Consider the following 54,943-nt stretch of genomic DNA (forward strand, 5'->3'; position numbering starts at 1 on the left):
GCGGCCGCGAACTTCCGCTCCCCCTGCGTCGTACCCGGCTGGGAAGAGGTCGACGACCGCGGCCAGGGGCATTCCGGTTGCCTCATGCTCGCCGTCACCGGCCCGGTGGAAGCGCCGGTGCCGGTGGTGCTCAGCTCCGAGGACGGGCGTGACTGGCGCCTCCTCGGCCCCTTGACCTTCGAGGGCGACACCGGCTACGACCTGGACACCTCCCTCGTTGCGCCACGCATCATCCGCCTGCGCGACGAAGTCAACGGCGACGTCCGTGACGTTTTGTTTATCACCCTCGAGCGCGACGGCAAGGACACCGCCGTCTACGCCGTGGGCGAGCTGCGCGGCAACGTATTCTCCCTCGAGGGCCCGTTTAGGATCTTGGACCACGGCCACGACTTCACCCGCCCGCGCAACACGAACTATCGCACCAGCGAATCCGACGCGGAAACCCGCTACGAGCGCGCCTACCTCTACGGTTTCATGACGAACACGGACCGCGCCGGCGACCCCACCGAAGAGCCGAACTGGGAGGCCGAGGGCTGGGCCAACGCCCTGACCCTGCCGCGTCGCGTCACGCTGCAGGGCGGGCGCCTCTACCAGGTGCCCGCGCCGGGCCTGCCGGACGCGGTGGACACCACCGACCGCGCGCGCCTGTGGACGGCGCTGTGCGACATCCCCTCCGGCAGCAACGTCACGGTCGAGGTGCTCGACGGCACAGGCGAGGCCGCCGCAGTAATCACGCACGACGGCGACACCCTCACCCTCGACCGCATGGACGGCTCCCCCGCCACCGCCGAGCTGCACGATGCGGATGAGGACAACATCACCGTCATCGTCGACGGTTCCACCATCGAGGTCTACGCCGGCGGCGGCAGCGTGGTGATGTCCTCGCGCATCTGGCCCGAGAGCAACTGCGCCGGCATCCGCGCACGTGCCACGGACGGCGCCGAGATCCAAAGTGAGTGGCGCCGCGGCTACCCCGGCCGCTAAGCCTTGCGCATGCGGATAAGCTGCGCGCGGGCCGTCACCGTCATCTGCTCCGGCAGTTCGTCCACGCGGGCGCGCAGCACCTCCGGGTCGAGGTGGCGCGCCGACGGGCTCATTCCCACCTGCGCCGCGATCGCTTCGCGCTCGAGCTGCATCGGAAACTCAATTGTCTCCGGCTCGCCAACCGCGACCAGGTGACCCTTGGACTGCTCCAAGAGACGTTCCACCTTGCCTTCCTCGACACCCAGGATGCCGAGGGGCTCGCGGAGTTCGTCAAGGTGGCCTTGGTCGGCGACGAGAATGACGGCCTCGCCATCGTCGTGAAGCACGCGCGCGAACTCCGCCGGATTCCGCGGCGCGAACACCACCGCGATGGCGTGAATCGAGCCAGTGCGGAGCGGCAACTGCTCCCACACGTCCGCCACCACGGCGCCGATGCGCGGATGCGCCTTCGCGAGGTGCTTCGCGGCCGGCACCGACACATCCAGGCCAACACCGCGCGCGCCCTCAATCGAATCGAGCGTGTGCGCAAGGTAATACCCGGTGCCAGCACCGACCTCAAGGATCGCCGGGTCCGCGTCACCGGCGCTTCGCTCCACCGCGTCCCCCAACGCGTCGGAAACCGCCTCCACGAACGGGGCGAAGTAGCCGTTAGCCAGGAAGGTCTCGCGGGATTGCACCATCTCCAACGAGTCGCCCTCGTGGCTTAGCCCCGCCCCCGCGGCAAGCGTGACGTATCCCTGGCGGGCCACGTCATAAGAATGCCCCGACTCAGACACGAGGCGGGAAAAATCATCCGCCCCGGCGAGCGGGGTGAGATCGGCCGGGTCGGCCAGCACATCCACAATGTGTTGAAGCATATGGTGATACTACCCGGCTTTCGGTTGGCGAGACTATTCGCCGGCTGCGTCGGTGAGCAGGCGGCCGAGCTCCGCGGCCTCTTCCTTGCTCAGCTCCACCACGAGACGACCGCCGCCGTCCGACGGAATCCGCATCACAATCTTGCGGGATTCCTCCACAGCCTCCATCGGGCCGCTACCGGTGCGCGGTTTCATCGCTGCCATGCGTCATCGCTCCTTCGCTCGTTACAACAGTGTCTACGGCACCTGCTTCGACACCGTCCGCGTCGACAGGTCGCACGGTTTCCGTAGTTTCCGACAATTCTACCCGCGTTTCGCCATCAGCATCTGGCTCCTGGCCCGTCAGCTGCGCAATCAGCGCGTCCACCTGGTCCATGCGGTAGCCGCGGTGGACCACCTCGAGCTGGATGTCGCCGTAGTTGCCCTCCTCGACGGCGCGGCGATTGGCTTCCTTGACCTCCTCCGTCGGTGGCATGGGCGGCAGCGCCTCGCCGCGCCCGAAGACGCCCGCGAAGACGCGCACACCGACGATGCTCAACAGCGCCAGGACCAGAATGAGGATAATCCAGGAAAGCATGACGGCCATTCTACTGCGCCGCCCACGGGGGCCGCTCCGCGACCTCCGCGAACTCCACGACCGACTCACCCGCTAGGCCCGGCGCACCCGCCACACCCGCGCGCGAGAGGATGGTGCGCGCCACCACATCGGCCATGGGCGCGAGCTGATCTAAAGGCCGATTGCGGTGGTGGCGCTCGCCTAGGGGCACTTGGGTGATGGCGGAGGTGCCGTGGGCGCGGGCGACGTCGATAAGCAAGCCCGCCTCCACCCCGTAACCGGCGACGAACGGCACGCGCAAAGCAGTGGCGCGGCGAACAGCGTACTCGCCCGCGAGCGGCTGATCCACGAACTCGAGCTCGGGAAACAGTGCGCGCAGCAGCGGCTTCGCGGTGAGCTCCGTGACCCGGCCGCCCGCCCCGGCGCGTGTGTAGGACGCCTTGACCAGGTGCACGGCGTCGTCGGCGAACGGCGCGGCGAGGGCGTCCACCCAGCCCGGCTCGAGCGAAGTCACATCCGCGTCGACAAACACCACCACGTCCCCGCGCGCCGCCTTCACACCGCGCCACAGCGCTTCGCCTTTGCCCGGCCACGGCTCGCGCGGGTCGATGTCGCGCCAGTTCAGCACCCTCGCCCCGGCTGCCGCGGCCTCACGCGCGGTGGCGTCTGCGGAGTCGGAATCCACCACGATCACCTCATCCGCGCTCGAGGCGAGGCAGGCGCGCACCACCGCGCCGACAGTCGCCTGTTCGTTCAGCGCCGGAATGATAACGGAGATCACGCCAGCCCCCGCACGGTGCCAAGTGGCGCCGCCGCCCCCTGGATCGCCGCGGTCATTCGGATCACGTCCACCGTCTCGCGCACCTCGTGCACCCGAAACGCCGCCACCCCGCGCGCCGCCGCCCACGCCGTAGCCGCCAGGGTCCCCGCCACGCGCTCACCGACGCCGCGGACGACGGTCTCGCCGACGAAGTCCTTGTTCGACAGCGCCATGAGCACCGGCCACCCCGTGGCCACCAGTTCGTCGACGCGCCGCAGCAGCTCCAGGCCGTGGAAGGTGTTCTTGCCGAAGTCGTGCGTCGGATCGATGAACACCCGCTCCTCCGGCACGCCCACGGACGCCGCCCGCTCCGCCAGTGCGCACGTCTCGCGGATCACGTCGGCCACCACGTCGTCAAAGTGCACCCGGTGCGGCCGTGACCTTGGCGTGACCCCGCCGGTGTGCGAGCACACATAGCCCACCCGGTTCGCGCCGGCGACCTCCACCAGCTCCGGGTCCCAGCCTGCCCACGTGTCGTTGACCAGGTCGGCACCGGCGTCGATCGCGGCCTGCGCCACTTCCGCGCGCCACGTGTCCACGCTGATGCTTATCGACGGATGCTTCCGCCTCACCCCCGCTATCACCGGAACCACACGCTCAATTTCCTCGGTGGCCTCCACCGCCTCGCCGGGGCCGGCCTTTACCCCGCCGACGTCGATAATGCTCGCGCCCTGCGCGATCACCTCGTCGGCGCGCGCGAGTGCGGCCTCAACCGCGAACGTGGCGCCCTTGTCGTAGAAGGAGTCGGGTGTGCGATTGACAATCGCCATTACCCGCGCGAGCTCACTCATCCTTTAAACGCTGGTCCGTCATAATCTTGTGGGCCTCCACGATGTGCGCCACAGCCTCCTCCACGGAGTCCGTGACCAAGAAGAGATCCTCGTCGCCGGGCGAGATGAGCCCGCGGGCGAGCTGCTGGTTTTTGATCCAATCCACCAGCCCGGACCAGAACTCGGTGCCCATCAGCACGATCGGGAAGTTGGTCACCTTGCCCGTTTGCACCATGCACAGCACCTCGAAGACCTCGTCCATCGTGCCGAAACCGCCCGGCAGCGAAATGAAAGCCTGCGAGTACTTCAAAAACATGGTCTTGCGGGCGAAGAAATAGCGGAAGTTCAGCCCCAGGTCCACCCAATCGTTCAGGCCCTGCTCAAACGGCAGCTCGATGCCCAGGCCCACCGACATCCCGCCGGCGTTGTGCGCGCCGCGGTTCGGCCCCTCCATCAGCCCCGGGCCGCCGCCGGTGATCACCGCGTAGCCAGCCTCGGTCAGCGCGCGGCCCACTTCGTAGGCCTGCTCGTACTCCGGGGTGCCCTCCCCCAAGCGCGCCGACCCGAACACAGTCACCGCCTTCGGCAGGTCGCTCAACGCGTCGAAGCCGGCCACGAACTCCGACTGGATGCGCATCACCCGCCACGGGTCCTCGTGCTTCCAGTCCGTGCCCGAATGCCCCAGCGACTCCAGCAGGCGCTGGTCGTGGGTGGTGGGCTGCTCGCTCCCGCCGCGCAGCGCAATGGGGCCGCGCAGCTTGCGGTCGCGGTCGGGCCGGGGGTTCATGATCGGGGCCATGGAAAAGTTACGCTTCCTTCTCTTTTGCGGAGAGGTACTGCATGAGCTGCGCAGCCACCTCGCGGATCTGCTCCACCGGGCACTGCTCGTCCGGCTTGTGGGCGAAACCCGGGTCGCCGGGGCCGAAGTTCACGGCAGGGACCCCCAGACTAGAGAAGCGCGCCACGTCCGTCCATCCGAACTTCGCCCGGAAATTGCCGCCCACAGCCTCAACGAGCCCCGCCGCCACAGGGTCGCCAAGCCCCGGCAGGGCCCCGGGTGCGATGTCGTCGTAAGTCAGCGTGAGCTCGTCGTCAAGCTGCAAAACTTGCTCGAGGTGCGCCTTTGCCTCCTCAACTGTGCGATCGGGCGCGTAGCGGAAATTCACGATGAGCCGCGCGGCATCCGGGATCGTGTTCGTGGCCACGAAACCGTCCAGCCCGACGACGTTGAGCCCCTCGCGGTACTCGCACCCGTCGATGGTCACCGTGCGCGGCTCGTACTCCGCAATGCGGGTAAGCGGGCCGGCGAGCATGTGCGCCGCGTTCTGCCCCAGCCAGCTACGCGCCGAATGCGCGCGGGTACCGTGCGCGTCGACGAACACGCGGATCGTGCCCTGGCAGCCAGCCTCCACAATGCCTCCCGACGGCTCGCCAAGCAGCGCAATGTCGCCCGCGAGCAGCTCCGGGTGGTCACGCTCCAAGTGGTAAAGGCCGTTATGTTCGCTGGAAACCTCCTCCGCCTCGTACGCAATGAGCGTGAGGTCGTACGCCGACTTCCCCGGCTCGGCCAAGCGCGCGAAGGCGTGCAGGTAGCAGGCCATTCCCGACTTCATGTCCACGGCGCCGCAACCATAGAGCGTGTCCCCCTCGATTCTGTGGGGAGTGTTGTCCGCCAACGGCACCGTATCGATGTGGCCCGCGAGCACCACCCGCTGCGCACACCCAAAATCGGTGCGCGCGACAACCGTGTTGCCGAAGCGCTGCACCGTCGCGTGCTCCAGGGCGCGCAATTGCTTCTCGACGGCATCCGCTATCTCACCTTCATGAAACGAAGGCGACTCAATATCTATCAGCGCCGCGGTGAGGTCGACGGGGTCTGCGAAAAGATCCAAATCAGTCACGCGACGATTCTACGTTTAGGATTAGCCCCATGGCTTTAGGAGCGCAGGCAGTAGGAATCGCCAACATCGCCATGGACGGCACCGTCCTCGACACCTGGTACCCCAACCCGAAGCTCATCGACGTCGCCACGGACGACCTCGAGTACGCCACCGGCACCGTACGCGTCAGCGCCCACGAGCTGAGCGAGAAGTTCCTGAAACTCATCGGCGCGGACCGCGACCGCCTCGTCGAGCTCGTGCCCGTTCGCACCACCATCACCGACCTGGACGCGCCCGCCGTCGACGCGCACGACGTGTTCCTGCGCCTGCACCTGCTCTCCCACCGCCTGGTCAAACCCGGCGAGATCCGCATGCGCGGCGCCCTTGAGCACCTCGTGCCCGTCGTGTGGACGAACAAAGGCCCGTGCCTGGCCGACAACTTCGAAACCGTGCGCACCAACCTGCGCGCACGCGGGCTCATCCACGTTTACGGCATCGACCGGCTACCGCGCATGGTGGACTACGTCGTGCCCTCCGGCGTGACCATCGCCGAGGCGGAGCGCGTGCGCCTCGGCGCCTACCTCGCCGAGGGGACGTCCGTGATGCGCGAGGGATACGTTTCGTTCAACGCCGGTTCGCTGGGGCCCGCCCGCATCGAGGGCCGCGTGTCGTCCGCCGTCGTGGTGGACGAAGGCACCGACCTGTCACTGTCCAGCGCACTCATGGCCTCACGCATCGGCGAGTTCGACCGCGAGCCCATGCGGGTGGGCAAACACTGCCTTTTGCACCCCTCCTCCGGCGTGATCGGGGTGGACTTGGGCGACCGCTGCGAAATCGGCGTCAACGTCATGCTCGAACCGCAAACCATGGTCTTCGACGTGGCCAGCGGCCGCCAAGTGCCCGCCAGCGAGATCGCGGGATTGGACGATCTGCTCATCGCCCGCGAGCCGTTCACCCCTTCACCGGTGGTGCGCCGCCGCATATAAACCTATGCGCAATGTCCAGGCGCGGGTAGGCACCGTTTAAGGTGACAGCCATGTCGCAACCAGTTTCCCGGGGCGCGGCGGGACAGACCGCGTCACCCGTGGCCGATTCAACCGCGCTCGCGCGCGGGCTGAAAACGCGCCACCTCACCATGATGGGCCTCGGCTCCGCCATCGGCGCCGGGCTCTTCCTCGGCACCGGCGTGGGTATCTCCGCAGCAGGCCCCGCAGTGCTCATCGCCTACCTCATCGCAGGCTTCATCACGGTGTGCTTCATGCAGATGCTCGCCGAAATGGTCGCCGCGCGGCCCTCATCCGGCACATTCTCCACCTACGCGGAACAAGCGTTCGGCCCGTGGGCGGGCTTCGCTATCGGGTGGCTGTACTGGTTCATGATGATCATGATCATGGCCGTCGAGATCACCGGCGCGTCCGCCATCATCGCGGCGTGGTTCGGCATCTCGGCATGGATCCCGGCCCTGATCGCCATCGTGGTGTTCACGGTGATCAACTTCGCGGCTGTGAAGAACTTCGGCGAATTCGAGTTCTGGTTCGCCCTGATCAAAGTCGTGGTCATCGTGGCGTTCCTGGTCATCGGCGTGCTGCTGTGGCTGGGGCTGCTGCCGGGAACGTCGTTCGTGGGCCTGGAGAACGTCCGCGAAGTCGGGTTCATGCCCAACGGCTGGTCCGGCGTGGCCACCGCGTTGCTCGCCGTCGCGTTCGCCTTCGGCGGTATCGAACTGGTCACGGTCGCAGCGGCGGAGTCGGAGAACCCGGAGGCTGGCGTGCACTCGGCGATTCGCTCCATCATTTGGCGCATCGGTTTCTTCTACATCGGCTCGGTGCTTTTGATCACACTGCTTCTGCCGTACGAGCAGATCGGCGGCGCCGACACCGCCGCCGAGTCGCCGTTTACCGCGGTGCTCGAGCTGGCCAACATCCCGGGCGCGGTGGGGCTGATGGAAGCCGTCATCGTCATCGCCCTGCTGTCCGCTTGCAACACGCAGATCTACGGTTCCTCACGCTTCCTGCAGAACCTCGCCGTGCGCGGTGACGCACCCGACGCATTTGCGCTTACCGACGCCCGCGGCGTCCCCGTCCGCGCCGTCGTCGTGTCCGTGATCTTCGGCTTCGTCGCGGTCGCGCTGCAGTACTGGAACCCGCCGGGACTGCTCGCCTTCCTGCTCAACGCGGTTGGCGGATGCCTCATCGTGGTGTGGCTCGTCGTCGCGCTGTCGTTCGTACGCATCCACCCGAAGCTGGTGGCCACCGGCGAAATCACCGACGTGCGCATGTGGGCACCAAACGTTCTGCCGTGGGTGATGATCCTGCTCACCACCGGACTCATCGCACTCATGCTCACCAACCCAGACGGCCGCTTCCAGATGTTCGCCGTCGCCATCGTCGTCGGCGTAATCACCATCCTCGGCCTGATCTGGACCAACACTGACAACTTCAAGCGCAAAAGCGCGCTCAACCCGGAAGGGGCCCGATGAGTACCACGCAAACGTCGACAAGCAATAGCTCCGATCTCGGCACCGGACTGAAATCGCGCCACCTCACACTCATGGGGCTGGGCACCGCCGTCGGCGCCGGCCTGTTCCTCGGCGTCGGCGTGGGTATTCGCGCCGCCGGGCCCGCGATTCTGATCGCCTACGTCATCGCGGGCCTGATCGTCATCTCCGTGATGCGCATGCTCGGCGAGATGGCCGCCGCGCGCCCCAGCTCCGGCTCGTTCGCCACCTACGGGCGCCAAGCCTTCGGGCACTGGGCCGGGTTCCTGCTCGGCTGGATCTACTGGTTCCTGCTGATTATGGCGTGCGGCGCGGAACTCACCGGCGCATCCGCCATCATGGCCGGCTGGTTCTCAGTGCCCCAGTGGGTGCCCGCGCTCGTGGTAGTGGCCGCCCTCACCGCCGTCAACCTCGCGCAGGTGAAAGGCTTCGGCGAGTTCGAGTACTGGTTCGCCATGATCAAGATCGCCGTGATCTTCGCGTTCCTCGTCATCGGCGCCGCGCTGTGGCTCGGACTGCTGCCGGCGAGCGGATTCGTCGGCTTCGGCAACGTCCGCGAATCCGGGTTCGCCCCCAACGGCATCACGGGCGTCGCCGCGGGGCTGCTCGCCGTCGCCTTCGCCTTCGGAGGCATCGAAGTGGTCACCATCGCCGCCGCCGAATCCGAAGACCCGGCGCAAAACGTCAAACGCGCCGTGAACTCCATCATCTGGCGCATCGCACTGTTTTACATCGGCTCCGTGATCGTGATCATCCTGCTGCTGCCGTTCTCCCAGATCGACGGCGCGGACACCGCCGCCGAATCGCCGTTCACCGCCGTGCTCGAAATGGCCAACATCCCTGGCGCCGCCGGATTCATGGAGGCCGTCATCGTGCTCGCGCTGCTCTCCGCGTTCAACGCGCAGATCTACGGCACGTCCCGCCTCGCCTACCAGCAAGCGCTCGAGGGCGACGCGCCGCGCTGGATGGCAAAGACCAACTCCAACGCCGCGCCGATCAACTCCGTGCTGGTCAGCGTGTTCTTCGCCTTCGTGGCCGTCGGCCTGCAGTGGTGGAACCCGCCCGGGATGATCGACTTCATCATGGCCGCAACCGGCGGATGCCTCATCGTCGTGTGGATCATGATCACGCTCAGCTACATCAAACTGCACCCCGAGATCAAGAACTCGGCCGTCCAGGTGCGCGGCGCGTCGTGGGTTCCGTGGGTCACGCTCGTCGCGTTGCTGGGGCTTGTCGTGCTCATGCTTTTCGACGACGCCTCCCGCTCCCAGGTCATCTCCGTGACCATCCTGTCATTCATCTTGGTTGGGCTTTCGCTGTTGACGAAGCACCGCGGGCCTATCTCGCGTCAGGCAACTGATGCCCTAAAGTAGGCGCCATGACGACAGAAACACAGGCCACATCCGCCACTGCCGCACCGTCCGAACGCTCCGCCCACGCCCGCGGCCTTGCCACCGTCACCCACGACGGCACCGTCCTCGACGTCTGGTACCCCGCCCCGAAACTGGGCGGCGCCACCGAGACCGGCACGCGCCGCATCGAGGAGCAGGATCCCCGCTTCGAGCATCTCGAGGGCCCGGACGAGGACCGAGGCGTGGCCCGCGTGGCCGTGGAAACGTCGATCGCTGACCTGGACGCCCCGGCCGTGGACGCCTACGACGTCTACCTGCGTCTGCACCTTCTGTCGCACCGCCTCATCCGCCCGCACGGCGCCAACATGGACGGCGTGTTCGGCCTGTTGTCCAACGTGGTGTGGACCAATTACGGCCCCTGCGCCGTCGACGACTTCCAGATGACGCGCGCCCGCCTCGCCGCCCGCGGCCCCGTGGTCGTGTACTTGGTGGACAAGTTCCCCCGCATGGTGGATTACGTGGTCCCCTCGGGCGTGCGCATCGGCGACGCGGACCGCATCCGCCTCGGCGCACACCTGGCGGAGGGCACGACCGTGATGCACGAAGGCTTCGTGAACTTCAACGCGGGCACGCTCGGCGCGTCGATGGTTGAGGGCCGCATCTCCGCCGGCGTGATCGTCGGCGACGGCACCGACATCGGCGGCGGCGCCTCCATCATGGGCACGCTGTCCGGCGGCGGCAAGGAGACCATCACGCTCGGCGAGCGCTGCCTGCTCGGCGCGAACGCTGGCGTGGGCATTTCGCTTGGCGACGACTGCATCGTCGAAGCCGGCCTCTACGTCACCGCCGGCACCAAGGTCGTGCTGACCGAACAGGTGGCAGAAGCACTGGGCAAGCAGACGGGCGAAGAGATCAAGGCGCTTGAGCTGTCCGGGGCGAACGGGCTGCAGTTCCGCCGCAACTCCGTCACCGGTTCCGTCGAGGCGGTGCCCGCCAAGGGCATCGAGCTCAACGAGGCCCTGCACAAGAACTAGCTGTACAGCAACCAGCTGTACAGGAACCAGCTGTACAGTAACCTCCTATCACCACCCCCTCCACCGCGATCCCCGCCCGCGTCCTGCGCGACGGGGATCTTTTCGTGCGTGGCTCGGTGCTCTTGTTTTAGGCGCAGGGCTCCTCGACGCTGAGTTTTTAGGTGCAGGGTTTCTAGGCGCTGGGTTTTTAGGCGTTGGTGAGGATGTGTGCGGCGCCGTAGGGGTGGGTGGTGTTTGGTACGGGTGTGCCGTTGGGCGATACCCAGCAGGTGGTGCCGTTTACCCGTTGCATTCCGCCGCGGCGGTTGTTGTGTGCGGGGTTGTCGTGGTTGATGCGGTTGTGGTAGCTGCACAGCATGGCCAGGTTCGACATGTTGGTTTCGCCACCTTGGGAGTATGCGGTGACGTGGTGGACTTGGCAGTACTCGGAGGCGTGTTTGCAGCCCGGCCACGGGCACACCGTGTGGGTCATTTTCGCGAGTGTGCGCTGCTTGTCGTTGGCGTAGCGGGCGCTGCGGTACAGGTTGACTGCGCCTTCGTGGGGGTGGAACAGTGCCACTTCGGAAAGTTCGGGGCGCATGGCGAGGTATTCGGCGCCGGTGATGGTGGTGCCGTCGGAAAGCCCAAGCACGACCTCGTCGCCGTCGCCGGCCATGATGCGCATGTGTTGTTCCAGGGTCACCACCACAATGGGCCGCGGTTGTGCGTGGGCGATACCGCCGCCGTCTTTGCGGATGAGTTTCAAAAAGCGGCGCAGCATTTGCGGCCCTGCGGGTTTGGTCGTGTCGATGTCTTGGCGCAGGTAGTGCTCCAAGTCGGCGAGGTCGCGTTCGTCGGCGGTGAGAAACAACGAGCGCAGCCCGTTGGAGGATTGGGTCAGCCGCAGCGATTTGGTGCGGTGGAATTTCTTCTCCGGCACGACCTTCGCGATGCGGGTTTCCAGCTGGCGGTAGGTGGCGGGCTCGGCGAGGAGTTCGAGGCGTAGGTTCCAGCGCGCGACGCGGTCTTTGATGTGGGCGATGCGGCGCTCGATAAGGCGGAGTTGGTCGAGGCTGAACGCGCTTTGCGCGGCGAGGCGGCGGGCTTCGGTGGCTTTGTAGGCGAAGCGTTTTTCGCCGTAGTAGGTGTCGTGGAGTTTTTGCCACTGGGTGGCAACGGCCGGGTCGAACCCGGCGGCGAGTGCTGTGGGCCGGTCGAACCCGTCGAGGGCGTCGATGGTGGGCCCGGTTTTAAGGTAGCGGTCGAATCCTGTCATAGCCCGGCACGCTAAACGTCCACGCAAGCGTCGTAAAGCCCTGCCTGCGAAAACTGTGGATAACTTTGTCCAGCCACCCCAGTTATCCACAGTTCGCGTCAGAGGCGTTGCGAAGCCTCCGCGATACGCGTAAACAGTGGAAGTTTACTCCCCCGTTACGGGGACCACCTTGGGCTTACCAAAGGTCCAAAACTTGTTGATGATGAAGTTCACCGGCATCGCCACAAACGTCGAGATTGCTTGCGCCCAGTAAGACTTGGTGCGGAAGCCGGTCGAATCGTCGAAGACGTGGTCAGGAAGGCCGATGGGTGAGGTGGGGTTCATCAGCAGCGTCATCAAAGTCAACGACACCGCGAATGCCAGCACGCCGGTCGCCAGGAACGGAAAGTAGCCCGACAGCCACGAGCGCTTCGACACGCCCTTGAACGTCCATGAGCGGTTCAACTGGTAGTTCCACGTGTTGGCAAGCAAGAACGCCACCGTGGACAGCACGTGGTAGTAACGGACGTTCCAGCGGGTGTTGAAGATCTGGGTGACCACGTCGTTCGCGTGGAGGCCGAACCCGCCCTCAAGGAGCTTGTTCGCCAAGTAGAACACGACGAAGTTTACCAGCACGCCGGAGCCGCCGACGATGCCGAACTTTATGAACTCGCGCAGGCTAGCCACCACGCGCATGGCGTAGCTTCCGCCTTGGCCCTTCGCCGGGTGGACGGTGGCGCTCGGGTCTGTCTCAAACACGCACTTACGACCTCAGGCGGTGGGAGGCCTCGGCGATCTTCTCGTTGCTCGCCGTCAACCCAACGCGCACGTGGTTCGCGCCGGCGGGGCCGTAGAAGTCACCGGGGGCGGCGAGGATGCCGCGTTCGGCGAGCCAGTCGAGGGCTTGGCGGGAGTTCATGCCTTCGCGGCGGGACCAGAGGTAGAGGCCGGCGTCGGAGGCGTCGATGGTAAAGCCCGCCTCGGTGAGCCCCTTCATGAGCTCGACGCGGCGCTGCGCGTACTCGGCGCGCTGCAGCTTCTCCTGCGCGTCGTCTTCGAGTGCGGCGACCATCGCGTGCTGGATCGGGCCGGGCACCATGAGGCCGGAGTGCTTGCGCACGAGCAGCAGCTCCTGAACGAGGCGGGTGTCGCCGGCGATGATGCCAGCGCGGTAAGACGCGAGGTTCGACGACTTCGACAGGGAGTGCAGCGCGAGCAGTCCGGTGTTGTCGCCGCCGGTGACATCCGGGTGCAGGATAGACACTGGTTCTTTGGACCAGCCGAGGGCGAGGTAGCACTCGTCGGAGGCGATGATCGCGCCGGTGTCGCGCGAAAACGCGACCCAATCGCGCAGCTGGGCTGCGTCGAGGACGGCTCCGGTGGGGTTGGAGGGAGAGTTGAGGTAGACCAGCGCGGCGCCGTCGATAGGCTCATCGGAGCGCACGACCTCGCAGCCCGCCATGAGCGCCCCGACTTCGTACGTCGGGTACGCCACCTCCGGAATCACCACCTTTTGCCCGCGCAGGCCCAACAAGGTGGGCAGCCAGGCGATGGCTTCCTTCGTGCCGATGGTGGGCAGCACCGATTCGCGGTCCAGGCCCGCCATGCCGAAGCGGCGCTCGAGGGCGGCGACCATCGCGTCGCGAAGCTCGGGCGTGCCCATCGTCTGCGGGTAGCCGGGCGCCGCGGCGTGTTCGGCGAGCGCGAGCTGGATCGACGGCGCCACCGGATCCACCGGAGTACCCACGGACAGGTCGATGATGCCGTCCGGGTGCGATGCCGCCTTCGCCTTCACATCGGCGATGGTGTCCCACGGGAAATCGGGCAGGGATGCGCCGAGCGGGGTGCGCTGCATGGCGGCCACCTAGTCCTGGTTCTGGGGCGGCAGCGCCGCGACAAACGGGTGGTCGTAGTCCTGCGGGCCGGTCTTGGCGGCGCCGCCCGGGGAGCCGAGCTCGTCGAAGAAGCCGACGTTGGCGTCGTAGTACTCGCTCCACTCGTCCGGGGTGTCGTCCTCGTAGAAGATGGCCTCGACGGGGCAGGCCGGTTCGCATGCGCCGCAGTCGACGCATTCGTCGGGGTGGATGTAGAGCATGCGCTTGCCCTCGTAGATGCAGTCGACGGGGCACTCTTCAACGCAGCCGCGGTCCTTCACGTCGACGCACGGTTGAGCAATCACGTAAGTCATGCAGTCCAGTATGTCACTTCGCCCGCAGGAGGGGCCAAACGCCGCCCGCAACGCCGGCGAGCAGCAGCACGAGCGCGGACACGTTGGCGGGCACCGGCGCGAAACCTAAGGCAGGAAGCGCGAACAGCGCCGCGAAGAACCCGAGCAGCCACACCCCCAGCGGCACGAGCGCGACCCAGGCCGAAGTGGCACTCCCCCACAGCCGCGCCGTTTTGGTCAGCACGGTGTTGAAACCGAGCGCGGTGAGCGGCATGAGCGCAGACCCCACCGGCGTGCCGAGGTAGACCACTTCGAGCGCGAGCGAGAGCAGCGCCCCGACGGAGAGCCACACGAGGCCTGCCGCGGCTTCCCCGCGGGAGAAGTCGTCGCGCACCACGGGTTGGCTCATAGGGGGATCCCGGTGAGGATGCCTTGGCCGTCGATAAGCGGCTGCCCCGCCCCGAGCTGGTAGTGCTCCACGCGCTGGATGGGCTGGATGATGAGGTTGGACAGCGCGTAGTAGACCACGTCGCCGCCGGTGGTGGCGGAGTGCGGGTTGACGTCGGTGACGCGCCCGTCCGCGATCCACAGCTGGGTCGCGTGTGCGCGCATGGCTGCAATTTTGGCGGAGTAGGCGGCGTCGTCAAGCTGCACGCTCACGTCGGCGTGCTCCACCCCATCGAGCTCGTCAGGGGCGATGCGCCAGCCTGCGGGGGCGGTTGCGGGCATGCGCGCTTCGGTTTCGGCGCGCAGGCGCACGGTGTGCAGGATGCGCGGCACGGGCACCTGCTCGGCCGCGGCGTGCGTGATCTCGTGCGCGCGGATGTGGTCCGGGTGGCCGTACTGCCCGTCGGCGCCGTAGATGAGCGCGAGGTGGGGGCGGAAGGCTTCGAAAATTGCAGCAAGCTTATCGACGCTCCCCTGCCCCCCATTCACAAACGCCCTCACGTTTTCGCTGGCTGGCGAACCCGCCATGCCGGAGTCGCGGTAGCAGCCGGCCCCGCCGAGGAACTGCCCGCGCGCACCCATCGCGGTGAGCGCGTCCTGCAGTTCGCGGATGCGAAAGCCCCCGAGCTGGTCCGCCTCGTCGGCCACGAGCTGCTGGTACGGCTCCCCGATCACCTCGCCTTCCTCGCCCAGGGTGCAGGTGACCACCAGCACGTCCGCGCCGCGGGCCGTGAGGTCGGCGATGGTGCCGCCGGTGGTAATCGCCTCATCGTCCGGGTGGGCGTGCACCGCCACCACCCGGTAGCCTGCCAGATCGCGTGTGCGCATGCGCTCCTCCTCGCTTGCCTAGAACGTACGGGGGTCCACTTTATCGCCCGCCTCGCTGGAAGCGGCGATGCGCGTTTCAAACATCAACGGCACCCACAGCGCCTCATCGGCCTCAAGCTTTGCGACGGCCTCGCGGGCCTGCGCAACCGGCACCTCGCCAGCGAGCACCTGGCGGGCCAGCTCGTCGTTGCCAGCAGAGCAGAACCCGGAGTAATTGCCGGAGCGCACCCCCTCCGGCGGGCACGCCAGCCTGCCCGCCGCGGCCGTGGCGCTCGGGGTGTCCACCTGCCAGGCGACCACCAGGTCCACCTCGTTTTCCGGCAACCCCCGCCCCGCGATCGCGGCGAGCTCCGTGGCCACCAGCCGCGCGCTCACACCAGCGCGGTTGAACAGGTCCACCAGGGATTTCGCGGCAGCCGAAGCCGCCGGGTCCGTCGCGTCCGCCGCCACGCGCAGCGCCCCACGCCGCGTGGCGAACGCCCTGAGCTCCTCAACCCCGTCCACCGGCGGGTAGGCGTGCGGGGCGACTGCAATGTTCTGGGTTCGCTCGGAGGCGATGTGGGCGAGCAGGGGGACGTCGATAAGCGAGCGTGCCTGCCTGCGCACCTGCGCGCTCATGCCGCCTGAGGCCGAAAGCACCACCCCGAGCGTGCGCGGCGTGGTGAACGTGCGCGAGGAGACCCCCTGCACCAGCCCGAGCACTTCCGCGGTGGTGTCGTGGGGCATAAACTCCGCGTACGCCAGCTGGCCGGAACGCAGCTGGTCCGCCGCCTGCGCCGTGTCGCGCAACGTGCTTAAGGTGAGAATGTCCACCTCGGAGGGGCGCGCACCCCAATAACGGTCGTTCCGGTTCAACGTGATGGTGCCGCGCACCCGGTCCGCCTCCGCCATGAGGAAACGGCCCGCGGAAGCCGGAATCGTGTTACGCAGCGCGTAGGAAAAATCCGAGGCGTCCGCCGCGAGCAGGTGCGACGGCAGCAGGTTGGAAAATAGCGCCTTCCACTCGGCCACCGGCTGCGCGAAATCCACGTCAACAGTGTTGCCGCCGGGCCCGCTCACCCGGATCCGCTCAATCGCGCGGTACCCGGCAGGCTCCAGTACGCCCGGGGTGGTGGTCATGCCACGCCACAGGTAGACAAAGTCCCTGCCAGTCACCGGGGTGCCGTCCGACCACTGGGCCTCCGGGGCGATCACGTAGCGCACGCGGAACGGCGCTTGGCCGCCGGGCAGGCGGGAGGCGCCGACGAGGAGGTCTTCGTCGCGCACCCCGTCGCGGAACGCGCTCGGCAGCGTGCGCTCGGCGATGGCGTCCACCACTGCCGAAGCGTCGGAGGCCAAGTGCGGGTTGAAACCGGCGCGCACCGGATCGATGCCCACTTGCAGCTGGGTGCGCGTGCCGGAGTCGTCTTCGCCTTCTGCCCCGGCCGCTGTCGTTGCGGTTTGAGACGTAGTGGTGGTCGGCTGGTCCTGCGGCTCCACCAGCGGCGGCGGGCCGGGGTTCGCGGCGCAAGAGGACACCAAAGCCGCCGCCACGATGACCGCGGCGGCGGCTTTGGTGTTGCGCGTGTGCTTCATCCGGGCCGTTTCGGGCGGCCTACTTCTGCTTCGCGCGGGAGCGGGCGCGGCCGCGCTCGGTGGCGTTCAGGATGATCTTGCGCACGCGCATCGCCTCGGGCGCGATCTCCACGCACTCGTCCTCACCGCAGAACTCGATCGCCTCATCGAGGGACAACGAGCGTGCTTTCTGCAGCGTGACCGTGGCGTCCGCGGTGGCGGAGCGCATGTTGGTCAGCTTCTTCTCCTTGGTGATGTTCACGTCCATGTCCTCGTCGCGGGAGTTCGCGCCGACGACCATGCCCTCGTAGGTCTCCGCGCCCGGCTCGACGAAGAAATCGCCGCGGTCCGCGAGCTGCTGCAGGGCATACGCCGTGACCTGGCCGGATCGGTCGGCCACAAGCGATCCGGTCGGGCGACCCTTAATCTCGCCGGCCCACGGGCGGTGCTCGATGGAGTACGAGTTCGCAATACCGGCGCCGCGGGTCTCGGTGAGGAAGGTGGTGCGGAAACCGATCAGGCCGCGCGACGGCACGTCGAACTCCATACGCACCCAGTCACCGGAACCGGAGTTGGACATCGAGGTCATTTGGCCCTTGCGGTTAGCCATGAGCTGGGTGACGGCACCCTGGTGCTCGCTCGGGGTGTCGATGACCATGTGGTCGTACGGCTCGTAGGTCTTGCCGTCGATCTGCTTCGTCACCACCTGCGGTTTGCCCACGGTGAGCTCGAAGCCCTCGCGGCGCATCGTCTCGATAAGCACGGTGAGCGCCATCTCGCCGCGGCCCTGCACCTCCCAAGCGTCGGGGCGTTCGGTAGGCAGCACCTTGATGGACACGTTACCGATGAGCTCCTGGTCAAGGCGCGCCTTCACCATGCGGGCGGTGAGCTTGTCGCCGCCGTTGCGGCCGGCCATGGGCGAGGTGTTCACGCCGATCGTCATAGAAATAGCCGGATCGTCCACCTTGATGCGTGGCAGCGGCTCGACGTGCTCCGGGTCGCACAGGGTGTCACCGATCATGATCTCGTCGATGCCGGACACAGCCGCGATGTCGCCCGCGACCACGTCGCCGGTCGCCGGCACGCGGTCCAGGCCTTCGGTAACCAAGAGCTCCGCGATCTTGACGTTCTTCACGTGCTGCTCGCCGTCGGCGTCGTAGTGCACCCACGCGACCTGCTGGCCCTTCTTCACAGAGCCCTTATACACGCGGATCAGCGCAATACGGCCGAGGAAGGAGGAGGAGTCCAGGTTGGTCACCTGGGCCTGGAACGGTGCGTCCACGTCTGCGGACGGCTCCGGCAGCACGTCGTAGATCACATCGAACAGCGGCTGCAGGTCCTCGTTGTCCGGCAGGTTGCCGTTGCCCGGGTTCTCCAGGGACGCGCGGCCCGCGCGACCGGAGGTGTAGAGCACCGGCAGCTCGAGCAGGTTCTCGGCGGCCTCGGCGGCCTCCGGGTCCTCCAGCGAGGCGCCAAGCTCCAGCAGCAGGTCCTGCGCTTCCTCGACCACTTCGTCGATACGCGCGTCCGGGCGGTCGGTCTTGTTCACGCAGATGATCACCGGCTTCTTGGCCTCGAGCGCTTTGCCCAGCACGAAGCGGGTCTGCGGCAGGGGGCCCTCGGAAGCGTCGATAAGCAGCACGACGCCGTCCACCATGGACAGGCCGCGCTCCACCTCACCACCGAAGTCGGCGTGGCCCGGGGTGTCAATGACGTTGATCACCAGGTCGGTGCCGCCCTTGCCCTTGCCAGCGCGACGGATCGCGGTGTTCTTGGCCAAAATGGTGATGCCGCGCTCGGACTCGAGCTCGCCGGAGTCCATGACGCGGTCGCCGTGTTCGCCGTGGTCGCCGAACACGCCGGACTGCTCCAGCATGGCGTTGACCAGGGTAGTTTTACCGTGATCGACGTGGGCGACGATGGCTACGTTGCGAAATTCAGGATGCGACACTCGACAGGTCCTTCGGATAGGCGGAAATAACGCCTAAACGATACCCCTGCGATAGCCATATCGCACACGGGCTTAAGCGCTGAGCGACGAACGCAACTGCTCGAAACTCTCCTCGTAGAAACGATCGGCCTTCCCGGTCACGAAGGCTGCCGCCTTGTTACCCCGGTCCGATAGCTCGACGGTGGTGGTGCCGTCGCCATTGTCCGTCGCCTCAATCTGCATGGGCGCCTGGTAATCCTGGGTGAGATAAACGCCGAGGAAGCGGTACTTCAAAACGCTTCCGACGTTGACGGTGATCCGGTCTTCCGTCTTGTCCTTCACGTCGAAGTTCTCGAGGCCGGACAGCCGAGCCTCGATCTCCTCGAGAGGCAGGTCCGTAGTGAAAGTGTAGGCATCCATCGTGCTTCATCCTTTCAGTCATGTGCAACGGATGGACACCAATTAGGGTACGCCGATTTTCAGTAACACATGCCCAGAAAATCGAATTCACAGTTGCCAAAGTTGCTGAAGTGACTAAAGTGACAGTTTGTGCGTATCTGCCAGACTTTTCCCAGGACCCTCGCTAGGGCGGTCGCGGCGACTCTCATTGCCACCTCAGCTGCGGCCTCATCGCTGCCCGCAGCCCAGGCCCAATCCTCGAAGTACGTCGATAACTTGGGTCGCCCGACGCCCTACACCGTGCGCCAGGTCAACGCTTTTGCCGACCAGCCTTACGTTCCGGAAAAGGTGGGCAACGCCCTGCGCACTGCCGTGCAGTTCTACTCCGGCACAGGCGAGCTGGGCGGTCCCCCGTTGCCCGCCGATGCCCCGCCGTTCACCCAGTTCTACTGGCCCACCGTCTCCGGCAACTGCATGGGCAAGGGGCTGCACTCCACGGCGTCGGCAATCGCAGTGCCGGGGCCCACTCGCACCCCGGCACCGGGTGCAGGTCCGGGCCAGGCCACTTTTGTCTTCACGGCACTCGGCACTCCAGCAGCCGCGAAGCAACAGGGAATGATGAAGGCCTACTGGATCAACCTGAGCAATCTGCGCACCGGTGTAACGCCATTGGGCAACAACGGGATTAACCCAACAGGACCGTCCACCCTGTCTGCCACGGCGGCGACGGGGCCGGGCCGTGTCCTCGCAGTTATCGACGGAAGCGTGCGGACCGTCGAGAACACCTGCGCCTTTGCTCCCACCGCCGCGATGTTCAACGTGAGGTAATCATGGCAACCGACTTGCACCCGGTGAAGCAGGAGACGTTCGACACCGCGTCCAACACCAACACGGACCCGAAGGGCTACTTGCGCGACGTGGACACGTTCCGCGTCACCGATTTCGGCCTGTACATGGCCCGCGGCGCGAACCACCCGGAGTTCGGCTACCTGGAAAGCTGGCTGCTTCCCGAGCTCGGTCTGCGTGCCAACATCTTCCACTACCGCGAGGGCGAGGAGCGCGCCCAGGACTTCTACTTCGACGTCGCAGACATCGCCACCGACGGCAAGGTGTGGCACTCCCGCGACCTCTACGTCGACCTCATCTCGCTCACCGGCAACCCGATCGACGTCGAGGACATCGACGAGTTGGCCGCCGCCACCTCCGCCGGCCTGATCACGGCCGAGGAGGCTGAGAAGGCTATCGACGTCACCCTCAACGCGGTCGAGGGCATCACCCGCCACGGCGACGACGCCATGGAGTGGCTGCGCTCGCTTGGCATCGAGCTGACGTGGGCCGACGACGTCGAGCTCACTCCAGTGGGTTAAGCGGGTGCACCGTGGTAGGTTGAACCAGCTTCCACGACACCTGCTCCTGAAAGGATCCGCTCATGGCCGGTGGCCTGCTTGCATTGCTTGACGACGTGGCGCTTATCGCCCGTTCCGCCGCCTCCAGCGTCGACGACGTCGCCGCGCTCACTGCGAAGACCTCGGCGAAAGCCGCAGGCGTGGTCATCGACGATGCCGCGGTGACCCCGCAGTACGTCTCCGGCGTGACCCCGGCGCGGGAGCTGCCGATGATTTGGCGCATCACGAAGGGCAGCCTGCGCAACAAGCTGCTCATCATTTTGCCGATCGCGCTGCTGCTCAACGCGTTCGCTCCGTGGGCGCTCACCCCGATCCTGATGGTTGGCGGCGCCTACCTGTGCTTCGAGGGCGCGGAGAAGATCGTTCACAAGCTCACGGCGGACAACGAGGCGGAGCAGGAACGCGCGGTGAACAAGTCCGAGGCGGATGAGGACGCGCTGGTGCAAAGCGCGATCACCACCGACCTCATCTTGAGTGCGGAGATCATGATCATCTCCCTCGACGGGATTAAAGATCAGTCGGTCGCGATGCAGTTTGCTGTGCTCGTTGCAGTCGGCGTGCTTATCACCGCGGCTGTATACGGCGCGGTTGGGTTGCTGGTGAAGATCGACGACATCGGCCGCCGCTGGATTGAGAAGGACAAGGCGCCGAAGCTGGGCCATGCGATGGTGAAAGGCATGCCGCACGTACTCAACGCGATCGGCGTGATTGGCACGGTTGCCATGCTCTGGGTCGGCGGCCACCTCATCGTGCGCGGGTTCCACGAGGTGTTCGGCTGGCACTGGCCGCACGACATCGCAGAGCGCGGCATGGAGGCTGTAGGCGGTGGGTTCGCCGGGTGGATGGTGGAAACCGGCGTCTCGCTCGTGGCCGGTCTCATCACTGGCTTCATCGTCCTTGCGGTAGTGACGCTTGCGAAGCGGGTGTTCGGGGCGGACGCAAAGGAAGAGGCGGCGACCCATTAAGGTTTCCTAGCGAGTACGCGGAAAGGAGGCGCCGGTGGCACCGAAGCTGTACCCGTTGGCTCCTTCAACGTGGGGCGCGGGCAGGGAGATCCCGGTCGGCCACATCTCTCAGGCCGCGTTGTTCTCGGATTTCGCAGGCCAGCGCGGCTCGAGCTACTTCGAGGTGGTACTTGAGGCCAACCCGCTGAATTCCTCGTGGCGCGTGCGTCGCCGCGGCACTGCGGAGCGCCCCGGGCCGGTGCTTGGCGAAATCGCACCGGAGTTGCGCGCGCTGTTTCCAGAGGTGGAGCGTGTGCACACCTCGCTGCTGCGCCCGGTCACCCTCGCGGCGGTGAAGCTGCAGACGGATTCGGGCCGCTTCGACGTGGACGTGCTGCTTCCCGAGCCGCAGCTCGTGGTACCGCGCAACGACGCCCCGGAAACCGCCGCGGTGCTTCCGGCCGGCGACATGTTCGTCGTGGACACCTCCACAGGCGAATTCGACGCCGACGAGCTCGCCTCCCGCTCCCCCGGACAGTGGTTGGTGGGCTTGCAGCTTATCGACGGCTCCGTGGTGGCCACCCTCTCCGGCCGCGTACTGGGAAGCTTCGCCGAAAGCGACAACGACACCCTCGCGGAATGGGCTCAAGGGTTTGAACCCGGCGGCCTTTGGGCGCGAGCTGTGTTGCTCGACGGTATGGCCGCACTCGACGCCGGCGCCCCCGAGGAAGGCGCCGCCGAGGTGCCGGCGCTTTCTGCGCCCGATCAGCGCGGCGGCGGCGCGCTGCACCCGTGGCAGCTCATCGAGTTCCCCGACGGCGGCTGGGCCGTGAGCGTGGTGCGTGACGCCGCGGTGGATCCGGGCGACATCGTCAAGCCACGCCACACTGCCCGCTACGTCTCGCTGGAAGGCGAGGCCCGCCCCGAAGAACTCGGCGCGCCGACCGAGATGTTCAACCGCGTGGAGCACCCGGAGCCAGCCCCGGGCCGGCAAGTGGTTTCCGCGCCCGCCACCCACGCCGCACAACGCGGCGAGTACCTCACCGAGGTGGAGAAGGTGCAGCTGCGGCGGCGCAATGATGTGAAGCGGCGCGGTGGGCGGCACCGTCGATAAGCAAAAGCTCCTACCATGGGTGGCGTACGATTTCCCCGACCGTGAAGGAGCACATCATGGCTGACAACGGCCCCAACCCGTACGTTGTTGATATTGAGAAGGCGACGCTGGACAACGAGGCGTTCCGCGACACCCTGTGGACCGGCAAGAACCTCCAGCTGACGGTCATGACCATCCCGCCGGGCGGCGAGATCGGCGCCGAGATCCACGAAGGCCACGACCAGTTCCTGCGCCTCGAAGAGGGCGAGCTGCGCGCGCAGCTCGGCGCATCCGAGAACGACCTCGAAGTCGACCAGGTCATCGGCGCGGACTGGGCCGCGTTCGTGCCGAGCGGCAAGTGGCACAACTTCGTCAACGAGTCGGACAAGCCGGCGAAGCTGTACTCCATCTACGCACCGCCAGAGCACGAGCCGGGTACCCGCCACGAGACGAAGGACGAGGCGGACAACGACCCGCAGGAGACCGCGGGCGTCTAACCGCGCGCGCCCGCCGCGGCTGGTGCTAGAGTCAGCCTGGCCAGCAGACTCCTAAGAAGTCTTCCTCACACCTGTCTTAGAAGGCGATGTCCACCATGCCACGGCTCCTCTCGGCCCCTGCCCGTTTCACCCCCGCCCTGCTCTGCGCCGCCACCGCGGGCGCTGTCGCCGCAGCCTCCGCTGGTGTGCCGGCGCTGGCGCAATCGAGTGTGGAAGAGCTGATCCCGGGTTCGTCGGCAAGCACCAGCCCCGGAGACCCTGGAGACAGGGAACGCGTGAGCAACCGGTTGCCGCAGAAGAAATCATCCGGTGTGTACCAGATGGAAAACGGCACGACCATCCAAATCATGGACGACGTGGTGGGGACACACTCCGCCCACGTCGGCTTCCGGGCCGGCGACCTCGGCGCAATGGCACCCATCGGCGAGGGCGAGGAATTCGCCATGATCTTCGGCGACTCGTTCACTCTAGGCTTCGGCAGAGGCCAATGGATGAGCCCCGTCGGCGTCGTGGCGAAGATGGATGAGGACGGATTCATTCAAATCCTGCGCCCGCTGAATGCGGGCGACAAGGTGAAGCAGATGTTCACCTACGTCCACGGCGACTCCATGGTCACGCTGCTGCCCTCCGACGTGATCAACATCAACGGCACCCTGTACCTCCAGGCAATGTGGAACCAGGGTCTGCACAACGTCCTGCGCACCGAGATTTACAAGTCCACCGACAACGGCCGGACTTGGACCTCAGTTGCGGTGACCCCGCACTCCTACATGGGCGGCAAAGGCGACCTGATCACATGGGATAAAGGTCCCGACGGCTACATCTACGTGATGAGCTCCTCCTTCACCCGCACCGACCCGGTGTACCTCTCGCGCTTCAAGCCCCAAGACATCGGCGACCGCAGCAAGTGGGAACTTTTCAACAAGTTCGACGGCACCTGGGGCGACGAGGGCTGGCCGGTGCTGAACAACGTCAAAGCCGGCGAGATGAACCTGCGCTTCATCGACGGGCACTGGGTGATGGTGATGTTCAACCAGGAGACGTTGTCGGTGGAGGTGCGCATCTCCGAGAACATCGACGTGGACTGGGAACAGGTTCCGGTTGCCACCGTGGCCCAGCACGGTTCGTGGGTCTTTCCGCAAACCCCGATGAACTGGTCGCAGCCCTACGGCGGCTACATCGTGCCGGGTTCCACCCTGGACAACATGGACATTGTGATCTCGCAGTGGAACACGGGCAACAACTCCCGCTACACCTCCACCCAGTTCAACGTGAAGGGCCTGGACACCTTCTTCGGCGTGGAGCGCAAGGCCGTGGAGGACAACTCCGTCATCGAGGTGGAGGAAACCCCCGCCGAGGAGACCGACGACATGCGCGCCGAGGACAATCTCGTAGAGAACCAGCCGGAGGTGTTCGTCCCCGCCCCGCCGGCCGGCGAGGGCGAGCAGCAGAAAGGCTCGAGCGAGCAGGGCAAGACCGCCGCGATTGTGCTCGGCTCCCTCGCCGCGATCGGCCTGGCAGGCGCGGCTGCTTACCCGCTGTACGCGCCGATGCTGAAGGGCTTCCTGCCGCCGCAGCTCGCGGCGATGCTGCCGTAGCACCTGGCTGCGCCGGGGCCAATCACCACCCAGTAACATCGGCGCAGTGACGCGCACGCAGACTGAACCCCGCGGCGGGCAACGCTCGCCCTGGCCCGCATTGTGGACGATGATGCTGGGCTTTTTCATGATCCTGGTGGATTCCACCATCGTCTCCGTGGCAATCCCCGCGATCTCCGCCGACCTCGGGGCGAGCTACAACGAGGTCATCTGGGTCAACTCCGCGTACCTGCTCGCCTATGCCGTTCCGCTGCTCATCACGGGCCGCCTGGGCGACCGGTTCGGCCCCCGCACGATCTACCTCGCCGGTTTGGCGCTGTTCACCGCGTCGTCGTTCGCGTGCGGTTTGGCGTCGTCGATAAGCATGCTCATCGTTGCGCGGGCGTTCCAGGGGTTCGGTGGCGCGATGGTCACCCCGCAGTCCATGTCGGTGATGATCCGCACGTTCTCCCCCGAGCAGCGCGGCAGCGCCATGGGTGTGTGGGGTGCCACAGCCGGGTTGGCCACCATCACCGGCCCGCTTTTGGGCGGATTGCTTGTCGACGCAGCCGGCTGGCCCTGGATCTTCTTCGTCAACGTCCCCATTGGCGTGCTCGGGCTTGCGCTCGCGTGGGTGTTCGTGCCGAAGCTCGAGCGCACCAACCGCCACTTCGACTGGGTGGGCGTAGTTTTAAGCGCCTCCGCGATGTTTTGCCTGGTGTTCGGTATCCAAGAAGCTGAGCGCTTCGGGTGGGACTGGCGCGTGTGGGCGTTGCTGGCCGCGGGGTTGGTCATGGGCGTGATATTTTTCCGCACTCAGGGCAGGCTTGGCGACGAGGCGCTGGTCCCGCTGCGCCTCTTCGCCGACCGCAACTTCACGCTCGCCGGCGCAACCATCGCTACAGTCGGTTTCGCGGTGTCCACCTACATCATCCCGTGGATGATCTACGTACAGACAGTGCAGGAGTACTCCCCCACCCGCGCCGCACTACTCGTCTTGCCGTCGGGGCTTGTCTCGGCTGTACTCAGCCCGTGGATCGGCAAGCTGACCAACACGCACGACCCGAAGCCGTTCGCCATCGCGGGCCTTGCCACCATCGCCGCGACTATCGGCGCGAGCGCGTTGATCACCGACCCTGCGACGGATCCGCGCTGGATGTACCTCATCGCCGTGTTCTACGGCGTGGGCAATTCGCTGGTGTGGGGCCCGCTTTCCATGGTTGCCACCCGCAACCTCGACGGCCGCCTCGCCGGCGCGGGTTCAAGCGTGTACAACACGATGCGCCAGATCGGCGCGGTGATCGGCTCAGCGGCCATTGCGGCGATGATGTCGCGGCAGATTGCACGGCAGCTTGGCGACGGCTCCGCTACCCAACCCGGCATCCAAGGCCCCCTGCCAGAACCCCTTCACGCGCCGTTTGCGCAAGCGATGGCCACCACAATGTGGCTGCCCGCGGCCGTCATCCTCGTCGGCGCGGGGCTCGCCTGCTGTTTCGCTAAGACGCAGGCGTGGAACTTAGAGCAGAACTCTGAGCAATCGCGCTAGTTAAAGGAACCACTCGCGTCGCCACGAGCCCTCGTCGTCAAGCTTGAATGCGATGCGCTCCGCCTCCCAGCGATCAGTGAAGTGGAAGAACTCGAACGTTTTGGGCATTACGCACCACAGGTTGAAGCGCTCGCCTTCCACCACCCGCTTCGCGTGGCCGCGGACACGCACTGCGCGGCCGATGGGCTGCCACCAGAAATTCAGCGCCCCGACCAAGGTGCTTTCCAACTGGCGCACCTTCGCGCTTTCGGCACCGGTACCGAAGTGGAACCCGTCCGAATCCAAATACATCAGGTCCATGATTCGCGCGTCCGGCATCCCGTCCTCGTCCACGGTGGCGACAGTGGCCGCGCGAACATTACCCACCCCACGCTGGGCTGCCTCGTCGAACCAGCTGGCAAACAGCCGATTCGGGTCCGCCGGGACGTTGTTCACGTCTAACGACCCCATCGATTCATGCACGTAGGGCAGGTGGTCCATGTACTCCCGCGACACATACATCATGGGACCACATCATACTGGCCTAGCTGGCGCTGTCATGCGGTTTGAGCTGCGACGTTATTCACTTTTCTGGCAGTGAGAAGGGCGGTTGCTTACACGGCTGCGTCGATTAGCCGTCGATAAGCATCCGCCCTTTTTCTAAATCTCGCGGTGCTGCCACTCGCCCGCTTCGTCGCGGAAGTACGCGACGCGCTCGGAGTTGAGCCTGTCGGCGGCGAGTTGGAAAAACTCGAACTGATCAGGCTCGATGCACCACAGGTTGAAGCGGTCGCCGTCCACCTTGCGGCGGGTATTGCCGCGCACACGCACCGCGCGACGCACCGGCTGCCACCAAAAATTCAGCGCTGCGCCGGTGTTCTTCTCCATCTGGCGCACCTTAGCGGTATCGGCTGCGGTGCCGAAGTGGAACCCGTTCGAATCCAAAAACGCCAAGTCGACCGTTCGGGCGTCGGGCCTGCCCTCCGTGTCCACCGTGGCCACTGTCACCGCGCGCGCATCGAGCACCCCGTTGTCCACCGCGTTCGTGAACCACTTGGCGAACAGGCGGTTCGGGTCGTCGGGCAGGTCCGAGGTGTCGAAGTGGCCACTCGACTCCTGGAGGTTGGGCAAGGAGTCGATGTAATCCGGCGACAAGTACATCATGGCAGCCATCGTAACAGCCGAAAGGCGATATTCCGGGCGGCTAATGTGCAACGTAGTTCACATGCGCTGTGGAAAGTAGCGCACCCGGGGTAGACAGGGACGCATGGTTCGACAGGAGTGGCGCAAACCCCGCGCGGAGAAAACGCGCATCGCGGGCACGTACCCCATCGACACCGGCGAGGCGCGCATCGTCGCCGATCCTGAGCGCGACGGCGGTTACACCCTCGAGGTAAACCGGGTCCCCTCGTCGTATGTGGTGCCCGGCGCGCCCGAGGTGCTCGAATTCGAGTACATGCGCGATATCGCCGAGATTGTCGCGGCGTGGGCGCCTCGGCCGCCGTGGACCGCGGTGCATCTCGGCGCGGCGGGGTGTGCGTTGCCGAGTTACTTCGCGCACCGCTTCGGCAACCGCAACGTCGCGGTGGAACTCGACCGCGGCCTCGCCACGTTGGTGCGGCGTGCCTTCGACCCGCCCGTGGAACTGAAAATAGCCGACGCCCGCACCTTCACCCACGCGCTTCCCGCGAGTTCAGTCGATGTAATCATCCGCGATGTCTTCGCCGGCCCCGACACTCCGCGCGCCCTGACCACAGTTGAGTTTTACCGTCGCGTGCGCCGCGCGCTGCGTCCCGGCGGGTTGTTTGTGGCCAACATCGGCGACCGCGAGGGGCTTTCCGAAACCCGCGCGGAGCTGGCCGGTCTGGCCGAGGTATTCACCTTCACCGGTGCCAAAGTCGCCGCGAACGCGTACGGCAACGTGGTAGTCGCCGCCTCCGATGCCCCGCTCCCACACGGTCTCAAGCAGGGGCAATTGCTTATCGACGGTGCTCCCGCCCGCCACGACCCCACCCTAAAATTCAAACTCCGTCCCCAGCGAGGGCTGATAGAACGCGGCCTGCTGCGCGGTGACGTGGGTGAAATGTGTTGAGGTGACCTCCCCCAGTGCGGCGATGTAGCCGGGTACTTCCGCCTTCGGGATGCGCAGCCCCATAGTGAGGTGCGGGATCCACCGCTCCCCTCGCCCCTCCGGGTTCAGTGCGCTGAGTTTCCGCGCGGCGGTTTCAAGTTCTTCCGGCGCCTCGAGCAGCCACGCGACAGTTTGCTTCGACTTCGTTCCGAACACCACCACCCCAGCTCGGCGCAGCTGGGAGGGCAGAAGCGGTGGGAGCAGAACGGTCGCCTCCCCCACCACCTTCCGATGCATCTGCGGGGCGAACGTCACCGAGATGTGGGGGCGCTGACGCTGTTCCGGGAACCCGCGCTGCGCGAGCTCCGCGTAGATCGCCCGGACAGCCTCTTCCTCATCGGGTGGCAGGCGCAGCAGGATGTTCTCGGGTGACACGGACGGACGGATGGTTTCTATGTGTTGCGCGGGGCCACGTCGGCTGCCGGGGCTGCCATCCGCGCAGCGTCCGGCGCCCAGATATCGCGGATCTTGTGCACCGACAAAAGCAGGCCGGTCAGGATGAGCGCAGTAATCACAGGCACCGAGAGGAAGCCCCAGAAGTAGCCGCCGGTGAGATCCGGCACCAGGCCCCACACCGGAGCACCGGCGGACAGGCCCACTGGGTAGGCCATGCCCAAAATCGCCCAGATTTGCGCGTACTCGCGCTGGCCGAAGGCGCGTTCCACCACTAGCGGCGGTGCCACGCTTCCCGCGGCGTTACCGAGGGCGATCATGAGAATTGCAATGACGAACAGCGACGGGGTCTTCGCGAACGCCCAGATCACCGCACCGACGGCGAAAAGACCAAGCGTGATGATCATGGCGGCGTTCAGGCCGAGTTTGTCCACCAACCACCCCACCAGCGGCTTGTACGGGATGAGCAGCACGGTGGCCAGCACCACGATCACGGAAGCGAGCTGCGGACTGAACTTGATGCCCCACGGCTCTCCCGCGAGGTAGTTCACCGCGTGCAGGTTCATCGCGTGCAGGATGCCAAGGATGAACAGGCTGGCCATGAGCACGTAGAACCATAGGTTCACCACCGCTACATCGCGACGCATACCCGGGTCGAGGCGGCTCGATTCCGTCTTTTCCGTTGCATCGGCCTGCCCCGCGCCGAACGCCTCCATACCGTGGTCTTCCGGCGCGTTGCGGATGAGGAAGAGCGACGGCAGGATCGTCGACACCGCCATAAGGATAGCCAGGATGAAGATGGTGGAGCGCCAGCCGATGCCGACAATCAGCGGCGGAACGATCAGGCCCAGGATCACTCCGCCAAAACCTGAGCCGGCGAGGACGAGGCCCATCATGGAGCCACGCTTCTCTACGAACCAGCGGTTGATCACCACAATCGGCACGAATTGCACACTCATGCCCACGCCGATGCCCATCACCAAGCCGGCGAGATAGAAAGCCCACAAGGAGGATGCCGCGCCGAAGAGCACCAGGCCAGCCGTGGCGACGATGCCGCCCAGAATCATTAGCCCCTGCGCCTTGAGCTTGTTAATCAGCGCACCGGCGAGCGGCATCGCCAGAGCTGAGGCCAAGCCGTAGATGGTGTAGTAGACGAGGAAAGCAGAGCTGGACCAACTCGGATACTCCGCGAGCACCGCGGGAGTAAAAAAGACGAGACCGGTCAGGGTGATACCAAAACCGATCTCGGAGAGTGCAGCGCCCGCAACCACACGTTTGTGGGTGCGCGGGACCTTTCGTGTTTCGGCCGTAGTTGGCTCCACCACACCCGTGGTTGAAGTCATCGCCGGACCTCCTTCAAGTGTGATGTGTGTGAAATCTCCTACCTAAAGATAGCAAGATCCTTCTGACCGCGGGCGACGGTTTCTGTCATGTGGCAGAAAGGCGTGGTCAGAGACGCTTAGCGCACCCCTGGTGTGCGAAATTTTGCTAGAGATCCTCCTGCGCGATCTGTTTCTGCGCGGCTTCCTTCGCGGCCCCCGGGCTCATCTCGCCCTCTTCCACTTCCTGCTCGAGCTTCTCCAGCGCGCGTGGGACCCACATCTTGCGCGACTGCTTAATCACGGCAAGGAACCCGATGAGGAAAACCGCGGTGACAACCGGCACGGCGATGAAACCCCAGAAATAGGTGCCGGTGAGGTCCGGAATCAGGCCCCATAGCGAAGCACCGGCGGAAAGACCGATGGGGTACGCCATACCGAGGATGCCCCACAGCTTGGAAAACGAGCGCTGCCCGAACGCGCGCTCACCGATCAGCGGCGGCGTGACGGTGCCGTTCGCAAGGCCGAACGCGATGAGCACCATGGACGCGAAGAACAGCCACGGGGAGCGCGCGAACGCAAAGACCACGATGCCCACAGAGGCGATCACCAGTGTGAGCACGAGCGTCTTCTCCAGGCCCAGCTTGTCCACCAGCCAGCCAAGCAGCGGCTTGTACGGGATGAGCAGCACGGTGGCCAGCACCACCACCGCGGAAGCAACTTGGCCGCTGACCGGCACGCCCCACGGCTCGTTAGCCAGGTAGTTCACCACGTGCTGGGTGAGGCCGTAAGTCACGCCGAAAAGCACGAGGGAGACAAGCAGCACGTAGAACCATGGCGTCTTCAGCGCTTCCTCCTGGGTCAGGCCAGGCTCGAAGCTGTCCTTCGCCGTGGTCATCAGCTTGTCCTCCGGCGGCGCGCCAAAGGGTTTGAGGCCCTCGTCCTCTGGGTTGTTCCGGATCATGAACAACCCCGGGAGGATGGTCGCAATCGCCATGATGACCGCGAGCGCCAGCATCGCTCCGCGCCAACCGATCGAATCCATCAGCGGCGGCACGATAAGGCCCAAGATCACGCCACCCACGCCGGAACCCGCCAGCACCGCTCCCAGCACGGTGCCGCGCTTTTCCACGAACCAGCGGTTGACCACCACGATTGGTACGTACTGCACACTCAAGCCCACACCGAGGCCGATGACAAGGCCGGAGAGGTAGAACGACCACAGCGCAGAAGAGAATGCGAACATGGTCAGACCCGCTGTGGCGAGCGCGCCGCCGATGACCATCAGGCCCTGCGCCTTGAGTTTTTCAATCAGCTGCGCAGCCAGCGGCATCGACAGCGCGGAAGCGATGCCGTAGATGGTGTAGTACAGCAGGAAGCTAGAGCTGGAGAATCCCGGAAACTCGGACAGGACAGCCGGGGTGAAAAAGCTCAGGCCGGTGAGGGTGACGGCAAAGCCGATCTCCGAAATGGCGGCACCTGCGGCGACTCGCATGTGTTGCCGGGGAATCTTGCGCTCTTTCGGCTCCGCGGGGCCGGTGGTGGTGGCGGTGGACATCGCCTTAGGCTCCTTTCGATGTGGCTTCCAATGTGGCTTCCAATGTGCCGTAGTGGTGGCGTTGTGGAGGTTGTACGGCTCAAGGTAGCACTGCGGCCGACGCGGCGGATTCGCGCGCTACACTCGGAGCAACACGAAACGAAAAGACGCAGAAGGAAAGGGGCTCAATCATGCAAAACGATCCCGCAAAGCCCGGTTACACCACCGACGGCAGCACGAATAAGCCGGTGGACCGCGACGAGGACCAGTTCGCCCAGGACACCGGTTCCGCGCTCGGCTACGGCGAGGAGGCAGACAATTCGGTTGAGGAATCGCAGCTGACCTACGACATCTCCAAGGACGACGAGGGCGAGCACCCCACCATCCAGGAGTAGCTAGACCTCCCAGCGCACGTCGCTGGGGTCTTTGTCTTCGCGCCAGCCTCGCCACGAGGCCTGGCGCACTTTTTTGCCCGCAGTCGCCCCGGCTATCCGCACTTCAGCGACGTGTTTCGGGGTGACCCACCACGCGTCCTTCGCGTCTTCGGATGGCACTTCCACTGGCGGGGTTTTGCGCTGAATGCGCCGCAGCTTCTTCTCTATCGCTGCCAGCTGCGCGTTGTTAAACCCGGTGCCCACACGCCCCGCGTAGCGCAGCTCACCATCGGCGTCCGGCACGGCGAGCAGCAGCGACGCGATGCCGCGCTTGCCCTCGCGCACGCCGATAACCACCACTTCCTGGTGCAGGTCGCGCTTTACTTTCAGCCAGGCACGGCTGCGGGCACCAGGCTCGTATGCAGAGGGCAATTGCTTTGCGACGACTCCCTCCAACCCCATCTCCTCCGCCGCCTGCCACGCTGCCGTGAAGTTGCCGCGGTAGGCGGGAGGGATGGCCACATGCTCGGTGGCCCCCAGCCCTTCCAGCGCCTCGCGCCGGGTGGAGTACGCCTCGCCGGTGAGATCGCGCTCCCCCAGCTTGAGCAGGTCGAAGAGCATGTAGCGTAGCTCCACGCGATCGTCTGCGTTCCCCTCGCGGTCCGCCGCGTGCAGCAGCGAGAAGTCCGGGACGCCGTCCGGGGAAAGGGCGATGAGCTCGCCGTCGGCGACGCTGCCGTCGATAAGCAATTGCTTCAACTCGTCCGCGTGCGGGAAAAGATGCGTGTAGTCCTTGCCGCTGCGGCTGGTGAGGCGGACGCTGCTGCCGACGCGGGCGAGGATGCGGTAGCCGTCCCACTTCATCTCGAAGGCGAATTCGGCGCCGTCCTGCTCCTCGAGCGCTATGTCGGCCCTGGTGGCGGCGGTGGGCAGCATCGGTGCCAGAACCGCCGTGGCCTCCGGCTGCCGCTTCATGAGCTTGAGCATCCAGTGGTCTTTCTCGGCGTCGGTGCGCACCAGCGCGTAGCGGCGAGGGAAACCACCCAGTCCGCCGTCGGATTTGCCGTGGAGCACCGCAATGACCTCATCGTCGCGCCACTTTTCAATCTCGCAGGTACCGATGTCCCAGATGCGCACCGTGCCGGCGCCGTACTGGCCCTTCGGGATCTCGCCCTCGAACTGCGCGTACTCGATCGGGTGATCCTCCACATGCACCGCGAGGCGGTTCGCGTTCGTGTCCAGCGGCGGGCCCTTCGGCACGGCCCAGGAGACGAGCACGCCGTCGCGCTCGAGACGGAAATCCCAGTGCAACGAGCTCGCGTGGTGCTCGCCGATGACGAAGATGGGCGCCCCCTGGCGCGGTGTGGGCGCGGCCTCAGGTACCGGCTCGCCGGTCTTGGTCGCGTCGCGCATCGAACGGTAGGTGTCCAGCCGATCCCCGCCCGGTGCGGCCAACTCGGCGATCGGGTCGAGGCCGCTCTCCACGCGCTCGATGACCTCCTCGAACTCCAGTTGGGCGAGTTTCGGATCCTCGATCTCCTCCCACGTGCGCGGCGCGGCGACCGTGGGCCGCTCCCTACCGCGCAGCGAGTACGGCGTGATGGTGGTCTTCTTGCCGTTGTTCTGACTCCAATCGATGAACACCTTGCCGCGGCGCTGCGCCTTCGCCATGGTCGCCGTCACCGTGTCCGGGAACTCCTCCTGCAACGCTTGCGCAAGCGCCTTCGCCACCATCGAGACTTCGGCCGCGTCCGCGGAGCCGTCCAGCCCCGCGTACAGATGGATACCCTTCGACCCCGAGGTCACCGGCACGCACGACAGCCCCATCCCTTCGATGATCTCGCGGCACGCCAACGCCACCTCGGCGGTCTGGGCCAGCGTGACGCCCGGCCCGGGGTCGAGGTCTAGCACGAGCCGGTCTGGGTTGCCCGGCGAGCCGTCGGCAGCGAAGCGCCACTGCGGCGTGTGCAGCTCCAACGCCGCCACCTGGGCGAGCCACGCGAGGGTGGCGGGATCGTCGATAAGCGGATATGCGTTCGTGCTCGTCTTGTGCTCGATGGTGGCCGTGGGAATCCACTCCGGCGCCGAATCCTCCAAGTCCTTGCGGAAGAAGCTTTGCTTCTCCACGCCCTCGGGCCAGCGCTTCCGCGTCACCGGCCGCATGCGGGCCTGCGGGATCAGCGCGTCCGCGACGGCGAGGAAGTAGCGCACCACATCAGCTTTCGTGGTCCCAGTCGCCGGGTAGAGCACCTTATCCAAGTTGGACACGGTGAGTTCGCGGTCGCCCACGCGGACCTTCTGCTCGCCTTTCGCCATGGCAACAACTGTAGGGATAACGTTTAGTGCATGACTTGGATAACGTTCGCGGGCGCAGTGGCGCTCATCTGGTTCGGCATGGTGTTCGCTATCTCGTTTCTAGAGGCACCGCTGAAGTTCCGCGCGCCGGGGATCACCGTAGAGCTGGGGCTTGGGATCGGCCAAATTGTCTTCCGAGCTCTGAACACCGCCGAGTGTGTCCTCGCCGTGCTGGTCCTGGTTGGCGCCATCGCCGGTGAAGGATGGACTGCCGGCGCAACGCTGCTGATGCTCGCGGTGCTCACCCTCGCACTGCAGCTCGTGGTTGTACGCCCCGCGCTGCGCGCCCAATCCCGGAAGGTGCTCGCTAACGGTTCCGGCGGGAAGCGCTCGAAGCAGCATCTTTGGTACGTGGGGTTCGAAGGAATCAAAGCCATTCTGCTCGTTGTCGGAGGATTCACGGCTCTAGCCGGATAAGGGCGGGTTGAGGCGGGCTGCGGCTGGGCCTCGAACTGCAAGAACTGCCTATACTCGCGCCCATGCGCGCGATCTGGACCGGCTCAATCACTTTCGGCCTAGTCAATGTCCCCGTCAAGGCCTACGGGGCGACCGAGGACCACGACCTTTCCTTCCACCAGGTGCACGATAAGGACGGCGGACGCATCCGCTACGAGCGCCGCTGCGAGGTGTGCGGGGAAAAAGTGGAGTACAAGCACATTGATAAGGCCTTCGAGGAGGACGGCGACACCGTCGTGCTCACCGACGAAGACTTCGACTCGCTCCCCGAGGCCGACAACGACGAAATCGAGGTCGTGCAGTTCGTGCCCGCCGAGCAGATCGACCCGATCATGCTTGAGAAGACCTACTACCTCGCACCCGAAGGAAAGACGCCGAAGTCCTACCTGCTGCTGCGGCAGACGCTTGAGGATTCTGAGCTCACCGCCGTGGTGCGCTTCGCGCTGCGACAGAAAACCAGGTTGGGTGTGCTGCGCGTGGTGGGCAAAGTGATCGTGCTGCAAGGCATGATGTGGGCCGACGAGATCCGCGAGCTCGACTTCGACGGCGAATTCAAAGGCACCAAGTCCCGCGCCAAGATCGCAGACAAGGAGCTCGAGCTGTCCGCCCAGCTCGTGCAGTCCTACGCCTCCGACTTCACGCCCGAGGAGTTCGAGGACGACTACCAAATCGAGCTGCGCAAGTTAATCGACGCCAAGTTCGAGCAAGGCGACACCCTCGACACCGAAGCCACCTTCGGCGAAAAGCCTGACGACGAGGGCGAAGACGACGACAACGTGGTGGACCTGATGGAGGCGCTCAAGGCTTCGCTGGATAAGAGGAAGTCGGGCAAGAGCGCCTAGAAATCGTCCCCTCAGAGCATCTTGACATCAGCTTAGCCTTACCTTACTGTTCCACTTGTTCTTGTAAATTAGCTTAGGCTAACTTGACCGTAAAGGGGAAAGTCTTGAGGCTTCCACACAGAATTGGCGTGGCCGCGGTGACGCTTGCCACCGCTTTCGGGCTCGTCGCGTGCGCGGAAGAGTCCAGCACCACGTCGCAGTCGGCATCCACGGAGGTCACTGACGCGTCGTCAAGCGCAGTGGGCTCTCAAGCTCGTACGGCAGAAGGTGCGATTACCGTGACCGACGCCGCCGGCCGTTCGCTGGAGTTCGACGAGCTGCCGGATCGCATCGTCCTCGCCGAGGGACGCGCCGCCTACGCCACGGCCCTACTGCAGGACAATCCCCTCGACAACATCGTGGCCTACGGCCAAGACTTGGAGAAGAACGCGGGCGCATTCCGCGACAAACTCTTCGAGCTGCAGCCGGAGGCGAAGGACATGCCGATTATCGGAATGATCCAAAAAGGCGATGTCACGGTGGAGAATCTCCTCGCCCAGGACCCGGACGTAGTGATCATGACACTGGACCAAAAGAAGGCAGTGGAGGAATCTGGTTTCATCTCCGATATGGATGCTGCAGGCATCACCTACGCGTTCATCGACTTCCGCCAGAAGCCGTTGGAGAACACCACTGTGTCCATGCAGTTGCTCGGCGACCTGCTGGGGGAAAGCGAACGCGCGGAGGATTACAACGAGTTCTACACCTCCAAGGTGAAGGACATCACTGACCGCGTTGCGGACATCGATGAGCGTCCGGGCGTGCTGGTGTGGACCGCCGCCGGCTACAACGAATGCTGCGCTGTGGCGGGCGACGTTCACCTTGGAACCCTGGTCACGGCGGCCGGCGGCCACAACCTCGGCCCCGAAGTCCTCGGTCCGGAGACGAAGCAGATCACCCCGGAAAAGCTCATCGAGCTTAATCCTGAGAAGCTGATTGTCACTGGCGGCGAGTGGGCCCGCGACCCGAACAAGACGGACATGTTCCGCCACGTTGAATTGGGCTACCAGTCCTCCCCCGAGCTGGCGGAAGAGACGTGCGACGGCCCGTTGCAATTCCCCGGCCTCGACCTGCTGGACGCCCCGAAGAACGGCAATTACTTCGCGGTGTACCACCAGTTCTACGACAACCCGTTCAACGTCTTCGCCCTTGCGGCGTTTGCGAAGTGGATCCACCCGCAGGAGTTCGCAGACATCAACCCGACACAGGATTTCGTGGACTTCCACAAGGAGTGGATGCCGTTCGACTACAGCGGCGTATTCTTCTATGACCCAGCGAAACCGGAGGACAGCTAACGCATGAGCACCCAAGTATCCGTGGCGGTCGAACCCACCGTGGATGCTCGCCAGGCCGCGATCGAAAGCTACCGGAAACGCGGGCGTAATAAGACGCTCGCCATTATCGGGCTCGCGATTGCGGCTTTCGCGAGTTTCCTGTTCAGCGTTATCGTCGGCCCACTCAATATTGCTGCTTCCGATGTGTTCAACGCCGTGTTCCGCCCGGAACTGGTGGACGAACAGACCCGCGTGGTCATCCAAACTCTGCGCCTGCCCTCCGCTGTGATGGCGGTGCTGTGCGGGGCCGCGCTAGGGCTTGCCGGCGGGCAGATGCAAACGATTTTGGATAACCCCCTGGCCGAGCCCTTTACGCTGGGCATTTCCGCCGCCGCGGCGTTCGGTGCCGCACTATCGATCGTGATGGGTTGGACCCTAATTCCTAACCCGCAGTTCAACCTGGCCCTCACCGCAGCTATTGCGGCGCTTCTTGCCGTGGCCATCGTCGCAGGAGCTTCCGTGTGGCGCGGAGCGACCGCAGAATCCATGATCCTGCTCGGAATCGCGCTATCGTTCTTCTTCCAGGCACTGCTCTCTCTTCTGCAATACGGTGCCAATATCGAGGCGCTACAGCAGATCGTGTTCTGGACCATGGGCTCAATGCAGCGTGCGAACTGGACCGCCAACATCATCCTTGCGGTGGTGCTTGTAGCCGCGGTGCCGTTTTGCGTCGCCAACGCGTGGCGCCTCACCGCGCTTCGGCTTGGCGACGACCGCGCAGCCGCACTCGGGATTGACGTTAAACGCCTCCGCCTTACGACTCTGCTGGTGGCATCCTTCCTTGCCGCCGCGTCTGTGGCCTTCACCGGCATCATCGGCTTCATCGGATTGGTCGGCCCCCACGTTGCCCGCATGCTCGTGGGCGAGGACCAGAAGTTCTTCCTTCCCGGGGCGGCTGCAGCCGGTGCGATGCTGTTGAGCTTGGCGTACGCGGTTTCAATCTCGATCATCCCGGGGCTGGCAATTCCGATCGGCATCATCACCGCGCTCGTCGGCGTGCCATTCTTTGTGTTTCTTATCTTCACTAAGTCTCGCCGGAGGGGTGCATGATGACACTCAGCGCGCAAAATCTCACCGTAAACTACGGAAGCACCACCATCCTTCACTCTTTGTCTTTCGGCCCGCTCGGCCGCGGGAAAGTAGTCGGGTTGATCGGCCCTAACGCGGCCGGCAAATCGACACTAGTGAAAACGATCGCGGGTATTAAGAAGCCTTCCGGCGGCACGGTGTCAGTCACTGCGGGTGGGCGTGAACTCCTTGGTAAGCAGCGTGTGGAGGCTCTCGGTTACGTGCCGCAAGATCTACTCAGCAGTGCCACACTCACGGCATTTGAGTCGGTTATGGTCTCCGCCCGCCGCCGCGGCGATGCGTCATGGGACCCGATCGAGCACACCGCCGCGATCTTGCACCGGCTGGGCATCACGCATCTCGCGGACCGACTCGTGTCCGACATGTCCGGTGGCCAGCGCCAGCTCGTCGCCGTCGCGCAGATGCTGGTGCGTGAGCCGAGCATCATGCTTCTCGACGAACCCACGTCCGCTCTCGACCTCCGCCACCAAATCGAGCTCCTCCAGATCATCCGCGAGGAAGTCGCCGGGACGGACCGTCTCGCGCTGGTGGCCATCCACGACCTCAACCTCGCCGCCCGATTCTGCGACGAGTTGGTGGTGATGAAAAATGGCCGCGTCCTCGCCCAGGACGAGCCGGTTGCCGTGCTCACCCCGGACCTGTTGGAGGAGGTCTACGAGGTGCGCGCGCGTGTGCTTGACGATGCCGGCGTTCCCGTCGTATGCCCTGTGTGATAACCCACAGCGTGTGTTGGCGCTGTGGGCTAGGCACTACATCCCGGTGATCTTTTTTAACCGGTCGATCTGCTCCGAGGCTTGAGCCTTGGTCAGGTTCGCCGGGATTTGCTCGCCGGCCTGCTTCGCCATCGCGTCGATGTAGGACTTTTGCGATTCAGTGGCGGGCTGGTCTCCCGTCGCCCACTCGGACGGGTCCTTTTCCAGGTTGCCGTCCTGCCCATCGCCGGTCGCGCCGAGCATTTCCTGGCCCTGCTGATTGGGCTGGTTCTGGTTGGGCTGGTTCGTGTAGTCGGCCTCAGCCTGCTGCTGGCCTTTCTCGGTGGCGGGCTGGCCGGCGGCCTGCTGCTGGCCGTCGACTGCGGGCTGATCCACCGGGCCGTCGATCTCCGGATCGTACGGCGGCTCCTGCGGGGGTTCGAACGCCTGCGGGTCGTTCGCCGGATCGTAGTTCTGGTTCATGGGGTGGCCTCTTTTCGTTTCGTGGGAAATGACGCCATGTTACCCGCGCGCGCGAAGCCGTAGCTGGCTCGAGCAGAAGGGGGTAGGGATAAGGTGGCTTCCATGGATCGTCGATTAGCAATGGCTCTTGTGCTGACATCGACAACCTCACCGGGCTGTGCCGAGAACACCACAGGTGTAACAACGACCACAGGGATGGCTCCTTTAACAAGGGTTACATGGATTTCGATCCCGCAACAGGCAGATCAGGGCTGCGGAAACGGCCCGGCGATCCGATGCAGTTCAACGAATCGGTGCCCGCTACAAGATCCGCCGTGAACAGGATTTACGCCGCGAAAGCCAGATGCGAATGTTCCAGAACGGGAGGGCGCGACCCCGCCTTCTACCCGCCCGGCCATTCCCCTGTGGCAGATGCTTTTACGCCGATGAGAGTGTGACCCTCGGGCTATCTTCTCGGCGCCAGCCTGTTTGGGCGTAACTTGGTCTGCATGCGTATTTTCACCGTGGGCCATTCCAACCTGGAATACGAAGATTTTGTGCGCATGATTAGTGCAGCCGGGGTGAAATCAATCGTGGATGTGCGGAAACTGCCCGGGTCCAAGAAATACCCGTGGTTCAACGACGATTACCTCGCCGCGCATCTCCCCGAGCACGGCATCGTCTACAGCAGAAGCGAGGGCTTGACCGGGCGCCGCAACGTGTCGCGCACCGTCCCCTTCGAGGTGAACGGCAACTGGCGCAACCGCAGCTTCCACAACTACGCCGACCACGCCCTGAGCCAGGAGTTCGGCGACGCGCTCGCCGCGCTACGCGAGCACGCGGCCGACACCCCCGCCGCAATCATGTGCTCCGAAGCGGTGTGGTGGCGGTGCCACCGCCGGATCATCTCCGACCACCTGCTGGCACACGGAGACGATGTCAGGCACATCATGGGGATGGGCGCCGACGGCGCGAAGGTAAGCGGGGCGACGCTCAACGAGGGCGCCGTCATCGGCGACGACCTTATCGTTCGCTACCCCGCAGAATGATGTCCCCCAAGCGGCCCTCACACCAGCGGCCAGGGGTACGGAAACTCCGATTGCGGCTCCGGCAACCAGGGCAGGCGCACGATCCGCGAGGCACGAGACTGCAGCGCAGCTGCCTCTGCCTCGGTGAGCAGTGAAGCCACTTCCTTGGGCACCGATTCCACCAACGGCTCCACCGCCGAGACCAGCTCCGCAGGGATCGTCTCGTGGGCGAAATCCCAGATCACCGTGCGCAGCTTCGGATCCTGGTGGAAGCACAGACCCTGGTCGATGCCCCAGACCCGGTCCCCCTCCCCGAGCAGCACGTGACCTGACTTGCGGTCCGTGTTGTTTACCAGCAAGTCGAAGACGGCCAAGCGCAGGAGCTGAGGGTGCAGGTCCGCGCGGGTCTCGTAGAGCGGGAAGTAGTGCGACCCGTCGTTGTCAACGTACAACTGGAGCGAGCCGACCCCGAGCGGTTCCAACGCCCGCACCACAGTCGGCGGCACGAGCGACCAGCCCAGGTTTTCGCTGAGCAGGTACGCGGCGCGCTCGCGCCTCCACAGTCCCGGCGGGAAATCGTGCAAGTACTGCTCCCCCGCCTCCGGCTTAAAGATGCCCCAGCAACTCTCCCCGCCCGAGGTCAGCTCCACCAGAAACGTGTAGTTCGACGATCCCTGCACCTGACCCAAAATCTCCGCGCCGCCATCCCGCAGGAGCCGATCCACACTCACAGTTCCACCCGCGACACCGAACACGGCTCGGCCGTAGCCTTTTGAAACTCGTCGAGCGGCTTGCCGGCGAAGTAGGTCAGCGCCGCCTTGATTGGGTCGGCGTGGGAGAAGCAGGCCACGACCTCGCCCGGGTGGCGCGCCGCGATCACGCGCAGGCCTTTGACTATCCGCTCCTGCATTTGCGTGAAAGACTCCCCGCCAGGGAACCGGAACCCGGAAGGGTGCTCCTGCACCACCTTCCACTCCGGCAACTTCGCTAGGTCGGCCAGGGACTTGCCGGTCCATGAGCCGAAATCGGCTTCGATGAGAGCGTCGTCAAGCAAAAGCCCCAACGAGAACTTCGCGCACAGGGGCGCGGCGGTTTCGCGGGTGCGCTCAAGCGGCGAGGAGTAGATTGCGTCGACGCGGTCGATGCCTTCGGCGACGCGCGCGGCTTGCTCGCGGCCGCGCTCGGAGAGGTGCAGGCCCGGCGCGCGACCGGGGAGGACCTTGCCGGTGGTGGGTGTTTCGCCGTGGCGGATGAGGAGCAAGGTGGCCATGGGGCGATGGTAGGGCAGGAGCGGCGACGGGCGTGGTCTTTACGGTCAAAACTCGGGCACCTTGAGTTCGTAGTGTGGGTACTCATTTCCACAACCCCCGCGTACCCTGGCCCGCATGACTGAAGCGCAACCTCAACCCACCACCCTCGGCGAGCTGAAGGCCGCCGGATACGAATACAAGACCGTGCGGGAGGAGCTGCGCGACAACCTCATCGCGAAACTCCAGCGCGGCGAGAACCCGTGGCCCGGCCTCCACGGCCTCGAGCACACGGTGATCCCGCAGGTCGAGCGCGCCATCATCGCCGGCCACGACATCGTGCTCCTCGGCGAGCGCGGCCAGGGCAAGACCCGCCTCCTTCGCACGTTGCCTTTGCTTCTCGACGACTTCGTGCCCGCCGTCGAGGGATCCGAGCTGCGCGAACATCCCCTGAACCCGATCCTGGACGCGACGAAGGATCGGATTGCACGCGAGGGCGACGCGACCCCGATCACGTGGATCCCGCGCGAGGCCCGCTACTCCGAGAAGCTGGCCACCCCGGACACCTCCGTGGCCGACCTGATCGGCGACGTCGACCCGATGCGCGTCGCCGAAGGCCGCCGCCTCGGCGACCCGGAGACCATCCACTACGGCCTGATCCCCCGCTCCAACCGCGGCATCGTGGCCATCAACGAGCTGCCGGACCTGGCCGAGCGCATCCAGGTGGCCATGCTCAACGTGATGGAGGAGGCTGACATCCAGATCCGCGGCTACATGCTGCGCCTCCCGCTCGACGTCCTCGTGGTGGCGAGCGCGAACCCGGAGGATTACACGAACCGCGGGCGCATCATCACCCCGCTGAAGGACCGCTTCGGCGCCGAGGTGCGCACCCACTACCCCGTCGCGCTCGAGGACGAAATCCACGTCATCGAGCAGGAATCCACCCTCGCAGCCGAAGTTCCGGCCCCGATCATGGAGGCCCTCGCCCGCTTCACCCGCGCGCTTCGCGAGTCCGACGCCGTGAACCAGCGCGCCGGCGTCTCCGCCCGCTTCGCCATCGCGGGCGCCGAAACCGTGGCCGCCTCCGCCGCGCGCCGCGCCGCCATCCGCGGCGAGGCCAAACCCACCGCCCGCCTGGTGGACCTCGAGGCCGCCGTCGACGTGCTCGGCGGCAAGGTGGAGTTCGAGCACGGCGAGGAGGACCGCGCCTGGGACATCCTCGAGTACCTGCTGCGCAACGCCGTCGCCCAGACCGTGCGCAACCGCATCAAGGGGCTCGACTTCGCCCCGCTCATCGAAGCCCTCGACGGCAACACCTTCATCTCCACCGGTGAAAGTGTGACGGCCCGCGAGTTCGTCGACGGCCTACCAGCGCTCGAGAACAGCACGCTTTACGACGACATCGCCGCCGCCTTCGGCGTCTCCGACACCGAAGGCGGCCACAATGAAGGCGAGCGCGCCAGCGCCATCGAGCTGGGTGTGGAGGCGCTCTACCTCACCCAGAAGATTTCCAAGGACTCCGGCGAGGGCGAGACCATCTATGGTTAAGCCCCGCTTCCAGCACTACCGCAAGTACACCCCGGGCCCGGACCCGCTCGCGCCGCCGCCCGACCTGACGAAGGCGGTGCGCGCGATCGCCGACGAGGTGATGGCCGGCTACTCCGCCGAGCAAGCCCTGCGCGAGTACCTGCGCCGGGAAGGCTACGACGAGCTGATGGCGCGGATCTCGGAGCGTCGCCAAGCAATGCTGCAAAAGTCGAACCTCGGCGGCACCCTGCAAGAGGTGCAGAAGCTTCTCGACGACGCCGTCCTCGCCGAGCGCGGCCAACTTGCCCGCGACGTGGACATGGACGACCTCGACCGCTCGATGCGTGAGATGACGCTGGACAACCTGCCCGCCTCACCCGCGGCCGCGGTGACCGAGTTGGGCGAATACGACTGGGCCTCGCGTGAAGCCCGGGAGAAGTACCAGCAGATCAAGGACCTCATCGGCCGCGAGCTGCTGGACCAGCGCTTCCACGGCATGAAGCAGGCACTTGAGGGCGCGACCGACGAGGACCGCGCCGCCATCGCCGAGATGCTACGCGACCTGAACGTGCTGCTGGGCAAGCACCGCGCCGGCATGGCCACCGAGGAAGACTTCCAGCGCTTCATGGCCAAGCACGGCGAGCAGTTCCCGGAGAACCCCCAAACCATCGAGGAGCTGGTGGAGCTCCTCGCCCAGCGCTCCGCGGCCGCCCAGCGCCTGTTGAACTCGATGACGCCGGAGCAGCGCGCCGAGCTCATGCAGCTGGCCGCCCAGGCCTTCGGCTCCGAGGAGCTGATGAACTTGGTCGGCGAGCTCGACGCCAACCTGCGTGGCATCCGTCCCGACTTGGACTGGCACGGCTCCGAATCCTTTGAGGGTGACGACGCGATGAGTCTCAGCGACGCCACCCGCGCCATGCGCGACCTCGGCCGCCTCGACGAGCTGGCAAGCACCCTCGACTCGGCGCGCCCCAGCGACATCGACCTCGACGAGGTCGCTGACCTCTTGGGCAAGGACGCCGCCACCAGCGCGAAAACGCTGCGCGACCTCGAAAAAGCACTGCGCGACTCCATGCTCAAAGGCGGCGAGCAGGGCACCCTACAGCTCTCGCCTCGCGCCATGCGGCTTTTGGGCAAAGCATTGCTTGACGACGTCTCGACCCACCTCACCAACCCCGGCCAACGCGACTCCCGGCTTACCGGCCAACTCGGCGAACCCACCGGCGCGACCCGTCCCTGGGAGTTCGGCGACACCGCGCCCTGGGACACCACGAGAACCGTGATGAACGCGATTCAGCGCGGCGGGGTGGGGGAAGCGTCGATAAGCATTGAGCTCGGCGACGTCGAAGTCGTCGAGACGGAGGCGCGCACCCGGAACGCTGTGGCGCTGCTGGTGGATACCAGTTTTTCCATGGCGATGGAGGGGCGCTGGACCCCGATGAAGCAGACCGCGCTCGCGCTGCACCACCTGATCTCGACGCAGTTCCGCGGCGACGAGCTCACGCTGATCGGGTTCGGGCGCTACGCGCAGACCCTAAGCATCGAGGAGCTCACCGCCCTGCCGCCGGTGCCGGAGCAAGGCACCAATCTGCATCACGCGCTGCTGCTGGCTGATCAGTTTTTCTCTCGCCACGCCAACATGGAGCGCACCTTGCTGGTGGTCACCGACGGCGAGCCGACGTCGTTCCTCACCGATTGGGGCGACGTGCACTTCAACTGGCCGACTGACCGCATCACCCTAGCGAAGACGGTGCAGGCGCTCGACCAGGTGACCAAGCGCGGGGCGCGCACCACCTTCTTCCGGCTCGCCGAGCACCCCGGGCTGATCGCGCTGCTCAACGCACTCGCGGACCGCTCCGGGGCCCACGTGGTCGCACCGGACCTGGGGGACCTGGGCGGCGCCGTCGTGGGCGAGTACTTGAGCGGGTGGTTTTAGCTCCCCGCAGCCACGTCTTCCTGCGGTACAGCGCCCGAAGACGAGGAATGTCGCCTATCTTTGACACTTATGAAACTTCTTCGGGCCGCCGCCGCGCTCACCTGCGCCCTCGCCGTTGCCTCCTCTCTAGCCTCCTGTTCCTCCGTGCTGCCAGGCCGCTCCGAGCTCGCCGAGCCCAGCACCCAGGCCGACCCCTCCGCGAACCCCGAGAAAGCTCCCTCGGCGGGTCGCGGCTCGAAGGTGGATTGGGCCACCGAGTACGCCGCCGTGCTCGACAACGTCGACAGCTACGACTTCAACCTGCCGAACCCCGCTGGCATCAAAGTGGAATTCACCCCGTACAACCAGTACAACTACGCACTGGTTGAAGCCAACGGCGGCGGCGCCCCCGAGCTGCTAGTCAGCTCCGCCGGCCACGACCCGGCCGATGGCAGGTACTGGCGCGTGCTTGTGTTCACTGTGGACAACGGCAAGCTGGAGCAGTCCGACGTCGCGCTTACGACAGGTGCCGCGGGTGCCGGCGGCTACCGGGCCGTCCTTGCCGCCTCCCAGCTCGGTCGCGGCCTGTACCAAACCGAGGGCTGGAGCGGCGAGGACTCAGGCGAGACCGTGTGGTGCGAGCTCGACGGGGCCACTCCTGTTGTGGCCACCAAACCCGCCGCCGTCGCACTCTCCCGGCCTCAGCCACTGCAGATGGACATCGAATGGCCGCACATCGACGACCGCACCGCGCTCGAGGCCGGCGAGCTCACCGTTTCCCTGCAGGAACCCGAGGGCTACGAGGTGGACGCCCCCGACGTCGTGGTCTCCGGCAAAGTGGTGGAGAAAACCGGCGCCGAGATCAGCCCCGACGGCACCCCGAACGGCGAGGCCCCAGAGAGCAAGTACTACCTGCTGGAGCTTTCCTCCCCGCAGGAGTTCACCGATTACCGCGGCGGCGGCACCCCGTCGACCCAGACCACCGAGTACGTGGACCTGGGCAAAGACGAGCTCGATGGGGCCCACTCACGGAAGAGCCTCGAGTGGGAGCACCTCGTGGGCGAGCGCGTCGAGCTCACCGTGAACCCCGCCTTCGTGCATTTCCAGATGGATGCTTCGATGCCCACAGGCGCCCTGCGGGTCGGGACCTTCCGGGACGCGAAGGTCCTCTAATCCCCGCACCCCGCTAGCGCTTCCGGGCCCCATCGAAGCGACGCTTCGCCTCCGCGATGTCCTCCGCGATGTCCTCCGCGTTGTGCGAGACCGGCACGTCCGCACGGTCTGGGAAGACGGCCGTGCGCCACGTAGAGTTCGTCCAGCATCGCCACCGGACCGTCGTAGTACGGGCTGGGGCGCAGCGTGACCAGCGCAAACCCAATCTCGCCCGCGAGCACCACGAGCACATCCCCGCGCGGGAGCAACGCCGCGAACCGCGCCTCGAGGTTGTCGGGCACCGGCGCGTCGAACTCGGCGTTGAAATCGCAAAGCAGCTTTGCGACGAGCTCCGCGTCCCCCGCCCCCGCCCCCCGAACCCGCGCCGCCATCTACAACACCAGCTAAAACACCAGCTACAACACCAGCTAAAACACCAGCTAAAACACCAGCTAAAACACTGCCCAGCCAACCAGCGCCGCCGCCGGCACCACCGCCCACGCTGGCACCTTCAGCGAGTGCAGCGCGACGAACGCGGCCGCCGCCACCACCATCGTCTCCACCCCGTGGATACCTGCGGTAAACACCGGGTTGTACAGCGCCGCGGCGAGGATGCCCACCACCGCCGCGTTCGCACCCGCCAACGCTTGCCCGGCGCGCGGGTGGGAACGCAGCCGGTCCCAGAACGGCATGATGCCAACCACCAGCAGCGCCGCCGGCAGGAAGATCGCCACCGTCGCAATCGTCGCACCCCACGCCCAGTGGACCCCTTCCGCCGCGGCACCGAGGTAGGACGCGAACGTAAACAGCGGGCCCGGCACCGCCTGGGCCGCACCGTACCCGGCGAGGAACGTGTCGTGGTCCACCAGTCCGGTGGGCACCGTGGCCTGCTCCAGCAGCGGCAGCACCACGTGTCCGCCGCCGAACACCAGCGCGCCGGAGCGGTAGAAGCTGTCAAAGAGCTGCGCCCCCGTCCCGCGGGCCACCAGCGGCAACAGCACCAGCAGTGCGAAGAATACCCCGAGGGCCGCCGCTCCGATCCCGCGGTTTTGGGTGGTGGCGGGGGCTGCGGCCGGAGGCTCGTCGTCAAGCTTAAGCAACAACAAGCCCGCCAGCATACCCGCGACGATGACTCCCACCTGTGTCAACGGGTGCGGCACGAGCAGCACCGCGGCGAACGCGGCGAGCGCAACTACGGCGCGGACCTTGCCGGTGACGATGCTTTTCGCCATACCCATCACCGCCTGGGCAACGACAGCCACCGCCGCCGCCTTCAATCCCGCGAGCCAGCCCGCCCCCGAAATGTCGCCGAGCTGCCCCACCCCGAGCGCGAACGCGACCATGAGCACCACGCTCGGCAGCGTGAAGCCGAGCCACGCGGCGAACATGCCCGCGTACCCCGCCCGCTTCAGACCAATCGCCATGCCCACCTGGCTCGACGCCGGACCTGGCATGAACTGGCACAACGCGACGAGATCGGCGTATTCCTTATCGGACATCCACCTGCGCTTCTCCACGAACTCGTCGCGGAAAAAGCCCAAATGCGCCGTCGGCCCGCCGAAAGAGGTAAGGCCGAGGCGGGTAAATATTCGCAGTACTTCCCACATCGGCCTCAAACCCTAGCCCGGTTTCTGGACCGCGGCTCGGCTAGCTCTTCAACGCCGTGGAACCGCTCGGCCCATCCAGCGGGGTGCCCGCCGCGTGGTTCGCGATGATGTAGCCGTTCACCAGACCCTGCGCGATCGTCGCACCAGCACCCGGGTAGACGTTGCCGAAGTAGTTGGCAGCGTTGTTGCCCTGGGCGTACAGGCCCTTGATCGGGGTGTCGTCCTCGCGCACGACGGCACCGTTGGCGTCCGTCATCAAACCGCCACAGGTACCCAGGTCGGAGATGACCATCTTCACCGCGTAGAGCTGGCCCTTGAGCGGGCGCAGGTTCGGATTGGGCTTGTTGGTCGGGTCGCCGTAGTACTTGTCGTACGCCGAGTCACCGCGGTTGTAGGTGGAGTCGATGCCCGCCTGCGCGTCCTGGTTGAACTCGGCGAACTGCTCGGTGAACGCGTCCTCCGGCACACCGATCTTGCGCGCGAGCTCCGCCGGCGACTTCGCCTTGAACGCGACGCCAGCCTCGTACCACTCCTTCGGCAGCGGCATGCCTGGGAAGATCTCGGAGCCGAAGATGTAAGACATCTTGTACTGCTGGTCAAAGATGATCCACATCTCGTTCGCACGGCCCTCCTCGCGCATCTCGAGGACCTCGTTGCCGAACGTCATGTAGTCCTCCGCCTCGTTGATGAAACGGCGGCCAGTCTGGTCGATCATGAACGAACCCGGAAGCGAGCGCTCCGCCAGCGTGATCTTCGGCTTCTCAACCTTGTGCAGCGGGGCCATCGCCGGGAACCACCACGCCTGGTCCATGAATCCAACCTTCGCGCCGACCTGTTCAACCGGGATGGAGATGGTGTCGCCGTCGTTATCCGCGTTACCCATCGAGTTGTCGTCGGTAAGGCTCTCGCTCTGGTACTTCATGCGCCACTCGACGTTGTGGTCGAAGCCGCCGCCTGCGAGCACGACGCCGCGGGAGGTGTTGATGGTGTACTTCTCGCCGTCCTGCTCAACGATCGCTCCGGTGACGTTGCCCTCGTCGTCGGTGATCAGGCTCGTCATCGGGCAGCGGGTCCACACCGGGATGTGCTTTTTCAGCGCAGCGTGGAACAAACCGCCAGCGGTCGCCTGGCCGGTTGCGACGTACTCCTTGCCGAAGAGCATGCCGCCCACGCCCTGGATGGTGCGTGTCGCCGAAATCGGGAACGACTTCAGCGGCGTCTTCGTGATGAGATTGACCCACTTGTAGTCGTAGCCGGTCATCGGCATCGGGAAGGGTGCCGCCACCGCGGTCGGGTGGAAGCGGCCGCGATCGTCGCCAAGCTTCTTCAAGTTGAACGGGCGCGCCTCGCAGGTGCGGCCGATCGACGCGCCACCCGGGTGCTCCGGGTGGTAGTCGGAGTAGCCCTTCGACCAGAACAGGTTGAGGTCGGTGAGCTTGTCCAGTGCGCGGATTGCCTCCGGGCCGTGTTTGATCTGCGCCTCCCAACGCTCGCGGGGTGCGTCTTCCGGCACGAGGCTTTCCACGTACTCCAAGCCGCGCTCGACGGTGTCGTTGAAACCGGAGCGGCGCAGAACGTGGTTGCCGGGCACCCAAAACGCGCCGCCGGACATGGACAGGGACCCGCCCACGTACTCGCTTGCCTCGACCACCAGCGTCTTCAGGCCAAGCGAGTTGGCGTACAGGGCGGTGGCCAAGCCGGAGCCTGAGCCCACCACGAGCAAGTCGACGTTCGTGTCGTGCGCCTTCGGTCCAGACGGTACTGACATGTAGATCACTCCCTAAAATTGAATGTGAGCTGTCGCATACCCAGAGTAGGCGCAATCCCGCACCTGCGCCGTAGCTTTCGCCCCCAAATCCCCCCCCTCCCATAACGGGACGCGTTACGCGTTTGATTTGAACTCCACGGCGTGTCGGCGCAAAGAAACCTTTCCGCTAAAGACGCCGTCAGCTTCATCACCCCGACCACCCTGCTGATGGTGCAGACGGTCGAGGCCTCCTCGTCTGGCCGATGCTGCTCGCCCGCACCGCGGAGACCGTCACCGGCGCGTTCGCGGCGCTCGTCGTCATCGCGGTCGACTACGTGCGCAAGCACTCAGAGGTCGTGCTGCCACGGCGATAGCGCAGGTGCTTTGCGACGGGCTCCGCCCCACCTATTGCACATCGAACACCTACCGAATACAGTGTATTCACACTGATTAAAGGGGTAAACATGGCTACGATGACGATTCGGATGGATGACAAGGACGCAGAGCTCGTGCGTAAGTACGCTCGCTTCGAGGGTGTAACTCTTTCCGATTTCGCCCGCAATGCGATCTTGGAAAAGATTGAAGATGCGCATGATCTGCAGGAGCTTCGAGAAGCCATCGCGCACGACACCGGCGAGCGGTACAGCCTGGACGATATTCTCGCCGATCTCGATACGTAGCGGCCCCGATGATGGCATCAACGGACCACTACACAGTCGAATTCACGGCCCGCGCACGGAAGCAGCTGAAGAAGATGGACCGCTTCGACGCGCGGCTCATCGCCACCTGGATCAAAGAAAATTTAGACGGCTGCACCAACCCGCGGGCATTTGGGAAAGGGCTCTCCGCAAATCGTTCCGGCGAGTGGAGATATCGCGTCGGCGCGTACCGGATCCTCGCCCTCATCGATGAGGGCACGATCACAATCGCGGTGCTTTCGATAGGCCACCGCCGCGAGATTTATCGCGATTAACAACCGACAGCACCGACTCAGCCGCCTCGTCCTCGGCCCAAGGGTGAACGTAGGGTGTTGGGCATGCAGGACCTGACCATCGCACCCGGCCCGGGGATCCCCGGCGGCTTCGTCGTCGCTGCTGCGGATCTGACGGAGCGGTTTGCGAAGGCGTCGGGCCCCGACGGCCAGGGCGTCAACACCGCCGACAGCAAGGTGCAGCTTTCCATCGACATCGCGGCGTGCGCATCGCTTTCCGACGCCCAACGCCGCCGCGTCCTCCACAACCTCGAACACCGCCTGGACGGCACTGTGCTCACCGTGAGCGCGTCGACGCAGCGCTCGCAGGTCCGTAACCGCGCCGAGGCGCGAGAGCGGATGGCCGCGTTATTGCGTGAGGCGCTCGCCCCACCGCCTCCCCCGCGGCGGAAAACGAAGCCGACGCGCGGCTCGGTGCGGCGCCGTCTCGAAGCGAAGAAGCGGCGCTCGGAGCTGAAGTCGACGAGGCGTAAGCCCCAGCTGTGATATCGGTGGAACTTCGCCAAAGTTACGAGGGTTTGGTCGGTTACCGCATTCAGCTAGCCCATTGGTGAAGCTCACATTGAATTTGAGCTCCACCGAGCTTCAGGCAATACCCGTCTTCCTCTAGAAGTTTCAATGATTTCCGTATTACGGTTAGTTTCTATGAAAACGATTAATGGCCAACCGGTGAGCGAGGCGCAAATTGACAGGTGGGTAACCGAAGCCGATAACGGTTACGACGTGGAGACGCTGCGCCGACGAGGACGGAAACCGCGAAACAACGACGCAGCAAAAGTGATTTCCATCCGACTCTCGCCCAAAGAGATTGCAAACCTCGACAAGTATGCCGCTGCCCACGGTTGGTCACGGTCGCAGGCGATCCGTGAAGCTTTGAAGAACGCAATCTAAAAATGGAAGTCCGACGGAGCGCGACCAAGCACGGCATCGAGCCCGAAGATTCCATTGTCGCGGCGACCTCAGGCTGCACATTTCACGCTCCGCTAGACGATGAAAATCCTCAACGGGAGCTCCGTCTTGGATTCGACACTTCGATGCACTTACTAGAGCTCGTCGTTCTCCTCTGGGATGACGGAACGGAGACAATCTTCCATTCAATGAAGGCACGTAAGCAGTACCGGAGCCTTCTCGGCTAATCGGAATACAGGTTCGATACGAACTATGTGTGACACAGTCTCCGCTGTCATCCAGATAAATTTCGGCTGCAACGGTCCCTCTAAGCTCACCGAATTCTGATCCGCCGCAACAGGATGCCAGATCGTCACCGATTACGGAGCCTTTTTCATGGCCGACTCCACCCGAGGCAACGATTTTTGCGTGGGCAGATGCTGGGCAAGGAGCTGCTACGCGACGTCTCCACGCACCTGGCCTCCCCCGGCAAGCGCGACTCCCGCCTCACGGGCCACACCGGCGAGCCCACCGGAGGCACCCGCCCGTGGGAGTTCGAGGACACCGCCCCGTGCGACACCACCCGCACCATCACCAACGCGATTCAGAGGAATGCGGCGCGTGGGGAGGCCGGAGGAACGTCGATAGGCATCCAGCTCGGCGACGTTGAGGTGGTGGAAACCGAAGCCCGCACGAGAAACGCGGTGGCGCTGTTGGTGGACACCAGTTTCTCCATGGCGATGGAGGGGCGTTGGGCGCCGATGAAGCAGACGGCGCTGGCGCTGCACCACCTGATTTCCACGCAGTTCCGGGGCGACGAGCTCACGCTCATCGGGTTCGGGCTCTACGCGCAGACGATGACGATAGAGGAGCTCACAGCCCTGCCGCCGATCCAGGAAAAGGGCACCAACCTGCAGCATGCCCTGCTTTTAGCGGATCAGTTCTTCGCCCGCCACGTCAACCACGACCCCACCCTGCTGGTGGTCACGGACGGCGAGCCGACCTCCATCATCACCGACTGGGGGCAGCCCTACTTCAACTGGCCAACCGACCGGATCACGCTGGCCAAGACGGTGCAGGCCCTCGACCAGGTGACGAAGCGAGGCGCGAGCCCGACGTTCTTCCGCCTCGGCGACGACCCCGGTCTGGTCAACCTGCTCAACGCCATGGCGAGCCGGTCCGGCGGGCGCGTGGTGGCCCCGGACCTCGGCGAGCTCGGCGGCGCAGTGGTCGGCGAGTACCTGCGCGGGTGGGCTTAGCGCGGACAAGCGCAGACGCGCACGGGCTAAGCGCCTGCCTGTCGCCGAGTGGCCATGAACGAGGCGGCCGCCACCAACGCGAGCACGCCGAGGCCGAACACCGCGTAGCGCACCTTTGCGCTCGGCTCCGAGGACGCAGCGGCACCCCCGACCACCCCGCGGATCCACTCCGCCTGCTCCGCCACTGGAGCCACCGCCACTGCGGCGTTGGAGTTCATCTCCTCCTCGGTGGGGTTTTCCGGGTCCTCGAACAGGCCGGCCGACATCACGCCAGCGACCTTGCCGTCGGCGAAGATGGCGCCGCCGGAGTCGCCCGGCTGGATCCGCGCCCCGTTCTTCAAGGCGACGTCGAGGGCGGTCGGAGCGTCGAAAAGCGCGAGCGGCGATTCCCCGCGCACCGTGGCCTCCGCGGCGGGCAGGCGCGTCGGGCCGCCGGAGCCGTCGGAGGACCAGCCGTAGATGTTCACATCCCCGCTCGGCACCTCCCCGGCCACCGAGGCGTAGGAGGAAAGCCCCATGTCTTCGGTGGTGTGCAGAAGCGCGATGTCGCCGCGCGGGGCTACCTCGTGGCGGTCCACCTGGAACACCTTCTGGTTTTCGCCCTGCCCGGTGCGCACCGAGCCGCCCGGCTTCGCGGCCGCCTCGACGCAGTGGCGGGCGGTGATCACCCAGTGCGGGTCGATGGCGGTGCCGGTGCACACGCCGTCGTCGGGGTCGGAGTCGTCCACGCGCACCGAGACCACGGGCTGCGCCTCAGCCGCGTCGCCGGCGAACTGCTCGGATTCCATCGCCCACGCGGGCTGCGCCACCAAAGCGACACCAACTGCAACACTAAACGCCAACTTTTTCATTATTTTCCTTTCCAACCACCGCCACCAGGCGGCGAACGATACTTTCCATCGGTCCGCGCTGGAACACTGCGAGCCAGCCGTACGCGATCACTGCGGCACCGGCGAGGCTCACCCACACCCCGGCCCACTGCGCGCTCAGCACGTGCAGGCAGTACAGGGTCAGCGTCATCCGCCCCAGCGGCGCGGCCCACCCCAGCCAGCGGCCCGCCAGGCAGCACAGAGAACACATGCTTATCGACGCCCCGGCGGTCCCCACCACATCGGTAAGCCCGCCGGTGTGGCCGGTGGCGTCGAGAAGCGGGGGCAACGGCACCCACCACCGCAGCGCAATATCGGCCGCGAACAGCAAGCAACCGATAACCGCCCCGGCGCGCAGCGGCATGTGGCGCGCGAACAGGATCCCGGCGACCATGAGCACTGCCCACATCAGCGGCGGGTACGGCGAGGCCGACGGCGCAAGCGCCGCCGATCCCAGAGCTCCAGCGCAGGCGAGCCACACGAGCCACGCCGAATCCAGCCTCGGCACCCACGCAAGCGCGATCATGCAGACCCCGATCGTGCCCAGGACCACCTCGATGGTCCCGGCAAACGGCTCCAGCGCGAAGTGCAACACCACGAGGCACGCCCCGCGCACCACGAACTGCGCCGGCCGGGCGCGCATGAGCCCCATGGACACCCCGGCGAGGAACGCGAAGAGCCCCGCGGGGAAGCCGAAGAGCACCTGCGCTGTAAGCCCGTCGTGCACGGTGAGGTGCGCGACGATCATCGCGACGAGCGCCACGGCACGGGCCGCGTCGATTCCAACGATTCTGGTCTGCATGGGGTTCAAGCTAGAAACCCCGGTGTTGCGCCCGCGTTAACCCGGATGTTTATGTCTCCGCAACATCGCGGCGCATACGATCGCAACCATGACAATTCGGGTGCTCATCGTGGACGACGAGGCCTTCCTCGCCGACGCCATCGCCACCGGCCTGTCGCGCGCCGGGATACAAACTCGCCTCGCCTACGACGGGTTTGAGGCGCTGAAGCTTATCGACGAGCTGCCGCCCGACGTCGTCGTGCTGGACCGGGACCTGCCCGGGGTGCACGGCGACGTGGTGTGCCGCCGCATCGTGGAATCCCAGCCCGCCACCCGAGTGATCATGCTGACGGCCAGCGGGACCTTGGACGACCGCTTGGAAGGCTTCGACCTCGGCGCCGACGACTACTTGGCCAAGCCGTTCGAACTGCCCGAGCTGGTCGCGCGGATCAAGGCGCTGGCCAAGCGCAACGCGCCAGCGCGGGGCGAGGTGTACCGCTGCGGGGACGTGCGACTGGACACGTTCCGCCGCGAGGTGACCCGCGGCGAGGTGCCGAT

At 65.5% G+C, this 54,943-nt stretch carries 57 protein-coding genes and 2 pseudogenes (2 of these 59 running past the window's edge); 29 read left to right on the plus strand and 30 right to left on the minus strand.

Annotated elements, in window-relative coordinates; all coding sequences use genetic code 11:
• Window positions 1-984: the 3' portion of a GH32 C-terminal domain-containing protein gene (locus HWX32_RS06595; protein ID WP_175935252.1), read on the plus strand. 441 nt of this gene lie to the left of the window's left edge; the window shows 984 of its 1,425 coding nt (coding positions 442-1,425); the start codon falls outside the window, past its left edge; the stop codon is at window positions 982-984.
• Here HWX32_RS06595 and HWX32_RS06600 read toward each other — a convergent pair.
• From HWX32_RS06600 to dapE, 7 genes are read right to left on the minus strand one after another with little or no spacing between them, the layout of a single operon-like run.
• Window positions 981-1,841: a methyltransferase domain-containing protein gene (locus tag HWX32_RS06600; protein ID WP_175935253.1), complete on the minus strand. Its 861-nt coding sequence runs from the start codon at window positions 1,839-1,841 to the stop codon at window positions 981-983. The two genes, HWX32_RS06595 and HWX32_RS06600, sit on opposite strands and share 4 nt — an antisense overlap.
• Before the next feature lie 33 nt (window positions 1,842-1,874).
• Complete coding sequence (locus HWX32_RS06605; RefSeq protein ID WP_075467227.1) at window positions 1,875-2,045, minus strand: DUF3117 domain-containing protein; 171 nt, start codon at window positions 2,043-2,045, stop codon at window positions 1,875-1,877.
• Window positions 2,017-2,418 (minus strand): cell division protein DivIVA, encoded by a 402-nt coding sequence (locus HWX32_RS06610; RefSeq protein WP_175935254.1) that lies wholly within the window; start codon window positions 2,416-2,418, stop codon window positions 2,017-2,019. Before HWX32_RS06610 ends, HWX32_RS06605 begins: the two co-directional genes overlap by 29 nt.
• Window positions 2,419-2,428: 10 nt before the next feature.
• A complete protein-coding gene (locus HWX32_RS06615) occupies window positions 2,429-3,178 on the minus strand; it encodes a glucosyl-3-phosphoglycerate synthase (protein WP_254868314.1) in 750 nt (249 codons plus the stop codon).
• Window positions 3,175-4,008, minus strand: coding sequence for a dihydropteroate synthase (folP, locus tag HWX32_RS06620; RefSeq protein WP_254868315.1), 834 nt, complete (start codon window positions 4,006-4,008; stop codon window positions 3,175-3,177). The genes HWX32_RS06615 and folP overlap by 4 nt, the downstream gene beginning before the upstream one ends.
• Window positions 4,001-4,786: a TIGR00730 family Rossman fold protein gene (locus HWX32_RS06625; protein WP_175935255.1), complete on the minus strand. Its 786-nt coding sequence runs from the start codon at window positions 4,784-4,786 to the stop codon at window positions 4,001-4,003. Before HWX32_RS06625 ends, folP begins: the two co-directional genes overlap by 8 nt.
• 7 nt (window positions 4,787-4,793) lie before the next feature.
• Window positions 4,794-5,888: a succinyl-diaminopimelate desuccinylase gene (dapE, locus tag HWX32_RS06630; RefSeq protein WP_175935256.1), complete on the minus strand. Its 1,095-nt coding sequence runs from the start codon at window positions 5,886-5,888 to the stop codon at window positions 4,794-4,796.
• A gap of 29 nt (window positions 5,889-5,917) precedes the next feature.
• Between dapE and HWX32_RS06635 the strand changes: the two genes are divergently transcribed.
• Genes HWX32_RS06635 through dapD form a run of 4 tightly spaced genes read left to right on the plus strand, consistent with a single transcriptional unit; the run spans window position 5,918 to window position 10,750 of the window.
• Complete coding sequence (locus tag HWX32_RS06635; protein WP_175935257.1) at window positions 5,918-6,853, plus strand: succinyltransferase; 936 nt, start codon at window positions 5,918-5,920, stop codon at window positions 6,851-6,853.
• Window positions 6,854-6,903: 50 nt separating this feature from the next.
• Window positions 6,904-8,346, plus strand: coding sequence for an amino acid permease (locus HWX32_RS06640; protein ID WP_175935258.1), 1,443 nt, complete (start codon window positions 6,904-6,906; stop codon window positions 8,344-8,346).
• A complete protein-coding gene (locus tag HWX32_RS06645) occupies window positions 8,343-9,737 on the plus strand; it encodes an amino acid permease (RefSeq protein WP_254868316.1) in 1,395 nt (464 codons plus the stop codon). Before HWX32_RS06640 ends, HWX32_RS06645 begins: the two co-directional genes overlap by 4 nt.
• 5 nt (window positions 9,738-9,742) lie before the next feature.
• Window positions 9,743-10,750 (plus strand): 2,3,4,5-tetrahydropyridine-2,6-dicarboxylate N-succinyltransferase, encoded by a 1,008-nt coding sequence (gene dapD / locus HWX32_RS06650; protein WP_175935259.1) that lies wholly within the window; start codon window positions 9,743-9,745, stop codon window positions 10,748-10,750.
• A gap of 187 nt (window positions 10,751-10,937) precedes the next feature.
• Here the strand turns inward: dapD and HWX32_RS06655 are convergent, their stop codons facing one another.
• From HWX32_RS06655 to HWX32_RS06695, 9 genes are all read right to left on the minus strand, one after another.
• The gene (locus HWX32_RS06655) at window positions 10,938-12,005 is read right to left on the minus strand and encodes an HNH endonuclease signature motif containing protein (protein ID WP_075468477.1); all 1,068 of its coding nucleotides are present in this window, start codon (window positions 12,003-12,005) and stop codon (window positions 10,938-10,940) included.
• Window positions 12,006-12,149: 144 nt separating this feature from the next.
• Window positions 12,150-12,680: a GtrA family protein gene (locus HWX32_RS06660; protein WP_175935490.1), complete on the minus strand. Its 531-nt coding sequence runs from the start codon at window positions 12,678-12,680 to the stop codon at window positions 12,150-12,152.
• Between the two features lie 67 nt (window positions 12,681-12,747).
• Entirely contained in the window at window positions 12,748-13,839 is a 1,092-nt protein-coding gene (gene dapC / locus HWX32_RS06665) for a succinyldiaminopimelate transaminase (RefSeq protein WP_175935260.1), read from the minus strand.
• A gap of 9 nt (window positions 13,840-13,848) precedes the next feature.
• Window positions 13,849-14,172: a ferredoxin gene (gene fdxA / locus HWX32_RS06670; RefSeq protein ID WP_175935261.1), complete on the minus strand. Its 324-nt coding sequence runs from the start codon at window positions 14,170-14,172 to the stop codon at window positions 13,849-13,851.
• Window positions 14,173-14,185: 13 nt separating this feature from the next.
• Complete coding sequence (locus HWX32_RS06675; RefSeq protein WP_175935262.1) at window positions 14,186-14,560, minus strand: hypothetical protein; 375 nt, start codon at window positions 14,558-14,560, stop codon at window positions 14,186-14,188.
• Window positions 14,557-15,426 carry an N-acetyl-1-D-myo-inositol-2-amino-2-deoxy-alpha-D-glucopyranoside deacetylase gene (mshB, locus tag HWX32_RS06680; protein WP_175935263.1) on the minus strand — a complete coding sequence of 290 codons (870 nt, stop codon included), beginning with the start codon at window positions 15,424-15,426 and terminating at the stop codon, window positions 14,557-14,559. The genes HWX32_RS06675 and mshB overlap by 4 nt, the downstream gene beginning before the upstream one ends.
• Before the next feature lie 18 nt (window positions 15,427-15,444).
• Window positions 15,445-17,001: an ABC transporter family substrate-binding protein gene (locus HWX32_RS06685; protein WP_175935264.1), complete on the minus strand. Its 1,557-nt coding sequence runs from the start codon at window positions 16,999-17,001 to the stop codon at window positions 15,445-15,447.
• 19 nt (window positions 17,002-17,020) lie between these two features.
• Window positions 17,021-18,931 carry a translational GTPase TypA gene (gene typA / locus HWX32_RS06690; RefSeq protein ID WP_175935265.1) on the minus strand — a complete coding sequence of 637 codons (1,911 nt, stop codon included), beginning with the start codon at window positions 18,929-18,931 and terminating at the stop codon, window positions 17,021-17,023.
• A gap of 72 nt (window positions 18,932-19,003) precedes the next feature.
• A complete protein-coding gene (locus HWX32_RS06695; protein ID WP_175935266.1) occupies window positions 19,004-19,330 on the minus strand; it encodes a hypothetical protein in 327 nt (108 codons plus the stop codon).
• 129 nt (window positions 19,331-19,459) lie between these two features.
• Here HWX32_RS06695 and HWX32_RS06700 point away from each other — a divergent pair, with 129 nt between their 5' ends.
• From HWX32_RS06700 to HWX32_RS06730, 7 genes are all read left to right on the plus strand, one after another.
• Window positions 19,460-20,137: a hypothetical protein gene (locus tag HWX32_RS06700; RefSeq protein WP_254868317.1), complete on the plus strand. Its 678-nt coding sequence runs from the start codon at window positions 19,460-19,462 to the stop codon at window positions 20,135-20,137.
• 2 nt (window positions 20,138-20,139) lie between these two features.
• Entirely contained in the window at window positions 20,140-20,676 is a 537-nt protein-coding gene (locus tag HWX32_RS06705; RefSeq protein WP_175935267.1) for a DUF402 domain-containing protein, read from the plus strand.
• Between the two features lie 62 nt (window positions 20,677-20,738).
• Complete coding sequence (locus HWX32_RS06710; protein WP_175935268.1) at window positions 20,739-21,680, plus strand: DUF808 domain-containing protein; 942 nt, start codon at window positions 20,739-20,741, stop codon at window positions 21,678-21,680.
• 34 nt (window positions 21,681-21,714) lie between these two features.
• Entirely contained in the window at window positions 21,715-22,773 is a 1,059-nt protein-coding gene (locus tag HWX32_RS06715) for a hypothetical protein (RefSeq protein WP_175935269.1), read from the plus strand.
• 56 nt (window positions 22,774-22,829) lie between these two features.
• On the plus strand, window positions 22,830-23,249 hold the full coding sequence (locus HWX32_RS06720) for a cupin domain-containing protein (protein ID WP_075467870.1): 420 nt from the start codon (window positions 22,830-22,832) through the stop codon (window positions 23,247-23,249).
• A gap of 95 nt (window positions 23,250-23,344) precedes the next feature.
• Entirely contained in the window at window positions 23,345-24,847 is a 1,503-nt protein-coding gene (locus tag HWX32_RS06725; protein ID WP_254868318.1) for a DUF4185 domain-containing protein, read from the plus strand.
• 46 nt (window positions 24,848-24,893) lie between these two features.
• The gene (locus tag HWX32_RS06730) at window positions 24,894-26,372 is read left to right on the plus strand and encodes a DHA2 family efflux MFS transporter permease subunit (RefSeq protein WP_254868319.1); all 1,479 of its coding nucleotides are present in this window, start codon (window positions 24,894-24,896) and stop codon (window positions 26,370-26,372) included.
• Here HWX32_RS06730 and HWX32_RS06735 read toward each other — a convergent pair whose 3' ends face one another.
• Window positions 26,373-26,876 carry a pyridoxamine 5'-phosphate oxidase family protein gene (locus HWX32_RS06735; protein ID WP_075467879.1) on the minus strand — a complete coding sequence of 168 codons (504 nt, stop codon included), beginning with the start codon at window positions 26,874-26,876 and terminating at the stop codon, window positions 26,373-26,375.
• Between the two features lie 135 nt (window positions 26,877-27,011).
• Entirely contained in the window at window positions 27,012-27,515 is a 504-nt protein-coding gene (locus HWX32_RS06740; RefSeq protein ID WP_175935270.1) for a pyridoxamine 5'-phosphate oxidase family protein, read from the minus strand.
• Between the two features lie 103 nt (window positions 27,516-27,618).
• Here HWX32_RS06740 and HWX32_RS06745 point away from each other — a divergent pair, with 103 nt between their 5' ends.
• Window positions 27,619-28,443: a spermidine synthase gene (locus HWX32_RS06745; protein WP_175935271.1), complete on the plus strand. Its 825-nt coding sequence runs from the start codon at window positions 27,619-27,621 to the stop codon at window positions 28,441-28,443.
• On the opposite strand, the gene HWX32_RS06750 is transcribed toward HWX32_RS06745, so the two are convergent.
• The 3 genes from HWX32_RS06750 to HWX32_RS06760 form a co-directional block, all read right to left on the minus strand.
• Window positions 28,366-28,857, minus strand: coding sequence for a 2'-5' RNA ligase (locus HWX32_RS06750; protein ID WP_242648264.1), 492 nt, complete (start codon window positions 28,855-28,857; stop codon window positions 28,366-28,368). The genes HWX32_RS06745 and HWX32_RS06750 overlap by 78 nt on opposite strands.
• Window positions 28,858-28,874: 17 nt before the next feature.
• The gene (locus HWX32_RS06755) at window positions 28,875-30,218 is read right to left on the minus strand and encodes a nitrate/nitrite transporter (RefSeq protein ID WP_175935272.1); all 1,344 of its coding nucleotides are present in this window, start codon (window positions 30,216-30,218) and stop codon (window positions 28,875-28,877) included.
• A 145-nt stretch (window positions 30,219-30,363) separates the two neighbouring features.
• Complete coding sequence (locus HWX32_RS06760) at window positions 30,364-31,752, minus strand: nitrate/nitrite transporter (RefSeq protein ID WP_175935273.1); 1,389 nt, start codon at window positions 31,750-31,752, stop codon at window positions 30,364-30,366.
• A gap of 170 nt (window positions 31,753-31,922) precedes the next feature.
• On the opposite strand from HWX32_RS06760, the gene HWX32_RS06765 reads away from it, so the two are divergent.
• Complete coding sequence (locus tag HWX32_RS06765; RefSeq protein ID WP_075467894.1) at window positions 31,923-32,126, plus strand: hypothetical protein; 204 nt, start codon at window positions 31,923-31,925, stop codon at window positions 32,124-32,126.
• Here HWX32_RS06765 and HWX32_RS06770 read toward each other — a convergent pair whose 3' ends face one another.
• Window positions 32,127-34,421 carry an ATP-dependent DNA ligase gene (locus HWX32_RS06770; RefSeq protein WP_175935274.1) on the minus strand — a complete coding sequence of 765 codons (2,295 nt, stop codon included), beginning with the start codon at window positions 34,419-34,421 and terminating at the stop codon, window positions 32,127-32,129.
• A gap of 30 nt (window positions 34,422-34,451) precedes the next feature.
• Between HWX32_RS06770 and HWX32_RS06775 the strand changes: the two genes are divergently transcribed.
• From HWX32_RS06775 to HWX32_RS06795, 5 genes are all read left to right on the plus strand, one after another.
• Entirely contained in the window at window positions 34,452-34,877 is a 426-nt protein-coding gene (locus HWX32_RS06775) for a hypothetical protein (protein ID WP_075467900.1), read from the plus strand.
• 62 nt (window positions 34,878-34,939) lie between these two features.
• Complete coding sequence (locus HWX32_RS06780; RefSeq protein ID WP_175935275.1) at window positions 34,940-35,758, plus strand: Ku protein; 819 nt, start codon at window positions 34,940-34,942, stop codon at window positions 35,756-35,758.
• Between the two features lie 104 nt (window positions 35,759-35,862).
• On the plus strand, window positions 35,863-37,092 hold the full coding sequence (locus tag HWX32_RS06785; protein ID WP_175935276.1) for an ABC transporter substrate-binding protein: 1,230 nt from the start codon (window positions 35,863-35,865) through the stop codon (window positions 37,090-37,092).
• A 3-nt stretch (window positions 37,093-37,095) separates the two neighbouring features.
• A complete protein-coding gene (locus HWX32_RS06790) occupies window positions 37,096-38,181 on the plus strand; it encodes an iron ABC transporter permease (RefSeq protein ID WP_175935277.1) in 1,086 nt (361 codons plus the stop codon).
• Window positions 38,181-38,933, plus strand: a complete 753-nt coding sequence (locus HWX32_RS06795) for an ABC transporter ATP-binding protein (protein ID WP_175935494.1) — start codon at window positions 38,181-38,183, stop codon at window positions 38,931-38,933. The genes HWX32_RS06790 and HWX32_RS06795 overlap by 1 nt, the downstream gene beginning before the upstream one ends.
• Before the next feature lie 36 nt (window positions 38,934-38,969).
• Here the strand turns inward: HWX32_RS06795 and HWX32_RS11215 are convergent, their stop codons facing one another.
• Complete coding sequence (locus tag HWX32_RS11215) at window positions 38,970-39,395, minus strand: DUF3072 domain-containing protein (RefSeq protein WP_254868321.1); 426 nt, start codon at window positions 39,393-39,395, stop codon at window positions 38,970-38,972.
• A 488-nt stretch (window positions 39,396-39,883) separates the two neighbouring features.
• Between HWX32_RS11215 and HWX32_RS06805 the strand changes: the two genes are divergently transcribed.
• Window positions 39,884-40,423: a DUF488 family protein gene (locus HWX32_RS06805; protein ID WP_175935278.1), complete on the plus strand. Its 540-nt coding sequence runs from the start codon at window positions 39,884-39,886 to the stop codon at window positions 40,421-40,423.
• 17 nt (window positions 40,424-40,440) lie between these two features.
• On the opposite strand, the gene HWX32_RS06810 is transcribed toward HWX32_RS06805, so the two are convergent.
• Together HWX32_RS06810 and HWX32_RS11220 are read right to left on the minus strand one after the other, a co-directional pair.
• Window positions 40,441-41,133, minus strand: coding sequence for an SCO1664 family protein (locus HWX32_RS06810; protein WP_075467918.1), 693 nt, complete (start codon window positions 41,131-41,133; stop codon window positions 40,441-40,443).
• Window positions 41,130-41,672 (minus strand): histidine phosphatase family protein, encoded by a 543-nt coding sequence (locus tag HWX32_RS11220; RefSeq protein WP_254868323.1) that lies wholly within the window; start codon window positions 41,670-41,672, stop codon window positions 41,130-41,132. Before HWX32_RS11220 ends, HWX32_RS06810 begins: the two co-directional genes overlap by 4 nt.
• Window positions 41,673-41,787: 115 nt before the next feature.
• Here HWX32_RS11220 and HWX32_RS06815 point away from each other — a divergent pair, with 115 nt between their 5' ends.
• The 3 genes from HWX32_RS06815 (at window position 41,788) to HWX32_RS06825 (ending at window position 46,264) form a co-directional block, all read left to right on the plus strand.
• Window positions 41,788-43,197 carry a magnesium chelatase gene (locus HWX32_RS06815; RefSeq protein ID WP_175935279.1) on the plus strand — a complete coding sequence of 470 codons (1,410 nt, stop codon included), beginning with the start codon at window positions 41,788-41,790 and terminating at the stop codon, window positions 43,195-43,197.
• Window positions 43,190-45,112 (plus strand): VWA domain-containing protein, encoded by a 1,923-nt coding sequence (locus HWX32_RS06820; RefSeq protein ID WP_175935280.1) that lies wholly within the window; start codon window positions 43,190-43,192, stop codon window positions 45,110-45,112. Before HWX32_RS06815 ends, HWX32_RS06820 begins: the two co-directional genes overlap by 8 nt.
• A 69-nt stretch (window positions 45,113-45,181) precedes the next feature.
• Entirely contained in the window at window positions 45,182-46,264 is a 1,083-nt protein-coding gene (locus HWX32_RS06825; protein WP_175935281.1) for a hypothetical protein, read from the plus strand.
• A gap of 125 nt (window positions 46,265-46,389) precedes the next feature.
• Here HWX32_RS06825 and HWX32_RS06830 read toward each other — a convergent pair.
• The 3 genes and pseudogenes from HWX32_RS06830 to HWX32_RS06840 all read right to left on the minus strand — a co-directional run.
• Window positions 46,390-46,635, minus strand: a pseudogene (locus tag HWX32_RS06830) (GNAT family N-acetyltransferase); the annotation flags it as partial.
• Between the two features lie 60 nt (window positions 46,636-46,695).
• A complete protein-coding gene (gene chrA / locus HWX32_RS06835; RefSeq protein ID WP_175935282.1) occupies window positions 46,696-47,850 on the minus strand; it encodes a chromate efflux transporter in 1,155 nt (384 codons plus the stop codon).
• Between the two features lie 40 nt (window positions 47,851-47,890).
• Window positions 47,891-49,618 carry an FAD-binding protein gene (locus HWX32_RS06840; RefSeq protein ID WP_175935283.1) on the minus strand — a complete coding sequence of 576 codons (1,728 nt, stop codon included), beginning with the start codon at window positions 49,616-49,618 and terminating at the stop codon, window positions 47,891-47,893.
• Window positions 49,619-50,061: 443 nt separating this feature from the next.
• Here HWX32_RS06840 and relB point away from each other — a divergent pair, with 443 nt between their 5' ends.
• From relB to HWX32_RS06865, 5 genes and pseudogenes are all read left to right on the plus strand, one after another.
• Window positions 50,062-50,277: a type II toxin-antitoxin system RelB family antitoxin gene (gene relB, locus HWX32_RS06845; RefSeq protein ID WP_075467937.1), complete on the plus strand. Its 216-nt coding sequence runs from the start codon at window positions 50,062-50,064 to the stop codon at window positions 50,275-50,277.
• Between the two features lie 8 nt (window positions 50,278-50,285).
• Complete coding sequence (locus tag HWX32_RS06850) at window positions 50,286-50,570, plus strand: type II toxin-antitoxin system RelE/ParE family toxin (protein ID WP_242648265.1); 285 nt, start codon at window positions 50,286-50,288, stop codon at window positions 50,568-50,570.
• Window positions 50,571-50,633: 63 nt separating this feature from the next.
• On the plus strand, window positions 50,634-51,074 hold the full coding sequence (gene arfB / locus HWX32_RS06855) for an alternative ribosome rescue aminoacyl-tRNA hydrolase ArfB (RefSeq protein WP_175935284.1): 441 nt from the start codon (window positions 50,634-50,636) through the stop codon (window positions 51,072-51,074).
• Window positions 51,075-51,233: 159 nt separating this feature from the next.
• Complete coding sequence (locus HWX32_RS06860; protein WP_175935285.1) at window positions 51,234-51,479, plus strand: ribbon-helix-helix domain-containing protein; 246 nt, start codon at window positions 51,234-51,236, stop codon at window positions 51,477-51,479.
• A 437-nt stretch (window positions 51,480-51,916) separates the two neighbouring features.
• Window positions 51,917-52,735 (plus strand): annotated as a pseudogene (locus HWX32_RS06865) (VWA domain-containing protein); the annotation flags it as partial.
• A gap of 26 nt (window positions 52,736-52,761) precedes the next feature.
• On the opposite strand, the gene HWX32_RS06870 reads toward HWX32_RS06865, so the two are convergent.
• Both HWX32_RS06870 and HWX32_RS06875 read right to left on the minus strand, forming a co-directional pair.
• The gene (locus HWX32_RS06870) at window positions 52,762-53,586 is read right to left on the minus strand and encodes a trypsin-like serine protease (RefSeq protein ID WP_075467711.1); all 825 of its coding nucleotides are present in this window, start codon (window positions 53,584-53,586) and stop codon (window positions 52,762-52,764) included.
• Window positions 53,567-54,406 carry a DUF418 domain-containing protein gene (locus tag HWX32_RS06875; RefSeq protein ID WP_075467714.1) on the minus strand — a complete coding sequence of 280 codons (840 nt, stop codon included), beginning with the start codon at window positions 54,404-54,406 and terminating at the stop codon, window positions 53,567-53,569. Before HWX32_RS06875 ends, HWX32_RS06870 begins: the two co-directional genes overlap by 20 nt.
• 94 nt (window positions 54,407-54,500) lie before the next feature.
• Between HWX32_RS06875 and HWX32_RS06880 the strand changes: the two genes are divergently transcribed.
• On the plus strand, window positions 54,501-54,943 hold the 5' portion of the coding sequence (locus HWX32_RS06880; RefSeq protein WP_217702899.1) for a response regulator transcription factor. 226 nt of this gene lie beyond the right edge of the window; only the first 443 of its 669 coding nucleotides appear in the window; the start codon lies at window positions 54,501-54,503; its stop codon lies off the right edge, out of view.

It is taken from the genome of Corynebacterium sp. Marseille-P4321 (assembly GCF_903645305.1).
Lineage (GTDB): Bacteria > Actinomycetota > Actinomycetes > Mycobacteriales > Mycobacteriaceae > Corynebacterium.

Excerpts from the sequence above, each read along its gene's own strand:
- HWX32_RS06640 (WP_175935258.1), top strand. The coding sequence starts at position 6,904 with ATGTCGCAACCAGTTTCCCGGGGCGCGGCGGGACAGACCGCGTCACCC.
- HWX32_RS06745 (WP_175935271.1), top strand. The coding sequence starts at position 27,619 with ATGGTTCGACAGGAGTGGCGCAAACCCCGCGCGGAGAAAACGCGCATC.
- HWX32_RS06765 (WP_075467894.1), top strand. The coding sequence starts at position 31,923 with ATGCAAAACGATCCCGCAAAGCCCGGTTACACCACCGACGGCAGCACG.
- HWX32_RS06780 (WP_175935275.1), top strand. The coding sequence starts at position 34,940 with ATGCGCGCGATCTGGACCGGCTCAATCACTTTCGGCCTAGTCAATGTC.
- fdxA (WP_175935261.1), bottom strand. The coding sequence starts at position 14,172 with ATGACTTACGTGATTGCTCAACCGTGCGTCGACGTGAAGGACCGCGGC.
- HWX32_RS06870 (WP_075467711.1), bottom strand. The coding sequence starts at position 53,586 with ATGAAAAAGTTGGCGTTTAGTGTTGCAGTTGGTGTCGCTTTGGTGGCG.
- HWX32_RS06775 (WP_075467900.1), top strand. The coding sequence starts at position 34,452 with ATGACTTGGATAACGTTCGCGGGCGCAGTGGCGCTCATCTGGTTCGGC.
- dapC (WP_175935260.1), bottom strand. The coding sequence starts at position 13,839 with ATGCAGCGCACCCCGCTCGGCGCATCCCTGCCCGATTTCCCGTGGGAC.
- HWX32_RS06705 (WP_175935267.1), top strand. The coding sequence starts at position 20,140 with ATGGCAACCGACTTGCACCCGGTGAAGCAGGAGACGTTCGACACCGCG.
- HWX32_RS06610 (WP_175935254.1), bottom strand. The coding sequence starts at position 2,418 with ATGCTTTCCTGGATTATCCTCATTCTGGTCCTGGCGCTGTTGAGCATC.
- HWX32_RS06795 (WP_175935494.1), top strand. The coding sequence starts at position 38,181 with ATGACACTCAGCGCGCAAAATCTCACCGTAAACTACGGAAGCACCACC.
- HWX32_RS06840 (WP_175935283.1), bottom strand. The coding sequence starts at position 49,618 with ATGTCAGTACCGTCTGGACCGAAGGCGCACGACACGAACGTCGACTTG.
- HWX32_RS06685 (WP_175935264.1), bottom strand. The coding sequence starts at position 17,001 with ATGAAGCACACGCGCAACACCAAAGCCGCCGCCGCGGTCATCGTGGCG.
- HWX32_RS06760 (WP_175935273.1), bottom strand. The coding sequence starts at position 31,752 with ATGTCCACCGCCACCACCACCGGCCCCGCGGAGCCGAAAGAGCGCAAG.
- HWX32_RS06720 (WP_075467870.1), top strand. The coding sequence starts at position 22,830 with ATGGCTGACAACGGCCCCAACCCGTACGTTGTTGATATTGAGAAGGCG.
- HWX32_RS06725 (WP_254868318.1), top strand. The coding sequence starts at position 23,345 with ATGCCACGGCTCCTCTCGGCCCCTGCCCGTTTCACCCCCGCCCTGCTC.
- HWX32_RS06740 (WP_175935270.1), bottom strand. The coding sequence starts at position 27,515 with ATGATGTACTTGTCGCCGGATTACATCGACTCCTTGCCCAACCTCCAG.
- arfB (WP_175935284.1), top strand. The coding sequence starts at position 50,634 with ATGCAGGACCTGACCATCGCACCCGGCCCGGGGATCCCCGGCGGCTTC.
- HWX32_RS06635 (WP_175935257.1), top strand. The coding sequence starts at position 5,918 with ATGGCTTTAGGAGCGCAGGCAGTAGGAATCGCCAACATCGCCATGGAC.
- HWX32_RS06600 (WP_175935253.1), bottom strand. The coding sequence starts at position 1,841 with ATGCTTCAACACATTGTGGATGTGCTGGCCGACCCGGCCGATCTCACC.
- mshB (WP_175935263.1), bottom strand. The coding sequence starts at position 15,426 with ATGCGCACACGCGATCTGGCAGGCTACCGGGTGGTGGCGGTGCACGCC.
- HWX32_RS06850 (WP_242648265.1), top strand. The coding sequence starts at position 50,286 with ATGATGGCATCAACGGACCACTACACAGTCGAATTCACGGCCCGCGCA.
- relB (WP_075467937.1), top strand. The coding sequence starts at position 50,062 with ATGGCTACGATGACGATTCGGATGGATGACAAGGACGCAGAGCTCGTG.
- HWX32_RS06660 (WP_175935490.1), bottom strand. The coding sequence starts at position 12,680 with ATGCGCGTGGTGGCTAGCCTGCGCGAGTTCATAAAGTTCGGCATCGTC.
- HWX32_RS06770 (WP_175935274.1), bottom strand. The coding sequence starts at position 34,421 with ATGGCGAAAGGCGAGCAGAAGGTCCGCGTGGGCGACCGCGAACTCACC.
- folP (WP_254868315.1), bottom strand. The coding sequence starts at position 4,008 with ATGAGTGAGCTCGCGCGGGTAATGGCGATTGTCAATCGCACACCCGAC.
- HWX32_RS06825 (WP_175935281.1), top strand. The coding sequence starts at position 45,182 with ATGAAACTTCTTCGGGCCGCCGCCGCGCTCACCTGCGCCCTCGCCGTT.
- HWX32_RS06710 (WP_175935268.1), top strand. The coding sequence starts at position 20,739 with ATGGCCGGTGGCCTGCTTGCATTGCTTGACGACGTGGCGCTTATCGCC.
- HWX32_RS11215 (WP_254868321.1), bottom strand. The coding sequence starts at position 39,395 with ATGAACCAGAACTACGATCCGGCGAACGACCCGCAGGCGTTCGAACCC.
- dapD (WP_175935259.1), top strand. The coding sequence starts at position 9,743 with ATGACGACAGAAACACAGGCCACATCCGCCACTGCCGCACCGTCCGAA.
- HWX32_RS06805 (WP_175935278.1), top strand. The coding sequence starts at position 39,884 with ATGCGTATTTTCACCGTGGGCCATTCCAACCTGGAATACGAAGATTTT.
- HWX32_RS06695 (WP_175935266.1), bottom strand. The coding sequence starts at position 19,330 with ATGGATGCCTACACTTTCACTACGGACCTGCCTCTCGAGGAGATCGAG.
- HWX32_RS06735 (WP_075467879.1), bottom strand. The coding sequence starts at position 26,876 with ATGATGTATGTGTCGCGGGAGTACATGGACCACCTGCCCTACGTGCAT.
- HWX32_RS06820 (WP_175935280.1), top strand. The coding sequence starts at position 43,190 with ATGGTTAAGCCCCGCTTCCAGCACTACCGCAAGTACACCCCGGGCCCG.
- HWX32_RS11220 (WP_254868323.1), bottom strand. The coding sequence starts at position 41,672 with ATGGCCACCTTGCTCCTCATCCGCCACGGCGAAACACCCACCACCGGC.
- HWX32_RS06605 (WP_075467227.1), bottom strand. The coding sequence starts at position 2,045 with ATGGCAGCGATGAAACCGCGCACCGGTAGCGGCCCGATGGAGGCTGTG.
- chrA (WP_175935282.1), bottom strand. The coding sequence starts at position 47,850 with ATGTGGGAAGTACTGCGAATATTTACCCGCCTCGGCCTTACCTCTTTC.
- HWX32_RS06875 (WP_075467714.1), bottom strand. The coding sequence starts at position 54,406 with ATGCAGACCAGAATCGTTGGAATCGACGCGGCCCGTGCCGTGGCGCTC.
- HWX32_RS06645 (WP_254868316.1), top strand. The coding sequence starts at position 8,343 with ATGAGTACCACGCAAACGTCGACAAGCAATAGCTCCGATCTCGGCACC.
- HWX32_RS06675 (WP_175935262.1), bottom strand. The coding sequence starts at position 14,560 with ATGAGCCAACCCGTGGTGCGCGACGACTTCTCCCGCGGGGAAGCCGCG.
- HWX32_RS06755 (WP_175935272.1), bottom strand. The coding sequence starts at position 30,218 with ATGACTTCAACCACGGGTGTGGTGGAGCCAACTACGGCCGAAACACGA.
- HWX32_RS06790 (WP_175935277.1), top strand. The coding sequence starts at position 37,096 with ATGAGCACCCAAGTATCCGTGGCGGTCGAACCCACCGTGGATGCTCGC.
- HWX32_RS06815 (WP_175935279.1), top strand. The coding sequence starts at position 41,788 with ATGACTGAAGCGCAACCTCAACCCACCACCCTCGGCGAGCTGAAGGCC.
- HWX32_RS06655 (WP_075468477.1), bottom strand. The coding sequence starts at position 12,005 with ATGACAGGATTCGACCGCTACCTTAAAACCGGGCCCACCATCGACGCC.
- HWX32_RS06860 (WP_175935285.1), top strand. The coding sequence starts at position 51,234 with ATGAAAACGATTAATGGCCAACCGGTGAGCGAGGCGCAAATTGACAGG.
- HWX32_RS06625 (WP_175935255.1), bottom strand. The coding sequence starts at position 4,786 with ATGGCCCCGATCATGAACCCCCGGCCCGACCGCGACCGCAAGCTGCGC.